Origin of the sequence: Brachybacterium paraconglomeratum (genome assembly GCF_003994255.1) — a bacterium.
In the GTDB taxonomy this organism is placed as follows: Bacteria; Actinomycetota; Actinomycetes; order Actinomycetales; family Dermabacteraceae; genus Brachybacterium; species Brachybacterium conglomeratum.
In genome coordinates, this window is the sequence record NZ_ML133854.1 from 146,208 (window position 1) to 201,399 (window position 55,192).

The following is a 55,192-nucleotide window of genomic DNA, read 5'->3' on the forward strand; positions in this document are numbered from 1 at the left end:
GGGGGGGGTGGGGGGGGGGGGGGGGGGGGGGGGGGGGGCGGCCCCCCCCCCCCCCCCCCCCCCCCCCCCCCCCCCCCCCCCCCCCCCACGCCAGTGGTCGACCATCCGCTCCCGGATCCCGGCGCGAGAACCCAGGCACCGGCTGCCGGTCCGGGCTCCGGCTCCCCCGTCCCGGTTCGCGGTGCCGTGCACCCGTGTCCCGTGATCGGCCCGTGACGGTCCACCTCGAGCGACGGACCGATATGGACCCGGGCCGCGGGGCTCGAGCAGTCTCGTCCCACCACGACGAGAGGACGGGACATGGACCTGATCGGGAAGCGCGACGCCGGGGAGCTCATCGACGCCAGGCGCCGCGCAAAGGGAATGAGCTGGACGGAGCTCGCCGAAGCCGCAGGTCTGCCGGTGGTCTGGCTGACCTCGGCGGTGCTCGGGGCGCATCCGGCACCCGCGGCGGTCGCCGCGACGCTGCGCGAGCTGCTGGACCTCGACGAGCCCCTGGTCGAGGCGCTCATCCGGCAGCCCTATCGCACGATCGACCCGGAGCTCCTCGCCGATCCCACCATCTACCGCTTCCAGGAGCTGATCCAGGTCTACGGGCCCGCCCTCAAGGCGCTGATCCACGAGGAGTTCGGCGACGGCATCATGAGCGCGATCAACTGCTCGATCGATCTGCGCCGCGGTGCCCATCCCGGCGGGGATCGGGTGGTGCTGACCATCGACGGGAAGTTCCTGCCCTACGACTGGGCGGCCAGCGAGGGCGAGGGCTGACGGGGCGGCGGGCGGAGGGTAGCCTCCCGGGCGTGGACACCTCCTCCGCCCGCTGGTGGGCCTGTCCCCTCGACGTCGGGACGCTGGCGGCCGACGTCGTGGAGCGGGTCCGTGCCGCCGCCGCTGCTCTCTCGCGCGTCCGCAACCTCGACCTCCGCCCTGCGACGAGCCCCGCGCTCGTCGTCGCCTCCTTCGCGGCACTCGAGCACCTGCGCGTCGACGGGGACGCCGTGGAGAGCTGGGCGGAGCTCTCCGGCTTCGCCCGCACCGCCGACGGATGGGTGCGCCTGCACGGTAACCATCCCCATCACGCCGCTGCGTTGCAGAAGCTCTACGGGATCAGGGACCGGGCCGGGCTCGAGCGTGCTCTCGCCGCACGGACTGGCTCGCAGGTCGAGCAGGAGGTCACCGCCGCCGGTGGGATCGCCGTGCGCGTGCTCGACCGTGCGCAGTGGCAGGAGCACCCCCAGGCGCGCGACCGCGCCAGGCACGGCTGGGTCGAGGTCGAGGATCGCGGCGCCCGGGAGCCGCCGACGCCTATCCGCCCCCGGCCCGAGCTCCTCGCGGGGGTGCGGGTGCTGGATCTGACCAGGGTGATCGCCGGCCCCACCTGCTCGCAGCTCCTCAGCTGCCTCGGCGCCGACGTGCTCCGCGTCGATCCGCCCCATCGACCGGAGATCCGCGAGCAGCATCTCTCGACGGGCATGGGCAAGCGGTCGACGCTCCTCGATCTGCGTGACGCGGTGCAGCGGGAGCGGGCGCTCTCCCTCGCCGCCGGGGCCGACGTGATCCTCACCGGGTACCGGCCCGGCGCGCTCGACCGGCACGGGTTCGGCACCGAGGACCTCGCCGCCCTCGCGCCCCAGGCCGTGATCGGTGCGCTCTCGGCCTGGGGCGAGGCCGGTCCCTGGGGCAGGCGGGCGGGCTTCGACTCCATCGTGCAGGCCGCGACGGGCATCGCCGTCGCCTGCGGGACCTCCGAACGGCCCGGTGCGCTGCCCGTCCAGGCCCTCGACCATGCCACCGGGCACCTGCTCGCGGCCGCCGTGCTCGAGGCCCTCGCCGAAGGGCGTGCCCGCACGATCCGGGTGAGCCTGCTCGGCGCCGCGGAGGCGCTGCACTCCCTGCCCCGGTCCCCCGGCGGGGACGTCGCAGAGCACCCGGTGCCGACCGTCCGCGTGCGCTCGGGCGCACGGGAGCTGATCGCCGTGCCGCCGCCGCTGCTGATCGACGGGCGCACGATCGAGCGAGACGTGCCCGAATACGCGGCGGCGGCCCCCGTCTGGCGGGACTGACCGGACCGCGAGACCCGCCCGGGCTCGGCGGGGCGCTCAGCGCCGGCCCGTCAGCTCAGCAGCTCGCGCAGGTCCTCGGCGGTGACGGCGGAGCGGAAGGCCTCCCCGCCGTCGGTGAGGGAGTCGAACAGCTCGGCCTTGCGGCGCTGCAGGGCGAGGACCTTCTCCTCGATCGTGTCCTCCGCGATCATGCGGTACACCATCACCTGGCGGTCCTGCCCGATCCGGTGAGCGCGGTCCACGGCCTGGTTCTCCGCCGCCGGGTTCCACCACGGGTCCAGCAGGAAGACGTAGTCCGCCTCGGTGAGGGTCAGGCCGAAGCCCCCCGCCTTCAGCGAGATCAGGAACACCGGCGCGTCCCCGTCGCGGAAGCCGCTGACGGCCGCATCGCGGTCCCGGGTCGAGCCGTCCAGGTGCGCGAAGTCGATCCCGCGCGCCGAGAGCTCCCCGGCGACCCGGTCCAGGTAGGTCGTGAACTGGCTGAACAGCAGCACCCGGTGCCCGTCGCCGATGACCTCCTCGAGCCGGTCGAAGAGCGCCTCGAGCTTGGAGCTCGGCACGTCCGCGTACTCCTCCGCGTCCACCAGCGAGGGGTCCAGCGCCAGCATCCGCAGCAGGGTCAGGGAGCGGAAGACGATGAAGCGGGAGCGGTCCAGGTCCGTGTCGATCAGGCCCAGCACCTTCTTCCGCTCGCGCTGCAGCACCGAGTCGTAGACCGCGCGGTGCTCCGGCGACAGCGTCACCGTGAGCACCTCCTCGTGCTTCTCCGGCAGCTCCTTCGCGACGAGCTCCTTGGTGCGGCGCAGCAGGAAGGGGCGGATCCGACGGCGCAGCTGCTCCATCCGCTGCGGCGCCTCGCCGGTCGCGATCGGGAGCGTGAAGCGCTTGCGGAACCCGATCGCGGTGCCGAGCAGGCCCGGCGCGACCAGGTCGAGGATCGCCCACAGGTCGTCCAGGGAGTTCTCCATCGGGGTGCCCGTGATCGCGAGGCGCATGCCGGCGCGCACCCGCTTCGCGGCCTGATGCGTGCGGGAGCGGCGGTTCTTCACGAACTGCGCCTCGTCCAGCACGAAGCCCTGGAAGCGGCGCGAGGCGAAGAGCTCCTCGTCCAGGCGCAGGACCGCATAGCTGGTCACCACCAGGTCCACGCCCTCGAAATCCTCCTCGGCGGCGCCGCCGCGGGAGGCGGAGGTGCCCTCGAGCACCCGCACGCGCAGCCCCGGCGCGAAGCGCTCGGCCTCCCGACGCCACACCGGCAGCACCGAGGCGGGGGCGACGACGAGGAAGGGCGGGGCCGACGGGGACTGCTCGCGGGCATGGGCGATCAGGGCGAGTGTCTGCACCGTCTTGCCCAGGCCCATGTCGTCTGCGAGCACCCCGCCGAGGCCCTGGTCGAAGAGCATGGCCAGCCACGCGAAGCCCTCGCGCTGGTAGGGCCGCAGCTCCGCCTGCAGGCCGCGGGGCAGCGGCGGCGCGGGGCGGTGCTCGAGGGCGCGCAGCGGGTCGACGACCGCGGTCCACTCCGCGCTCGCCTCGGTCTGGTCGCCGATCTCGGCGAGCTCGTCCCACATGTCGACCTGGTACTTCGAGATCCGCTGGACCTCGGGCTCCCACTCGGCCAGGGCCTCGCCCTCGCGGATCAGCTCGCGCAGCGCGTCGAAGGCGGGGTGGTCCAGGGAGAAGTAGGTCCTGTCCGGCATCAGCAGCTTGTCCCGGCCGCGGACGAGCGCCACGAACAGGCTCGGGAAGGGGATCTGCCGGCCCTCGACGGTGATGTCGAAGCCGAGGTCGAACCAGTCGTTCTTGCCGGGGGAGGCGTGCTGGGTGATCCGCACCTGCGGGGCTCCGTCGAGCTCGCGGTAGGCGTGGCGGGTGCCGGTGACCTCGACCTCCACGTGGTCCAGGGCGTCCAGCGCATCGAGCACGTGGGCGGTGAACTCGGCGGTGTCCACGCCGGAGAGGAGCTGGGCGGCGTCGGTGGGCTGGTGGGGCCACAGGGTCATGGCCTCGGCGATCACCGCGTCCTCGTGGTCGGTGTCACGGTGCGCTCCCTGGCGCTGGTCGATCGGCAGGCGCCGGTCCGGGTCGTGGTAGCGCCAGGACCAGCGCAGGGCGAGCCGGTCCCCGTCGGCGTAGGCGGCCTCGAGGTGGAGGGCGGGCCGACGGGCCGCCGGCAGCGCGACGCTGCCGTCGAGGCTGGTCATGGGGCTCAGTGCGCGCAGCTTCGGGTAGGCGACCTCGAGGAACGCCTCGCGGTCCGCGGCGGGGACGCGCAGCGGCTCCCGACGGTGCAGGAGGGTGCGCAGGTCGCGCGGCACCGCGGTGGGCAGCGGGGCGATGCGGGCGGCGAGCAGCTGCTCGTCCGCGGGGAGCGCCTCGAGCACCCCGGCGCCGCCGAGCAGCCGGCCGTGCTCCGTCTCGAGGCCGTCGATCGCGAAGCGCGGGGCGACCTCGAGGGCGCCGGAGTCCTGCTCGGAGCGCAGGTCCAGGCCCGCCTCCCCGTCGCGCGCGAGGGAGATCGCGGCCAGGCCGCTGCCGGGCAGCAGTTCGACCCCCGCGTCCAGCGCATGGGCGAGAGCCTGCCACAGCAGGGGCGAGGTGATGGTGTTCAGCCACAGGTGGTCGACTGCGCCGGAGGTGTAGGAGCGCTCCACCGAGGCGGCCGCGAAGATCCTGGTCAGAGCCTCGCCCTGGGCGGGGTCGTACTCGCGGCCCGCGAGGCGGAACTCGAAGCTGCGCCAGGAGAGGTCGCCCTTGATCCACAGGCCCTTGCGTCCGCGGGTCACGGGGCGTAGGCCCAGCCAGAGATCGGCGCCGGCGGCGAGATGCGCAGGCGTGGCGACCTCGCGGTGGTGGCGGGAGGTGCCGGTGCCCGAGGCCGCCGCCTCGAGATCCACCCGCAGCGCGAGCGGCTTCGCGACGGTCCCGGACCGCGCGGAGGAGGCGCGGGAGCTCAGCAGGGGGCGCAGCACTGTGCGCCACTCCGCGGGAGGCTCCTCCCGCGCGGCGCGGACGGCGAGGTCGTTGGTCCGGTACAGCAGCGCGCCGACGTGCAGGCACGCCTCGCCCACCGGGCAGTCGCAGCGCGAGGAGAGCGGTCGCCACAGCCCGCCAGGCCCCGGGGTCTGGAAGCGGCGGGAGACGGCGTCCTCCTCGTACTCGGTCAGGACCGCCTCGGTGTGATGCCGGGCGCCGTCGGGGTCCGTGACCTGGGCCGACAGGGTCGAGCTCGCCTCGTCCCAGTCCACCGTGCCCACGCTCCCGCCGCGCGCGGCGGCGAGGCTCCTGCCCGCCGTGCGATCGCCCACGTGGTGGCTGATCGCGGAGGGCAGCAGTCGAGGGAGCAGGACCGTTCGGGACATCCCGCCAACGTAACCCGCGCCGCACCCCGCGCACGAGGGATCTCACCGGAATCACGACCCTCAGCGGGTAGTCTCACAGCGTCCTCCCGGTCGCCGCGGCATCGACGAGCCCGTCGGCCCCGTCGATCCCGACCCGGGAGCAGCACCACCCCCGATACTTCCTAGGAGACCCCCGTGGCACGACTCTTCGGCACCGACGGAGTGCGCGGACGCGCCAATGACGACATCACCGCGGAGCTCGCGGTCGAGCTGTCCGTGGGCGCGGCGCACGTGCTCGGCACCCTCGGCGCCTTCGGCGGCACCCGCCCCCGCGCGATCGTCGCCCGCGACACGCGTCCCTCAGGGCACTTCCTCGCCGCCGCGGTCAGCGCCGGCCTCGCCTCCGCGGGCGTGGATGTGCTCGACGCCGAGGTGCTGCCTACGCCGGGCCTCGCCTATCTCGTGCAGTCCACGGGCGCGGACCTCGGCGTGATGATCTCCGCCTCCCACAACCCCGCGCCCGACAACGGCATCAAGTTCTTCGCCCGCGGCGGCACCAAGCTGCCCGACGAGGTCGAGGACGCGATCGAGGCCCGCCTCGGGGAGCAGTGGGAGCGCCCGCAGGGCACCGGCGTCGGCACCATCACCCGCTACGAGGGCGCGATCGAGGAGTACGTGACCCACCTCGCCTCGACCCTGGACCGCTCCCTCGAAGGCCTCACCGTCGTCGCCGACTGCGCCAACGGCGCCGCCGCGATCTCCGGCCCCGAGGCGCTGCGCCGCGCCGGCGCGACCGTGCACGTGATCGGCGACTGCTCCGACGGCGGGCTGATCAACGACGGCGTCGGCTCCACCCACCTCGAGCCGCTGCAGGCCGCGGTGCGCGAGCACGGCGCCGACATCGGCGTGGCCTTCGACGGCGACGCCGACCGCTGCCTCGCCGTCGATGCGGCGGGCGAGATCATCGACGGCGACCAGATCATGGCGATCCTGGCCCTGGACCTCAAGGAGCGCGGCAAGCTCCACGAGGACACCCTGGTCGTCACGGTGATGAGCAACCTCGGCCTCAAGCTCGCCATGAAGGAGCACGGGATCGTGCTGGGGCAGACCGCCGTCGGCGACCGCTACGTGCTCGAGGAGATGAACCTCGGCGGCTTCTCCATCGGCGGCGAGCAGTCCGGCCACGTGATCATCGCCGAGCACGCCACCACCGGCGACGGCGAGCTCACCGCCCTCCACCTGCTGCAGCGCATCGCCGAGACCGGCCGCACCGCCGCTGAGCTCAAGTCCGTGATGACCCGCATGCCGCAGGCGCTGATCAACGTCAAGGACGTCGACAAGGCCAAGGCCACCATCGACCGCGGTGTCGGTGACGCGATCGCGGCGGCGGAGGAGGAGCTCGGGGAGACCGGCCGGGTGCTGCTGCGCCCCTCCGGCACCGAGCCCGTCGTGCGCGTGATGGTCGAGGCCCCCACCGACGAGCAGGCCACCGCCGTGGCCGAGCGCCTCGCCGTCGTGGTCCGCGAGCGCGTCGGGCTCTGAGCCGGGCCCGGTCTCCCGCGGCACGCCCATCGAGATCACCGTTCTCCGGCCCCGGTGCCGGGTTTCGGTGTTCTCGGTGGGCGTGTCCGTGACCGAGGGCCGGGAGCGTGCATGGGGAGGGGGAGCCCGGGGCTCAGACCTTCCGCAGCAGCACCGAGTGGACCCGGTGCTGGCCGTCCTTGCGCAGCACGAGGTCGGCGCGGCCGCGGGTGGGGATCACGTTCTCGGCGAGGTTCGGGCCGTTGATCGAGCCCCAGATCCGCTGGCCGGTCGCCGCGGCCTCCTCGTCGGTGAGGTCGGCGTAGCGGCGGAAGTAGGAGCGCGGGTCGGAGAACGCGGTGCGGCGCAGCGCGAGGAAGCGATCCACGTACCAGCGCTGGACGTCCTCGGCCCGCGCGTCGACGTAGACGGAGAAGTCGAAGAAGTCCGAGACGGCCATGCCGAGCCGTCCGTCGCGGCGGGGCCGGGCGGGCTGGAGCACGTTGAGGCCCTCGACGATGAGCACGTCCGGCTGCTCCACCACGACCTTCTCGTCCTCGAGGATGTCGTAGGTCAGGTGGGAGTAGACCGGCGCCTCGACCCGCTCCTGTCCGGCCTTCACGTCCGCCACGAAGCGCAGCAGACGGCGCCGGTCGTAGCTCTCCGGGAAGCCCTTGCGCTGCATGATCCCGCGCGACTCGAGCACGCGGTTGGGGTACAGGAAGCCGTCGGTGGTCACGAGCTGCACGCGCGGGGTCTCGGGCCAGCGGGCCATGAGCTCGCGCAGCAGGCGGGCGGTGGTCGACTTGCCGACGGCCACCGAGCCGGCCACGCCGATGATGTACGGGGTGCGCTGCTGGCGCTGGTCCAGGAACTCCTCCCGCGCCCGGCGCAGCGACTGCGCGGCCGCGACCTGGATGTTCAGCAGGCGCGAGATGGGGCGGTAGACGGCGTCGACCTCGGAGAGGTCCACCCGGTCGCCGAGGCCCCGCAGGCGGTCCACGTCCTCCTCGCTCAGCGGCAGCGGGGTCTGCTGGGAGAGCCGGGCCCAGTCCTCCCGGAGGATCTCCTCGAACGGGGTGACCGTGGCGTGCGCCGATGCTGCCTTCATGCGGGAGATTCTTCCAGCATTCCGGCGCCGTGCCGTGCAGCGGTGCGTCGACGCACCGGTCGGAGCCGCTCGCGGCCCTCGGCCCGGCGCGTCCCGGCACCCTGCCCGGCCGCGTCCGACGGCACGACCGGAGGCAGGGGACGCGGTGGTGCGACCAGCGCGCCCGGGCCCGTCTGCGCATTTCTGATCGGTCCCGTGCACGCTCGGCCACGCCTGCGCGGCGAGGGGCCGCGAGGTGAGGAACGACTCGCTCGGATCCTGCGTGCGCGGCGTCGTGCGGGACGCGGAAAGCTACGGTGAGCGGCATGTGTGGAATCGTCGGATACGCAGGCCCCCGCGCCGCAGCACCCTCCTCCCGTCCCGTGGACGTGGCCCTCCAGGGCCTCGCCCGCCTCGAGTACCGCGGCTACGACTCCGCGGGCGTCGCCGTCCTGGACGACGGCGCCGTGCGCGTGACCAAGCGCGCCGGCAAGCTCGTGAACCTCCGCGAGGCGCTCGAGGGCTCCTCGGAGTCCACCGGGCACGTCGCCATCGCGCACACTCGCTGGGCCACCCACGGCGGCCCCACGGACGGCAACGCCCACCCCCACCTCGGCGGCCGCGACGGCGAGCTCGCCCTGGTCCACAACGGCATCATCGAGAACTTCGCCGCGCTGCGCGCCGAGCTCGAGGCCGACGGCTTCACCTTCTCCTCCGAGACCGACTCCGAGGCCGCCGCGCACCTGGTCGCCCGCGAGATGGAGGTCGCCGGAGACCTCACCGAGGCGATGCGCCGCACCGCCGCGAACCTCGAGGGCGCCTTCACGCTCCTGGCCGTCCACCGCGACGCGCCGGACGTCGTCGTCGCCGCCCGCCGCAACTCCCCGCTGGTCGTCGGCCTCGGTGAGGGCGAGAACTTCCTCGGCTCCGACGTCGCCGCCTTCGTCGACTCCACCAAGGAGGCGCTCGAGATCGGCCAGGACCAGGTCGTCACTGTCTCCGCCGACTCGGTCGCGATCGTCGACTTCGACGGCAACGAGGTCACCGATGCCAAGCGCTACACCATCGAGTGGGACGCCGCGGCCGCGCAGAAGGGCGGCTACGACTCCTTCATGGCCAAGGAGATCCACGAGCAGGCCGATGCCGTCGCCGACACCCTCCGCGGCCGCCTCGAGAACGGCACCCTCCAGCTCGACGACATGGAGATCGACCCCTCGGTGCTGCGCAGCATCGACAAGATCGTCGTGATCGCCTGCGGCACCGCCGCGAACGCCGGCGCCGTCGCGAAGTACGCGATCGAGCACTGGTGCCGCATCCCCACCGAGGTCGAGCTCGCTCACGAGTTCCGCTACCGCGACCCGGTCGTCACCGAGAAGACCCTGGTCGTCGCGATCTCCCAGTCCGGCGAGACGATGGACACCCTGATGGCGGTGCGCCACGCCCGCGAGCAGGGCGCGAAGGTGATCGCGCTGTGCAACACCCGCGGCTCCACCATCCCGCGCGAGTCCGACGCGGCGCTGTACCTGCACGTCGGCCCCGAGATCGCGGTCGCCTCCACCAAGGCGTACCTCGGCCAGATCGTCGCCAGCTACCTGCTGGGCCTGTTCCTCGCCCAGGTGCGCGGCAACCTCTTCCCCGACGAGATCGCGGCGCTGATGGAGGACCTCGAGCAGATCCCCGCCCAGATCCAGCAGGTCCTGGACAGCTCCGCGAAGGTCGAGCAGCTCGCGAAGGACATGAAGGACGTCACCAGCGTGCTGTTCCTGGGCCGTCACGTCGGCTACCCGACGGCGATGGAGGGCGCGCTCAAGCTCAAGGAGATCGCCTACATCCACGCCGAGGGCTTCGCCGCCGGCGAGCTCAAGCACGGCCCGATCGCCCTGGTCGAGGAGGGGCAGCCGGTGTTCGTCATCGTGCCCTCCCCGCGCGGCCGCCACTCCCTGCACTCCAAGGTCGTCTCCAACATCCAGGAGGTGCGCGCCCGCGGCGCCCGCACCCTGGTGATCGCCGAGGAGGGCGACGACGCGGTGCTGCCCTACGCCGACGAGGTGATCCGCGTGCCCGCCACCCGCACCCTCTTCGCGGCGCTGCTGACCGTGATCCCGCTGCAGATCTTCTCCTGCGAGCTCGCGACCGCGAAGGGCCTGGACGTGGACCAGCCCCGCAACCTCGCGAAGTCCGTCACCGTCGAGTGACCCGCCCCGTCGGGTGAGGAGCCCGCCGGGACCCCGCGCCCGATCGACCTCCTCGCCCCGCGAGGCGGCCGGTGGTGTGATACTGCCCCCGTGAGCACCTTTCCCACCGCGACCCCGACGCCCGGCCCCGACGAGACCTTCGGTGGCCGGGCGTTCGCGCCGCAGGAGGACGGGACGATCGTCGGCGTCGGCGTGGACGTCGTGGACATCCCGCGCCTGGACGCGATGATCTCCCGCACCCCCGCCCTGCTGGACCGCCTCCTGACCCCGGGGGAGCGGGAGCTCTCGCCGGCCTCGCGCGCGGCCCGGGTCGCCGCGAAGGAGGCGGTGGGCAAGGCCCTCGGCGCGCCCGGCGACTTCTCCTGGCAGGACGTGACCGTCGAGCGCGCCGCCGGCCGGCGCCCGCACCTGCGTCTGCGGGGCGCGACCCTCGCCGCCGCCGAGCGACAGGACGTCGAGCACCTGCATCTCTCCCTCTCGCACGACGGCGCGATCGCGACCGCGATCGTCGTCGCCGAGCGTTCCTCCGTCCCGAGGAGCCTGTGATGCTGCGGGCCCACGGCGCCGAGGCGGTCCGCGAGGCCGAGCGGCCCCTGCTCGAGGCGGGGGAGCCGCTCATGCTCCGCGCCGCCGCGGCGCTGGCCGAGCGCGCCGTCCACCACCTGCGCTCGGCGCCCTTCGCCCCGCAGGTGCTGGTCCTGGCCGGGGCGGGGTCCAACGGCGGCGACGGCCTGCACGCCGCCGCGATCCTGCGTCGCGAGCACTCCCTGGCCGCCGATGCGATCACCGCCGCCCCGCGCCGCCACGAGGAGGGGGCCGCCGCGCTGGAGGCGGCGGGCGGGACCCTCCACCCCCTCGCGAGCCTCGACGAGGAGCGCCTCGCCCACCTCCTCTGCGGCGCCGACCTGGTGATCGACTCGATCCTCGGGATCGGCGGCCGCCCCGAGGTCCCCGCCGAGCTCCTGCCCCTGCTCGAGGCGGTGCGAGACAGCGGCGTGCCCGTCCTCGCCGCCGACCTGCCGAGCTTCGTCGACGCCACCACCGGGCAGGCCGCCCCCGAGGCGCTCCCGGCCCGGGAGACCGTCACCTTCGGCGCCGTGAAGGCGGGACTGCTGCTGCCGGGCGGGGCCGAGCTCGCCGGGACCGTGCACCTGGTGGACCTCGGCCTCGAGGAGCACCTCCCGGCCCGGGCAGCCGTCGAACGGCTCGAGGACGCCGACGTGCGCGCCCTGCTCCCGCGCCCGGGCCGCGACTCCACCAAGTACCGCCGTGGCGTGGTCGCGCTCGCCGTCGGCAGCGAGCAGTACCCGGGCGCGGCCGTCCTCGCCGTCTCCGGCGCCGCCCGGACCGGCGCGGGGATGGTCCGCTGCCTCGCCCCGCAGGCCGTGCTCGACCTGGTGCTGCGGGCCCGGCCCGAGACCGTCGGCCATCCCGTCGGCCCCGGTCGCGCCGGCGGCCGGGTGCTGGACGACGAGACCCTCGCCCGCACCCATGCCGTCGTGATCGGCCCCGGCCTGCCGGGCGACGACCCCCGCGTGCGCAGGGGCGTCGCGCTGCTGGCCGGGCAGATGGACGTCCCGGCGGAGGCGCCGCGCCGCGGCGTCCTCGACGCGGGCGCGCTCGGGGCGATCGACCCCGGCACCCGTCTCTGCCCCGACGTGGTGCTCACCCCGCACCGCGGCGAGGCCGAGCGCCTCGCCCGCCGCCTCGACATCGACCCGGACCTGCCCGCGCCCGAGCTCGCCCGGGCGCTCGCCGCGGCGACCGGCGCGACCGTGCTGCTCAAGGGCGCGATCACGCTTGTCGCCCCCGGCGACGGCGGGCCGCTGCGCTCCCAGGACGACGCCACGCCCCAGCTCGCGACCGCCGGCACCGGGGACGTCCTCGCCGGGGTGCTCGGGGCCCTCCTCGCCGCGGGCCTGCCCGGCCCCGACGCCGCCGCGCTCGCGGCGCTGCTCCACGGCCGCGCCGGGCGCCTCGCCTCGCGTGACGGACTGCACCCCCTGGTCGCCCTCGACGTCGCGGACTCTCTGCCGGAGGCCATCGGGACTATCCTGGCGGACGCCCAGGACCTGAACCGAGGAGCCAGATGACCATCCCGATCCCTGCCGAGGACCCCCGGCACGTGCCCAACCGGGCGGTGATCGACCCCTCCGCGATCACGCAGAACACGCGGGCGCTGGGGACCCTCCTCGAGGAGCAGACGGCGCTGATGGCGGTCGTGAAGGCCGACGGCTACGGGCACGGGATGCTCACCGCCGCCCGGGCCGCGATCGAGGGCGGCGCGACCTGGCTCGGCGTCGCCCACCCCGCGAGCGCCCTGGCGCTGGCCCGCGCGGACCTCGACGCGCAGATCCTCACCTGGCTGTACGAGCCGCACACCGCGCAGATCGTGCTTCCCGAGGTGCTCCGCTCCGGCGTCGACGTCGCCGTCGGCTCCCCGGAGATGCTGCAGCTGGTCGCCGCGGCGGCGCGCGAGGCGGACCGTCGCGCCCGCGTGCACCTCAAGATCGACACCGGCATGGGCCGGAACGGCGTCCTGCCCTGGCAGGTCCGGGAGATGGGCGCCGCGATCCGCGACGACGACTTCCTCCAGCTCACAGCCGCCTGGACCCACCTGACCAGCGCGGAGGATCCCGAGGGCCCCGCCACCGACCAGCAGGCGGAGCTGTTCGACTCGGCCTGCGAGGCGCTCGAGGACGAGGTCGGACCGATCCCGCTGCAGCACATCGCAAACTCCGCCGCGACCCTCACCCGCCCCGATCTGCACCGCGACATCGTGCGTCCCGGCATCGCGCTGTACGGCTACCCGCCGGTCCCGGCCGACGTCCCGCTGCGCCCCGCGATGACCCTCTCCAGCCGGCTCGCGCTGGTCAAGGAGGTGCCCGAGGGGCACAGCGTCGGCTACGGCCGCATCCACCGCACCAGCCGCGCCACGACCCTGGGCCTGGTGCCGATCGGCTACGCCGACGGCCTCCACCGCACCGCCTCGGACAGCATCGACGTGCTCGTGCGCACCCAGAGCGGGGACCGCCGCGTCCCCCAGGTGGGCCGGATCAGCATGGACCAGATCGTCGTGGACCTCGGCCCCGAGACCGCCGCTCGCGCCGGCGACGAGGTGGTCCTGTTCGGCGACGCGGGCGGAGAGCCCGACGCCCCCTCCGCCCCGACCGCGGACCACTGGGCCCGCGCCGCGGAGACCATCCCCTACGAGGTGCTGACCTCCGTCTCCGGGCGCGTCACCCGGGAGGTGCGCGCATGAGCGAGGCCCAGGGGAGCGGCGCGGCCGGGAGCGCGGACGGTGCGGCGGGGGAGTCCGACGGCGCCGTCGTGCTGCGCACCCGCGACGCGGACGGCACCCGCGCCCTCGCCCAGGCGCTCTCCGGGGCGCTGCGTCCCGGCGACCTGCTGGTCCTGGACGGACCGCTCGGCGCCGGCAAGACCACCTTCACCCAGGGACTCGGCGCCGGCCTCGGCGTGCGCGGCCCCGTCGCCTCGCCCACCTTCGTGATCGAGCGGGTCCACCCGAGCCTCACGGGCGGCCCCGACCTCGTGCACGTGGACGCCTACCGCCTCGGCGGCGAGGGCGAGATCGACGACCTCGACCTCGAGGCCGACCTCGACCGCGCCGTGACCGTCGTGGAATGGGGCAGGGACCGGGTCGAGCATCTCGCGGACTCGGTGCTGCTGGTCGAGCTCGAGCGGCCCGACCGGGTCGACGACCCGCTGGACCCGGACGAGCCCCGCACGCTGCGGCTCACCCCGCGCGGGCCCCGCTGGGACGGCGCCGCGATCGCCGCGCTCGAGGCGGCGCTCGCCGCGGTGGCGGGGCTCGACGGCACGGCCGACGCCGCGGCCGCCGGCGACCCTGCCGCCCCGGCCACCACGGCCGAGGGGCCGGCCTCCGCCCGTCCGACCACCGACACCGCCGAGGGAGAGCGCTGATGCTGCTGGGAATCGACACCTCGGGCGCCGTGAGCGTCGCCGTCGCCCGCGGAGAGCTCGCCGGCGACAGCACGGATCCCTCGCCGGAGATCCTCGCCGTCCGCTCCGACACGCGCTCCCGCCACCACGACGAGGTGCTGCTCGCCCTGGTGGAGGAGACCCTGCAGGCCGCAGGCGTCACCCGCGGCGAGCTGACCGGCGTGGTCGTCGGCCGCGGCCCGGGCCCCTTCACCGGCCTGCGCGTGGGGCTCGTCTCCGCCCGCTCGATCGCCTCTGTGCTCGGCGTGCCCCTGCATGGCCTGAGCTCCCTCGACGCCCTCGCCCACGAGGCCCTCGCCGCCGTGCCCGCCGAGCGCGGCCCCATCACCGTCGGCGTGGCGCTGGACGCCCGGCGCCGCGAGGTCTACCACGCCCGCTACCGCCGCGAGGTGGACGGCGAGATCCTCCGCATCGCGGAGCCGGCCGTGGACGCCCCCGCCGAGGTCGCCGCCGCGCTGACCGCCTGCGACCTGCTCGTCGGCTCCGGCACCGCGCTCTACCCCGAGCTGCTGCCCGCGACCGTCGAGCTCGAGCACGTCGACGCCGGGCACCTGCTGCTGGCCGCCTCCGTCCTCGCCGCCCGCGGCGAGGACCTCACGAGCACCGAGCCGATGTACCTGCGTGAACCCGACGCCGCGAAGCCCACCGCGCGCAAGAGCGCGCTCGGCCGCTGAGGTGACGGCCGCCGACGGGGTCTGGACCCTGCGCCCGGCGACCCTCGAGGACGTCGAGGAGATCGCCTTCGCCGAGCTCGAGCTGTTCCCCGACGAGGCCTGGAGCGTCTTCCAGCTCGCCGAGGAGGTCGAGCATCCCGACCGCCGCTATGTCGTCGCGGTCGAGGGCGACGCCGAACCGGTCTGCAGCCCCGACGGCCGGACGCTCCCCTCGCGCGGCGGCGCGCTGCTCGGCTATGCCGGGATCATGCTCGCCGGAGACCTCGCCGACCTCCACACCATCGGTACCCGTCGCGAGGGGGAGGGCATCGGCCGCGCCCTGCTCGCCTGGTGCGAGGAGCAGGCCCGGCGCGGCGGCGCCGAGCGGATGCTGCTCGAGGTGCGCGAGGACAACGACCGCGCCCGCGCCGTCTACGCCGCCGCCGGCTACCGGGAGATCGGCCGACGACGCGGCTACTACCGGATCCGCGGCCGGCGCATCGATGCCCTCGTCATGGAGCGCACGCTCGGCGCGCCCGGCGGCCCGTCGGCCTGACGCGCTCGGCACACCGACCCGCACCGCAGGCCCGGCTCACACGTGGTCGCGGACCTTCTGGAAGATGTCCGGGTAGCGGGCGTCCAGGCGCACGGTCGCGATGCGCAGACCGATCAGCAGCACCGCCACGCCGATCACGATCGCCAGCACGCCGGCCCCGGTGATCAGCGCCAGGTTCCCCGCGATCGCGCCCCAGATGCCGAGACCCAGCGGCGGCAGCATCGGCACGAACACCGTCACCATCGAGATCGCCATCGAGAGCATGGCGTTGGAGCTCGAGGCGGACTTGTCCTTCATCGGGTTGGTGCCCGGGGCAGAGCTCGGGTAGGGCAGCAGCACGCCCACCACCATCGAGGTGCCCCAGCCGGAGATCATCGCGCCGAGCGAACCGAGCACGGTCATGGGGATCAGCTCCGGCAGTCCGTACAGCAGCGGCAGCGCGACGGTGATCACCACGACCGCGGGCACCATCAGCACCGCCATCGCCGCGATGCGGCCCAGCAGGTTCGCGCGGGCAGGGGCGCCGGCGACGATGTTGACCCAGCCGGACGGTCCGTCGAAGCCGATCTCGTTGGAGATGCTCAGCCCCGTCATCGCGCACATGAACACGGCCATGCCCAGCATCATCGGCCGGGCCTCGGGGACCATGAACCCCATCGCCACGAAGAACACGATCACCACGGGGTAGATGCCGAGGGCGGCGAGATAGCGGGTGTCCCGTCGCCAGTAGCGAAGGGACTTGCCCAGCACGGCGCCGAAGGGGCCGGCGGGCACGAAGCGCGGCACGAGCGGGGAGACCTTCGTCTGGCCCGAGGAGGCGTCCCCGGTCAGCGCCGAGGTCATCGACAGATCGATCGAGCGCCGCCACCACAGCCAGACCAGCACGATCGTCGCCGCGCCGATCAGGGCGCGCAGCAGCGCCGTGAGCACCCGTCCCTCGGCGAGATCCATCGGCACGGAGAACAGCGCACCGAGCGGCGTCCAGGCCAGCACCTCCACCACGCCGGGCAGCTGCTCGCGCACCCAGGTGACGTCGAGGTCCTCGATGCGCTGCATCGACAGCGAGAAGGCGTAGATCGCCACGAACATCGCCAGGAAGCCGAAGATCCCGCCGAGCTCGCGGCCCTTGCGGCTCGAGGCCCGCGCGGCGGAGTGCGCGAACCAGGCCCGCGGCAGCAGCAGGCACAGCGCGAGGCCGGCGAGGTTCGCGGGGATCAGCGCGAGGGCGCCGAGCACGACCCACCCGGCGCTCTGCCCGAACAGGACCAGCCACAGCAGCTCGAAGGCGGTGGCGATCGCGAGCGCGAGCAGGGTGAAGAGGCTCGGCAGGCTCAGCGCGGCCGCCGCGAACATCCCCGGCTGCAGCTCCCTCGCGCTGCGGGGGAAGAGGGCGAACGAACGCGGGTCCAGGGTGTCGTCGATCCCGAAGGCGAGGACGGGGATCAGGAACCACAGCAGCACGGTGACGGCGCCGAGGCCGCGCACGATCTGCGGGAACAGCTCTCCCTCCCCGGCCCACAGCGTGGTGCCCAGGAACAGGAAGACCAGCATGGCCAGGCCGCCCAGGCCGTAGAGCGCCCCGATCGAGGTGCCGATGATCTTGCCGACGTTCTTGCGGTAGGACCGCTTCCACAGCGTCCACTTGAGCTTCAGCTGCAGGCGCACCAGGTCGCGTCCGCGGATCTCGCCGTGGCGCACGTCCTGCGCGGCCGCGGTCCGTGTGTGCTCGGTGCTCAGGACTCCAGCCACGACAGGCTCCCCTCCGCGACGTCCCCGCCGCCGACGAGGTCGATGAAGGTCTGCACGAGGCTGCCGCCCTGGCGCACCTGGTCGAGGGTGCCGTCGGCCATCAGCCGCCCGTCGGCGATGATCGCGACGTGGCTGCACAGCCCCTCGACCAGCTCCATGACGTGGCTGGAGAGCACGACCGTGCCGCCGCCCTCCACATAGGCGGTGAGGATCGTGCGGATCACCTGCGCGGAGACCGGGTCGACGGCCTCGAGCGGCTCGTCGAGCACCAGCAGGCGCGGCGCGTGCAGCAGGGCGCTCGCCAGGAGGATCTTCTTGGTCATGCCGGCGGAGTAGTCCACGACCAGCTTCCCGTCCTCGCCCGCGAGGTCGAGCGCGGTCAGCAGTGACTCCATCCGCTCCTCGACCACGGCCGGCTCCATCCCGCGGAGCAGGCCGACGTAGGTCAGCAGCTCCCGTCCGGTGAGCCGGTCGAAGGTGCGCAGCCCGTCGGCGAGGACGCCGAGGCGCGCCTTGGCCGCCTGCGGCTCGACCCACATGTCGTGGCCGAGCACGTGCGCGGTGCCGCCGTCGGGCCGCAGCAGGCCCGTCGCCATCGACAGGGTGGTGGTCTTGCCGGCGCCGTTGGGACCGACGATCCCGTAGAACGAGCCCTGCGGCACGTCCAGGGACAGTCCATGGACCACTTCGGTGCCGGAGAAGGACTTGCGCAGCCCGCGGATCGACAGCGCGGTCGAGCTCGGGACCGAGGCCTCGGCGGAGACCGGGGCGGCGACACCGGCGAGAGGGCTGGGCGCCTCGACGGTCCCGGAGGGGTGGGCCGGGGGCGTCGTCGACGTCCCTCCCGCCTCCGGGGCGGTCCCCGGGACGGGAGGAGAGGAGGGGAGGGAGGGGTCGCTGTGCATGGGGTCACGCTATCGGCCGGTCCGTCCGCGACGATCCCTTCCCACGGCGGGCGGGACCACGACCTTCGTCGGTGCTCGACCGCGGCAGAGCATCGGTCGAACCGGGATCGAGCCGCCGTCGAAGGCGCTGGCAGTGCCAGAGGAGAGGGAGGCGGTGACTAGGATGCCGATGAGCCACCGTGGCTCGAACGGAAGGAGCCCCATGTCGAATCTGCGCCCCGCCCCCGGGGACCCGGGTCTCGCCCCCGAGGTCCAGGAGATCCCGATCGGTGTGCGCCGGGCCGCGTCATGGTCGTGGCGACTGCTCGTGATCGTCGCCGCCGGCGCGCTGCTGCTGTGGGGGCTCACCCGGGTCACGACCATCGTGATCCCCGTGCTCATCGCGATCCTGCTCGCCGCGCTGCTCCAGCCCGTGGTCAAGATCCTCACCCGCTACACCTTCCTGGGCCGTGCCGCGGCCAGCGGGATCGCTCTGCTGGGCCTGCTGCTCGTGATCGCGGGGATGTTCACCCTCGCCGGGCGGCAGCTGATCGCCCAGTGGGACGACATCCAGAGCCGCGCGGTGCAGGGCTTCCAGGCGCTGCTGGAGTGGGTGCAGAGCACCTTCCAGATCGACACCCCGATGATCAACTCGGCGCTCGACGAGGGCCTCGAGCAGCTCCAGCAGTACTCGGGCCAGCTGGTCAGCGGCGCGGTCACCACCGCCACGGCGCTCGGCAACATCGGCACCGGGCTCGTCGTCGCCCTGTTCACGCTGTTCTTCGTGCTCCACGGCGGGGGCGGGATCTGGCGCTGGTCCGTCGGCCTGCTGCCGCCCGCCGCCCGCGTGCCCACCCACGAGGCGTTCCGTCGCGGATGGAAGGCGCTGTCGGCCTACGTGCGCACGCAGGTGCTGGTGGCCGCGGTCGACGCGACCGGCATCGCGATCGGCATGGTCGCGCTGAGCCTGGGCTCCTACGCGGTGCCGATCTGGCTGCTGGTGTTCCTGTTCAGCTTCATCCCGCTGGTCGGTGCGATCGCCTCCGGCGCGATCGCCGTGCTGCTGGTGCTGGTGCTGAACGGCTGGGTCGGCGCGCTGATCATGCTCGCGGTCGTGCTCGCCGTGCAGCAGCTCGAGGGCAACGTGCTCCAGCCCTTCCTGATGGGCAAGGCCGTGGAGATCCACCCGCTCGGCGTGTTCCTCGGCGTGGCCCTCGGCGCGATGATCGCCGGGATCCCGGGCGCGCTGTTCGCGATCCCGCTGATCGCCTTCGTCAACGCGACGCTGCTGTACGTGGTGGGCCGCGACCCGAGCCCCGAGCTCGGTCACGACAAGGCCGGCGCCGAGCACTTCGCCGCGCTCGGCGCCGGCGTGCCCGCGCACCAGCTGGCCGAGGTCGGCGCGGACTCCGAGGCGCAGCGGACGTCGGCCGACGAGGGCTCCTCGGCGGACCTGGCGATGCTCGGCACCGTCCCCGCCGCCGAGCGCCGGACCGCGACGGAGGACGGCGCGTCGCCGACGGGGACCGGCGGGCACGCCGCCGACGCGGATGCTGCGCACGCCACCGACTCGAGCGACGCCGACGCGACGTACACCTATGGCGCCGAGGCGACCGAGGCGAGGTCCGCCCGGGCCCCGTCGACCGACCAGGTGGACGGGACGTCGGCCGAGCAGCCCGCTCCACGCCACCGCGCGGAGGACGAGCGGGACTGACCCCGCTCGGACTGACGAGAGAGCCCCTTCCGGCAGCTGCCGGAAGGGGCTCTCTCGTCAGTCCGGGCAGTGCCCGGTCGCCCCGTGGGGCGCGCGGCTCAGGCCGAGTACGGCTTGGCGCGGAGGATCTCGATCGGGAAGGACTTCCCGGTCGGCGCGGTGTAGTCGACGGTGTCGCCGACCTTCGAGCCGTGGATCGCGCTGCCCAGCGGCGACTCGATGGAGTAGACCTCCAGGTCGTCGTCGCCGTCGGCGATCTCGCGGTTGCCCAGCAGGAAGGTGCGCTCCTTGCCGGCCATCGAGATGGCAACGACCATTCCGGGCTCGACGACGCCGTCGTCCTTCGGGGCCTCCCCGACCACGGCGTTCTTCAGCAGTCGCTGGAGGTCCGCGATGCGCGCCTCCATCTTGCCCTGCTCCTCGCGGGCGGCGTGATAGCCGCCGTTCTCCTTGAGGTCGCCCTCGTCGCGAGCCGCGGCGATGCGCTCGGCGATCTCGGTGCGGCCCGGGCCCTCGAGCTCGGCGAGCTCCTTGGCCAGGCGGTCGTACGCGTCCTGGGTGAGCCAGGCGCCATTCGGCTGGCTGCTCATGGGTTCACTCCTGTCGTCCTCGGTGAAGCGCACGGGGACGAAGACCCCAATACGCGAATCACGGGGCACATGTCCTCATGCGCCCCGTGTGCGGGTGATGATGACCGGTCGTTCGCCGGTTCCGGGCAACATTACACGGCGCTCTGTGCATTTTCCGGGACCGGTGGACGTTTTACGCGCATCGTGAAATCCGCGGGAACGGTCCTCCGGTCGGCAGCGGGGTCAGCCGACGGTGCAGCCGACGACCTCGGCGGAGACCGCCTCGCCCTGGGTGGAGATCTCGACGCGGTGCGCGGTGCGGCGCTCGGTCTGCGCCGGGATCGTGGTCTCGACGAAGCCGACCTGTGCGCGCCCCTCGTTCATCGCCTGGATCCTGCAGGTCGCCTCGGTGCCGGGCGCCATCGTCACCACGAAGTCCACGCCGATGCGGTCCGCGGCGAGGTGGTCATAGGCCAGGACGTCGTAGCGGACCTCCTCGCGCGCGACGAAGAGCCCCACCACGATCACGATCGCGACGAACACCCCACCGGCGACGGCGACCAGGATCTTCGCGGTGCGGGGGGAGACGAGCGGTCCGCCGTAGCGCTGGCGGTGGAGCTTCTCGGCATCGTCCATGCGCCCAGTCTCCCAGACCCTCCCCGGGAGCGGTCCGGGAGCCCGGGCGGAGGGAGCGAGGGACCGGTCACGTCCGAGGCGAGGAGGCGGCCCGCGCCCTGCTCGCTCCCGGAGGGGTGGCGTACGATCGGGCGCTGGTGCAGGTGTCGCGGACCGTGTCGGTCGCGCGCGTGAACCGCACCGGGGCAGTGCCCCGCCCGTCGTCTCCGAGGAGTCCCGTGACCGTCCAGCTGCCCGCCCCCGATGAGCCCCTGCGGATGGTGGCCGTCCATGCGCACCCCGACGACGAGTCGTCCAAGGGTGCCGGGTCGACCGCACGCTACGCACGCGAGGGAGTGCAGGTCACGGTGCTCACCGCGACCGGCGGAGAGCGCGGCGACGTGCTGAACCCCCGCCTCCGCGACGATCCGGGGATCACCCCCGAGAGCCTGCCCGGGATCCGCCGCCGCGAGATGGAGCGGGCGAAGGAGATCCTGGGCGTGGACCACGAGTGGCTCGGCTTCGTCGACTCGGGACTGCCCGAGGGGGACCCGCTGCCGCCGCTGCCGGCCGGGAGCTTCGCGACCCTCCCCGTCGAGGAGGCGGTCCGTCCGCTGGTCGAGGCGGTGCGCCGCCTGCGCCCGCACGTGATGACCACCTATGACGAGAACGGCGGCTACCCGCACCCCGACCACATCCAGGTCAACCGCATCTCCGTGGCGGCCTTCGACCTCGCCGCGGACCCTGACTTCGCGCCCGAGCTCGGCGAGCCCTGGGAGGTCGCGAAGCTGTACTACATCAACGGCTTCCACCGTCAGCGCTTCGCCGCTGTGAGCCGTCACCTGCGCGCCGAGGGCACCCCCAACGAGGAGCTCGACAAGATGCTCCAGCACTACGACGAGAGCCACGACCGGCTGCTCACCACCCGCATCGACGTGCGCGACTATCTCGGGATCCGCGACGACGCGCTGCGCGCCCACGCCACCCAGGTCGACCCCGAGGGGCCCTTCTTCCGCATCGCGCACGACGCGGAGATCGCGGCCTGGGGCACTGAGGACTACGAGCTGCACATCTCCCGGATCGGTGTGAAGCTGCCCGAGCGGGACCTGTTCGCCGGGCTCCGCCACGAGACCGTGGAGGCGCGCCCGTGATCGGGGCAGGGCTCGGCGGAGCGGGCGTGCTCCCGGCCGTCGGCGCCGTGCTCCAGGCCGCGCCGAGCCCGTCGGACGGCGAGGAGTTCAACTCCGTCACCGTCTCCCCGGGCCTGCCCGGCTTCTTCGCGACCTTCGTGCTCGCGGTGGTCGTCGTGCTGCTCCTGATCGACATGACGCGGCGCGTCCGACGGGTGCAGGCCAGGGCCCGGGTCGAGGAGCGCCAGGCGCAGCTCGAGCGCGAGGAGGCCGAGGCCGAGAAGGTCGATGCCGAGGCGGCCGGGCGCGAGAAGGCCGCGGGTGACGCCGCCTACCGAGGGACCGCCGACGGCGAGGGTGCAGAGGAGGCGCAGGCCGACGGCGCGGACGCCGGGCCGGACGGGGAGCCCGCGGGCTCCGCGGAGCCGACGGATCCTGCGGGACCGACGGAAGTCTCGGACCCCTCGGAGGATGCGCAGGAGGGCGACGAGCGCCGCTGAGCGCACGCCGCCCGGGGAGCGGCTCTGCTCAGAGCACCGCCGCGGCGACGGCGGCGAAGTGGCAGCCGAAGCCGATCAGGGTGCCCGCGTGGAAGATCTCGTGGAAGCCGAACCAGGCGGGGGAGGGGTTCGGCCGCTTCAGCGCGTACACCACCGCGCCCGCCGTGTAGGCGAGTCCGCCCGCGAGCAGCAGGATCACCACCGGCCAGCCGCCGCCCGCGTGCAGCTGCGGCATGTAGAACACGGCCACCCAGCCGAGGGCGACATAGGCGGGGACGTACAGCCAGCGCGGCGCACCGGTCCAGAAGATCCGGAAGCACACCCCGACCAGCGCACCTCCCCAGGCGATCGCGAGCAGCGTCAGCGCCTGTCGCGGGGCCAGCAGCGCCGCGGCGATCGGGGTGTACGTGCCAGCGATGATCAGGAAGATGTTCGCGTGGTCGAAGCGGCGCAGGATGATCGCGCGCTGCGGGGACCAGGTGCCGCGGTGGTAGACCGCGCTGATCCCGAACAGCATCCCGGCCGTCAGCACGAAGACCGCGCAGGCCAGGCGGATCGTGAGGGTCTGGCCGACGGCGACCAGCAGCAGCCCGAGCACGAGCGTGGTCGGGAAGGCGATCAGGTGCAGCATCCCGCGCAGACGCGGCTTGGGCAGCTGGAGGCCGAGCTGGGTGGCGCGGCGTGCCATCGCCCGGGTCAGGGTGCGGGGCGCGAAGGGGAAGTTCTCCGCCGTGGGCAGGTCCTCGTCGCGCAGCTCGGTGGTGCCGCCGCTGCCGGCCACGGCCTCGGCGATCTCGCGCGGCGCGGGGTCCTGGAGCGTCGAGGCGCCGCCGGGGGTGGCGGGGGACTCGTCGGCGGCGCGCGGTGTGGGGCCGGAGGCTCTCGCGGCGGCCTCGTCATGGGGTCCGGGGGTCATGGGCACACCGTAACCTACGCAACCGTAGGTTCGATATGGGGGTGCTGTGACCGTCTCGTGCGGATTCCCACCGATCGTCGGGCGGCGCTCCCGCCGTCGTCGATAATGGACGGAGCGCGCCGCACCCGGCGCGCACCCGGGGCGGAGGTGCCGGGCGGGCACGACGAGGGGACGGAGGCGCGCATGGCCGGCGACGGGCTGCTGTACCGCGTGTACGAGCGCAGGCTGTCCAAGGAGCTCGAGTCCTTCGACCTCCCGCAGCACCTCGGCGTGATCGTCGACGGGAACCGCCGCTGGGCGAAGGCCGCGGGGGAGTCCACCGCCCAGGGTCATCGCGCCGGCGCCGCGAAGATCGTCGAGTTCCTCTCCTGGTGCGAGGACCTCGGCATCCCGCTGGTCACCGTGTGGATGCTCTCCACCGACAACCTCCGGCGCCCGCCGGAGGAGCTCGTGGCCCTGTACGAGATCATCACCTCCACCATCGAGCAGATCACCGACGCCGGCTACTGCGTGCGCCTGACCGGCAGCGCCGACTCCCTCCCCGAGGAGATGCGGGAGGGGATCGCCCGCCTGCAGCAGGAGACCTCGCCCGAGGCCCGCCTGACCGTCAACGTCGCGATCGGCTACGGCGGCCGCGAGGAGATCGTCCACGCGGTGCGTGAGCTGGTGCGGGACCTCGGCGCGCAGGGGAAGGGTATCGAGGAGATCGCCGAGGGGATCAGCGTCGGCGCGATCGCCGAGCACCTCTACACGCGCGGTCAGCCCGACCCCGACCTCATCATCCGCACCTCCGGCGAGCAGCGCCTCTCCGGCTTCCTGCTCTGGCAGTCGGTGCATTCCGAGTACTGGTTCTGCGAGACCTACTGGCCCGGGTTCCGCCGTATCGACCTGCTGCGCGCCCTGCGCGACTTCTGCCGACGCGAGCGCCGGTACGGCGCCTGAGGCCGTCGGCCCTGGCGCCTCGTCGGCCCGTCCGCGCGTCGGCCCGTCGGCGGTGTCGGCCGAGGGCGTCGACCCGGCTAGGTGGTCCTCGTCGGCCGCCTTGAGCGCGACGCACCCGCCCGCGCCCTCCCCGCATCGCGCTGTGAGCGGTGGCACACTGGCCCTCATCGGGAGCCCGCAGAACTCCCGATGACGATCGGGTGAACGTCGTGTCCGCCGCCCGCGGGACTCGCCCGACGGCGGGTGCACCGAGGGCTAAGGTCCAGGCATCCGCGAGATTCCGGGAGGCTCCCATGGACGAGACGACCACTGCCCGCGAGACGACGACCGCCTTCGGCGGCAGCTTCTCGCCCAGACCGGACGGCGGGACGGCGGTGATCGGCGCCGCGAACCCCGACGGCGCCCCCGTGGTCCCCTCGCTCCGGCCCGGCGCCGCCCAGCAGATGCTCGCCGAGATCGAGACGGGCGTGATCACCTACGTGCTGGACACCTCGGTGCTGCTCTCGGACCCGCTCTCGCTGCACCGCTTCGCCGAGCACGACATCGTGCTGCCGATCGTCGTGGTCACCGAGCTCGAGGCCAAGCGCCACCACCCGGACCTCGGCTACTTCGCCCGTCAGGCGCTGCGCATCCTCGACGACCTGCGCGAGCTTCACGGGAACCTCTCCGTGCCGCTCCCGATCGGCAAGGACGGCGGCCACGTGCACGTCGAGCTGAACCACATGAGCACCGCCTCGCTGCCCGACGGCTTCCGCCTCGGCGACAACGACACCCGCATCCTCGCCGTCGCGAAGAACCTCCAGCTCGAGGGCAAGAACGTGGTGCTGGTGTCCAAGGATCTGCCGATGCGCATCAAGGCCAGCGCCTCCGGCATCCACGCCGAGGAGTACCGGGCCGAGCTCGCCCGCGACCGCGGCTACACCGGTATGGTCACCACCTCCGTGGACGAGCAGACCATGACCGACCTCTACGACGGCCAGGTCGTCGAGGTGCCCGAGATCGCCCACCACCCGGTGCACACGGGCCTGACGATCACGAGCCCGCGCGGCTCGGCGCTGGGCCGCGTCACCCGCGACAAGCAGGTGCGGCTCGTGCAAGGGGACCAGACCGTGTTCGGGGTCGCCGGCCGCTCCGCCGAGCAGCGCGTCGCGATCGACCTGCTCCAGGACGAGTCCATCGGCATCGTCTCCCTCGGCGGCCGCGCCGGCACCGGCAAGAGCGCCCTCGCCCTCTGCGCGGGTCTCGAGGCCGTGCTCGAGCGCCGCACCCAGCGGAAGATCATGGTGTTCCGGCCGCTGTTCGCCGTGGGCGGGCAGGAGCTCGGCTATCTCCCCGGCGACCAGAGCGAGAAGATGGGCCCCTGGGGGCAGGCCGTGTTCGACACCCTCGGCTCGATGGTGTCCCAGAACGTCATCGACGAGGTGCTCTCCCGCGGCATGCTCGAGGTGCTCCCGCTGACCCACATCCGCGGCCGCTCCCTCCACGACGCCTTCGTGATCGTCGACGAGGCCCAGTCCCTCGAGCGCAACGTGCTGCTGACCATGCTCTCCCGCATCGGCCAGAACTCCCGCGTGGTGCTCACCCACGACATCGCCCAGCGCGACAACCTCCGCATCGGCCGCTACGACGGGATCGCCTCCGTGGTGGAGGCGCTCAAGGAGAAGGAGCTCTTCGCGCACATCACCCTGCAGCGCTCCGAGCGGTCGAAGGTCGCGGAGCTGGTCACCCACGTGCTGGACGAGCCGATCCCCTGAGGGGCGGGGCGGGGTGCCGGCGCTGAATGCCGAGGCCGAGGCTCTGTCGGGCGGCACGGTGCGGGGCGAAGAACCGCTGACTGGGCGGACGGGTGAGGCCTGCACTGCAGCGGACGGGACGGTGGTGACACGCTCTGGCCATATGGCCACGTCGTGTCACCACCGTCCCGTCGGCGCTCGGGAGCGCTGTTGACGTCTCCTCCCCAGCGGTGACTTCTCCACAGAGCCGGCGACTCCAACGGACCGTTCCGCAGAGATGCTGGGATCTCCGCATGAGGGTTCGAGGAGTCGTGCACAGGAAGGGGCTGGCGGAGGTCGAGCCTGATCCCGATCGGCGCAGTGCTCTCCTGCGCAGCGGGAAGATCCGCTCCGTGGGCCAGTGGTACGTGACCGAGGAAGCACCGGAGGACCTCCTCGCCCTGCTGGAGCTCGGGGTCCGACCGACCTGTCTCGACGCGGCCGCGCTGCATGGCCTGTGGGTCCCGATGGCAGTGGGTGTGCACGCATACCAGCCACGGAGGGTCGAAGCTCCACCAGATGCTCCTCGCCTGGCGCAGATCAGGCGCCGGCGTGACGCGGGATCGGGCGAGCTCGTGCCGATCCCCGTCTCAGGAGCAGGGCATCCGGCCCCTGCGACGCATCCTCTGATCCTGCACGCGCCGAGCCTCCGTGGCTGGGGGAGTCAGGACCCTGTCCCCGACATCGTCCGCACCCTCGATCACGCGGCGCGCTGCCAGTCCACGGTGAACGCGGCGATCCTCATCGAGTCCGCGCTGAACAAGCGATGCCTCAGCACGAAGGACCTGGATCGCCTTCTCGCAGGGCTGCCTCAGCGGAAGCGACACCCTCTGGTACGAGTCCGCGCCGACGCGCAGTCCGGGACCGAGACCGCTGTTCGCTGGTGGCTCGAAGAGCGCCGGGTGCGGGTGCGCAGCCAGGCTCAGCTGCTGCCAGACGTGAGGGTGGATCTGCTGATCGGCACGAACTGGGTGATCGAATGCGACAGCCGTCGATTCCACGATGACCCCACGCAGTACCGGGAGGACCGGCGGCGCGACCTGGCGCTCTCCTCGCGCGGCTATCGGGTCACCCGTCTGACCTGGGAACAGGTCTTTCTGGAATGGCCGAGGACATCCGCGATGCTGGTGGAGATGCTCCGTCGGCGAGATCATCGCCGTCCGCTGCCGGTGCGGGCAGCGGGGTGAGCGCACTGGTGATATGGCTCTGTCGGGATGACGGGACGGGACGAATACGACGCATCGTGGCGATATAGCCACGACGCGTCACCACAGTCCCGTTACCGGCGGCTGTCCTGGGCCTACGGTGGCGGCCCGTGCCGAGGCGCGGAACCCAGCCCCGCCGGAGAGGCGGGACCGGGTTCCGGTGTCGAACGGCGCGTCAGCCGGTGGGCCGACCCGGCGGCCGATCAGGCCTTCGGCGCGGTCATCGAGAGGACGTCCAGTGCGCTGTCGAGCTGCTCCTCGGTGAGCTCGCCGCGCTCGACGAAGCCCAGCGCGATCACGGCCTCGCGCACGGAGATGCGCTCGGCGACGGCGTGCTTGGCGATCTTCGCGGCGGACTCGTAGCCGATCAGCTTGTTCAGCGGGGTGACGATCGAGGGGGAGGCCTCGGCGTAGAAGCGGGCCTTCTCCTCGTTCGCGGTGAGCCCGTCGACGGTCTTGTCGGCCAGCACCGTGGAGGCGTTGGCGAGCAGGCGGATCGACTCCAGCAGGCTCGTGCCCATCAGCGGGATCTGCACGTTCAGCTCGAAGGCGCCCTGCGAACCGCCCCAGGCGATGGCCGCGTCGTTGCCGACGATCTTCGCGCACACCATCAGCACCGCCTCGGGGATGACGGGGTTGACCTTGCCGGGCATGATCGAGGAGCCGGGCTGCAGGTCGGGGATCGCGATCTCGCCCAGGCCGGTGTTGGGGCCGGAGCCCATCCAGCGCAGGTCGTTGCAGATCTTCGTGAGGGAGACGGCGATGGTGCGCAGCGCGCCCGACATCTCCACGAGGCCGTCGCGGTTCGACTGCGCCTCGAAGTGGTTGCGCGCCTCGGTCAGGGGCAGGCCGGACTGGTCGACGAGGTTCGCGATGACCTTCTGCGGGAAGCCGATCGGGGTGTTGATACCGGTGCCGACGGCGGTGCCGCCCTGGGGGACCTCCGCGGTGCGGGGCAGCGCCGCCTCGACGCGCTCAATGCCGTAGCGGATCGAGGCCGCGTAGCCGCCGAACTCCTGGCCGAGGGTGACGGGGGTGGCGTCCATCAGATGGGTGCGGCCGGACTTGACGACGTCCTTCCACGCCTCGGCCTTCTTCTCGAGCGCCTCGGCGAGGTGGGCGAGGGAGGGCAGCAGGTGCTCGACGACGCCCGCGGTCACCGCGACGTGCACGGAGGTGGGGAACACATCGTTGCTGGACTGGGAGCAGTTGACGTGGTCGTTGGGGTGGGTCTCGGTGCCCGCGTTCGTGGCGAGGGTCGCCAGGACCTCGTTCATGTTCATGTTCGAGCTGGTGCCCGAGCCGGTCTGGTAGGTGTCCACCGGGAACTGGTCGTCGTGCTCGCCGGCGATGACCGCGTCGGCCGCGGCGACGATCGCGTCGGCGATGGTGCCGTCCAGCACCCCGAGCTCCTTGTTCGCACGGGCGGCGGCCTTCTTGACCTGGGCGAGAGCGTGGATGTGCGCGGGCTCGAGGCCCTGCCCGGAGATCGGGAAGTTCTCGACCGCACGCTGGGTCTGGGCGCGGTACAGCGCCGAGACGGGCACGCGCACCTCTCCCATGGTGTCGTGCTCGATGCGGTAGTCGCTCTGCTGCGCTGCGGGGGTGGACTGGTTCATCGACGGGCCTTCCTGTTCGTCTTCTCTGTCGGGTGGTCGGCTCCGGTCCTCGGGTGGTCCCGGGCCGGTGGAGGGGGAGGCGGGCTGGTTCGGCGTGCCCGCGCAGCGGTGCCCCGGGCGGGCGGGTCAGGTGAGCTCGTGACTCCAGGGCGGGTTCGCGCCGGCGCGCGAGACGGTGATCGCCGAGAGCGCGGCGGCACGTCGGAGCACGGTCGCGAGATCGTCCGACGGGATCGCGGCGAGCATCTCGCGGCGATCAGCGCCGAGCAGGCCCTTGGCGGCCAGCGCGTCGAGGATCCCGGCGGAGAAGGTGTCGCCGGCGCCGACGGTGTCGACCACCTCGACCTGCACCGGCGCGACCTGCACGCGCCCGCTGGCGGAGAACGCGACCGCGCCGTCGCCGCCGCGGGTCAGCACGGTCAGGGAGGGGCCGAGATCGCGCCACGAGGCGGCGACGTCCTCGACGTCCTCGGTGCCGTACAGCCAGGCCACGTCCTCGTCGGACGCCTTGACCACGTCGGACAGCGCGATGTTCTCCTCGATCCGGGCGCGGACGTCCTCCGGCGCGCCCATCAGGGTGGGGCGCGCATTGGGGTCGTAGCTGATCGTCGAGGACCCGCGGGCGCTGCGCAGCAGGGCGGAGAGCGTCGTGGCCCCCGGCTCGAGCACGGCGGCGATGGAGGAGGTGTGCACGGCGTCCGGCGTCTCGGGCAGGTCGGCGGTGTCCGGGTCCCAGGTGAGGTCGAAGGTGTAGGTCGCGGCGCCGTGCGCATCCAGCACGGCCTCGGCGGTCGAGGTGCGGCCGGGTCGGACCGAGGCGGGCGTGAGCTGCACGCCGGACTCGTCGAGGTGGGCGCGGATCGCGTCGCCTCGAGCGTCGTCGCCGATCGCGGTGAGCAGGTGGGCGTCGTGGCCGAGTCGCGACAGGGCGACGGCCACGTTCAGGGGGGAGCCGCCGGGGTGCTCGCGACGAGCGCCATCGGCGTCGACGACGATATCGGTGAGGGCTTCTCCGGCGATCAGGATTCTCGCGGTCACGCTTCGATCATCGCAGGTTTCCAGGGCGCGGGCGACATGAGCGGGGGAGGGGCGCCGTGGCCCGGATCACCCCGGGAGGCGGAGGGCGGCGCGGGCGGGGACAATGGCCCGCATGCACGATGCCCAGCCCGAGAGCCCCGACCGCACCGCGAGCCCCGCCGGCGGTGAGGGCGGCCCTGTCCGCACTGGGGCCGACAGCGAGCGCGCGGGTCGCACGGGGGCCGACGGCGCATCAGCAGCGAGCGCTGGGTCCGACGGCGCAGCGGCAGAGAGCGATGCATCCGCCGGCGCGCGGGCCGAGAGCGCCGGGGCCGACGGCACACAGGCCGAGGTGACCGGCGCTGACGAGCTGCCCGTCGAGCGGCCGAGGTCCGCGTACCAGCTGCCGACCAAGCAGAACACGGTGCTGCGCAACATCGTCTGGGCGATCGTGCTGACCATGCTCGTGGTGATCGTACTGGCGGTGGGCTTCTTCGGGGTGGGCAGCGACCTCGAGCGCGAGCCGCTGGAGAACTCCGAGGTGGACGTCGCCGCGACCGCGGAGCGCGCCCAGGACGTGGCCGACTTCCCCGTCGCCGTGCCCGCGACCGGCGAGGACTGGCAGGTGCGCTCGGCGCGCTTCACCGACGGCCAGAGCCCGCGCTGGACCGTGCAGTACACGGCGCCCGGCGGGGATCTCGTGACCCTGGCCGAGGACACCGAGGTCAGCGCGTCGCTGCTGTCGGCCGAGATGCCCGGCGCGACCGTCACCGAGGAGACGAGCCTTCGGGGCGCCGAGTGCCAGGTGCTCGGCGGCGGGGACGACGCGGAGCAGACCGGCATCGCCTGCCAGGGCGAGGGCTTCGGGATCCTCGTCCACGGCGCGGCCGATCAGGCCGAGCTCGAGCAGCTCATGGACGAGGCGCTCGCCGCGGTCGGCTGACGGCCGCTCAGCGCTCGGCGCCGTCCTCCCCGCGCCGCGCGGCCACAGCGTCCTCGAGCCGCTCGCGGGCCCCGTCCAGCCACTGCTGGCAGCGACGCGCGAGCATCTCGCCGCGCTCCCACAGCGCGATCGAGTCCTCGAGCCCGCCCTGACCGGACTCGAGGCGACGCACCACCTCGACGAGCTGGTCGCGGGCCGCCTCGTAGGACAGCTCGGCGATATCGGCGGGGAGGGCCTTCTCGTCCCCGGCAGGGGTGACGGGCGCGGTGCCCGGGGTGCCGGGAGCGCCTTCGTCGGCGGTCAGTTCGTTCTCCGGGGCATCGGGCGTGCTCATGCGGTCTCCTCGTCGTTCTCGGTCCGATCCTGGGCGGGGCGGGCCTGGCCGTCGGTCGGTGCCTGCGGGGCAGGCGGGGTATAGGGGTCGGTGTCCACGTGCAGGGCGCCGAAGCGGCCGCCGGCGACCCGCACCGACAGCGCCTCGCCGACCTCACTCTGCTCGGGGGCGCGGATGATCGTGCCGTCGGCCGTCTGCACCACGGCGTAGCCGCGCTCGAGGGTCGCCAGCGGGCTCAGGGCCCGCACCTGCCTGCCGAGGTGGGAGACCTCGTCGGCCGCCCGGTCCAGGCGCGAGCCGATCAGGGTGCGGGCCAGCGAGATGCGGGAGCGGATCTCGTCGGCGCGGCCGGCGAGGATGCTCGAGGGGTTCTCGAGCACGGGCCGCGAGCGCATGGCGTCCAGCCCCGACTGCTCCCGCTCGATGCGGGCGCGGATCGCGGCGCGCAGGCGCGTGCGGCCCAGGTCCAGCTGCTCGAGCTCGGCCTGGATGTCGGGCACCACGCGCTTGGCGGCATCGGTGGGGGTGGAGGCGCGGACGTCGGCGGCGAGATCGATCAGCGGGGTGTCCACCTCGTGTCCGATCGCGGAGACGATCGGGGTGTCGGCGCCGGCGACCAGGCGGGTGAGCTGCTCGTCGGAGAAGGGGAGCAGGTCCTCGAGGGAGCCGCCGCCGCGCGAGATGATGATGACGTCGACATCCTCGCGCGCGTCGAGCTCCTTCAGCGCGGCGGAGACCTCCCGCACCGCCTTCGTCCCCTGCACCGCGACCTCGCGGATCTCGAACTGCACCGCGGGCCAGCGCCGACGGGCGTTGACGACCACGTCGCGCTCCGCGGCGGACTCCCGCCCGCAGATCAGCCCCACCACGCGCGGCAGGAAGGGCAGCGGCTTCTTCCGCGAGGTGGCGAACAGGCCCTCTGCGGCGAGGACCCGCTTGAGCTGCTCGAGCCGGGCCAGCAGCTCGCCGAGCCCGACGGGGCGGATGTCGTCGGCCTCGAGCTGGAGGCTGCCGCGCTTGGTCCAGAAGCTGGGCTTGGCGTGCACGACCACGCGCGCGCCGGGCACCGGCTCGACCGGCAGGGCGCGCAGAACGTGCTCGCGCACCGGCACCGAGAAGGACATGTCCACGTCGATGTCGCGCAGGGTCATGAAGCTCAGCCCCGCGCCCGGCCGACGGTTCAGCTGCACGATCTCGCCCTCGACCCACAGGGGAGACATGCGCGCCACGTACTCGCCGACCTTCACGGACAGCTGCCGCAGCGGCCACGGGTTCTCCGCCGTGGTCTGCGCGGCGGTCGCGGCGAGCGGCGGGCGGGCCCCGGCGGCCGGGGCGCCGGTCACCTCGGCGCCCTCGCCCGCCCCGCCCGGATCGGGGGTCGTCTGCGTCATGGGGTCCACTCTTCCACGACCGGCCGACATCGCGCGGACCGGAAGGCGCCGGCTGTGGATGTCCCCGTCCTGTGGAGGGTTGGTGACTCTTGCCCCACGACCTGCCGCTTCAGGCCCGCGCCTCCTACGATGGGAGGCGTGAGCACCGGAACCGTCCTCCTTGCCGAGCCCCGCGGGTACTGCGCGGGCGTCGATCGTGCCGTCGTCGCCGTCGAGCGCGCCCTCGAGCACTATGACGAGACCGTCTACGTCCGTCACGAGATCGTGCACAACAAGTTCGTCGTGGACCGCCTGAAGGAGAAGGGCGCCGTCTTCGTCGAGGAGGTCGACGAGGTGCCCGAGGGGGCGCTCGTGATCTTCTCCGCCCACGGCATCTCCCCGAAGGTCCGCGAGATGGCGGAGGAGCGCAGTCTCCGCACCATTGACGCGACCTGCCCCCTGGTCACGAAGGTCCACAAGGAGGCGGTGCGCTTCGCCCGCCAGGACTACGACATCCTGCTGGTGGGTCACGTGGGCCACGAGGAGGTCGAGGGCACGGCCGGCGAGGCGCCGGAGCACGTGCAGATCGTCAACGGCCCCGAGGACGTCGACAAGGTCACCGTGCGCGATCCCGAGAAGGTCGTGTGGCTCTCGCAGACCACCCTCAGCGTCGACGAGACGATGGAGACCGTGGACCGCCTGAAGGAGCGCTTCCCCACCCTGCAGGCGCCGCCCAGCGACGACATCTGCTACGCGACCCAGAACCGCCAGGTCGCGATCAAGAAGATCGCCCCCGACGCGGACCTCGTCCTCGTCGTCGGCTCCCCGAACTCCTCGAACTCCGTGCGCCTGATGGAGGTCGCGCTCGAGGCCGGGGCGAAGTCCTCCCACCGCATCGACAGCGTCTCCGAGCTGCGCGAGGAGTGGTTCGAGGGCGTGGAGAGCGTGGGCGTGACCTCCGGCGCCTCCGTGCCGGACGTGCTGGTCCAGGAGCTGCTCGCCGAGCTCGCCGAGCGCGGCTTCGGCGATGTGAAGCCCGTGCGCACCGCCACTGAGGACCTCATGTTCTCCCTGCCGCGCGAGCTGCGCCAGGAGATGAAGAGCCGCGGCGAGTCCGACCGCCGCACCAAGCCCACCGGGGATCGCGCCACCGCAGAGTCCTGACCCGACGGTCACCTCGCTGCGGAGACGACCGGCGGGAGCCGTCGGGATTCGGCATGATGGTCCGGTGATCCCTCGCACGGCCGCCCGCCCGCTGTCCCTCGCGCTCCTGGCGACCCTGCTCGCCTCCCTCGCCGTGCTGGCCCCGGCCGGTCTGCCGCAGGCCCGCGCCGAGGGGTACAACACCGGCCGCACCGCCCCGTCGATGCTGGTGGTGGACGGCTCGGGCTCGATGCGGGCCGACGACGTCGGCGGACGCAGCCGCATGGACGTGGCCAAGGAGGCGCTGAGCACCCTCGTGCCGATGCTGCCCGAGGACGCGAGCGTGGGCCTGATGACCTACGGCAACTCCGATCCTGCGACCGCGGCGAGCCAGGAGGCCGGCTGCCAGGACGTGAAGACCCTGGTGAAGCCAGAGGGTCTGGACCGCCAGGCGCTGCTCGGCGCGATCGAGGGCGTGCAGCCCTCCGGGTACACCCCGATCGGCCTGTCCCTGACGAAGGCCGCGGCCGAGCTGCCGGAGGCGGAGATGCGCTCGATCGTGCTGGTCTCCGACGGGATCGACGAGTGCGGCGGCCCGCCGCCCTGCGAGGTCGCCGCCGACCTCGCGCAGAAGCACCCCGAGATGCGCATCCACACGATCGGCTTCAAGGCCGAGCAGGCCGCCCGCGACGAGCTGGCCTGCATCGCCGAGGCCACCGGCGGCACCTTCGCCGATGCCACCGACGCCGAGACCCTGCGCGACGAGCTGCTGGTGAAGATGACCCGCGCGATCCAGGGCTACGCCACCCAGGGGCAGCAGATCACCGGCGGGACCAGTCCCGAGACCGCCGTGGACCTCGCACCCGGCTCGTTCCTCGACGTGCTCGAGCACGGCAGCGCCGCGATCGACGACGGCGAAGGCTTCTCCCGCTTCTACCGCCTGCAGCTCGCCGAGGGCGAGATCGCGCATCTCACCGCGACGATGGTGCTGCCCGGCGGGGGCGGGGAGGCCAGCAGCCTCGCGCAGCTGCGCCTGGCCACCAGCTCGGCCGACGGGGTCGACTGCCGCATCGGCGAGGTCCAGGCTCGCGCCGAGGCCGACCTCGGCCAGGGCCCGATCACCGCGGCCGTCGCGACTCCGCGCCTGGGGGAGACCGCGAACCTCACCTGCTTCGGGGAGGACGCCGACGGCACGGTGATCCTCGAGGTCGAGCGCACCGGCGACCCGGCCCAAGAGGAGGCGGTCCCGGTCGAGCTGCAGTTCTTCGCGGAGGAGAAGGTGTCGCTGGACGGCCTGCCGCCCGCCGCGAAGTACGTGCGCCCGCAGGAGCCGCTCGCCGTCCCCTCCGACGGGCAGCAGATCCAGCCCGCGTTCTCCTTCGCCTCCGCCGTGCAGGACCTCGACGGGCCGATGCGCGGCACGATCATCCCCGGCGAGGTGCAGTTCTTCCGCATCCCGGCCCAGTACGGCCAGCAGGTCCGCGCGGCGATCGCACTCGGCGAGTTCGAGGTGCCGGGCGGGATGGGGCTGACGCTGCAGGCCCGGATGTACTCGCCGCTGAGGGACGACGTATACCTCGTGGTGCCGCCGTCGGCCTCGGGCGACGCGACCGGGGTCTCGACGAAGGCCGTGCCGAAGACCACCCTGCAGGTGAACCAGGCGGCCCCGATCCAGTTCCGCAACCGCGAGGACGGCGGCACCGAGGCCCGCACCTCCTTCCTCGCCGGGGACTACTACCTCCAGCTCGCCGTGGTCCCCTCCGACTACTCAGCGCAGCGACTGTTCGAGGTGCCCTACGTGCTCGATCTCGATGCGGTGGGCGAGCCTGCCGAGGGGCCGAAGCTGAGCGGGCAGGGCGCGGTGGAGGACCGCTTCGCCGCGGACCCCGGATCGGCTCCCCGGGCCTCGGACGGCGGGGGAGCTTCCGATGCGGGCGGTGCCTCGGACGCGGGCGGTGCGCCGGAGCTCGAGGACCCGCCGACCGAGGACGAGCGCAGCGGTTTCGCCGTGCCGCCGGTGGTGTGGGCCGTGCTCGGAGGACTCGGCGGCGGTGTGCTGCTGGCCGCGATCGTGATCGGCGCCGTGGTGCTGGTGCGCCGGGGGCGCTGAGGCTCAGGCCGCGACCCGTGCGCGGCAGGGTGCGGCGCGCGGGCCGCATCGATCAGCGGGGTCGTGCCCTGCTCGGCGAGAGCGGACCGGCCGGTCAGCCCGCCGAGCGGCGGGATGCCTCCGTCGCCTCCGCGTCCTCGCGGCGCGGGCTCGCGAGCTGCGCGATCTCGTCCTCCTCGAGGGTGCGGGCGCGACGCGTGAGCTGCTCGACCTCGTCGACCGCGGTGCCTGCGAGGCCCAGGTCCTCGAAGCGGCGCGCGGTGACCATCACCCGGGACTGCAGCGAGCCGACGGCCTCGTTGAACGCGGCGACGGAGGAGTCCAGCGACCGCCCCACCTTCCCCAGATGGGAGGTGAACGTCCCGAGCCGGTGGTGCAGCTCGCGGCCCGCCTCGAGCACCTCGCGGGCGTCGCGGTTCAGCGAGTCGGTGCGCCAGGTGTGCGCGACCGTGCGCAGCAGCGCCATGAGCGTGGCGGGGGAGGCGATCACGACGTCCTTCGCGAAGCCGTGCTCGAGCAGATCCGGCGCGGACTCGAGCGCGGCGGCGAGCACCCCGTCGCTCGGCACGAACAGCACCGTGAACTCCGGGGTGTCCCCGAGCGCCTTCCAGTAGGCCTTGCCGGCGATCTGGTCCACGTGATGGCGCAGCGCCCGGGCGTGCGCGGTGCGCCGGGCGCGGGCGCGCTTCGGGTCCTGCTCCTCGACCGCGTCGAGATAGGCGTCCATCGGCGCCTTCGCGTCCACGACCAGGGTGCGCTCGCCGGAGAGGTGGACGACGAGGTCGGGGCGCTGGCCTTTCTCCCCGTCGGCCCGGTTGCCTCCGAGCTGCTCGGAGAAGTCCACGTGCTCGAGCATCCCCGCGGCCTCGACGATGCTGCGCAGCTGCACCTCGCCCCAGCGGCCGCGCGAGGTCGGGGCGCGCAGCGCGGCGGTGAGCGCGGTGGTGCCCTGTTCGAGGGACTGGGCCCGCCGCCCCAGCTCGCCGAGGTGATTGCGCAGCGCCCCTTCGGCCTCGGCGCGTGCCGCCTCGGAGCGAGCCAGGTTCCGCTCGAGCTGGGCGAGGGTCGCGGTCAGCGGCGCGAGGGTGCGCTGCAGCTCGGCCTCGCGCTCCTCCTCGGCGGCGTCGCGCCGGGCGACGTCCCGCTCGTGGCGCTCGTCGGCCAGGCGCAGCAGGCGATCGGCCGAGTCCTCGCCCGCGCTGCGCTGTGTGTGCGCGGCGCGCATGCGCTCGCGCAGCAGGAGGAACGTCAAGGCGGCGCCGAGCAGCGCGCCGAGGACGAGACCCAGCAGGAGCATGGTGGTTCCGCTCATGGGATCAGCACATCACGGCGGTGCGACAGTCGAGCGGACCCGCGCGCCCGGCGCGCGGTCAGGCGGTTGCGGAAACGGCGCCCCGGGAGGTCTGCACCTCGCCCATGTGGTCGGTCGCCCAGCCGATCAGTGCGCCGAGAGGCTCGAGCAGCGAACGCCCCAGCTCTGTCAGCTCGTACTCGACGCGCGGCGGGATCTCGGGGTGGACGGTGCGCAGCACGAGCCCGTCGGCCTCGAGGGAGCGCAGGGTCTGGGTGAGCATCTTCTGGGAGATGCCGTCGACCGTGCGCAGCAGCTCGGAGAAGCGGCGCGGACCGTCCTCGAGCGTGGTGATCAGCAGCACCGTCCAGCGGTCGCCGATGCGATCCAGCAGGCGGCGCGAGGGACAGTCGCGGGCGAAGGGGTCGTACGGGCGTGGGGTGGACATCGGGCGGTCTCCTCGAGGGCGGGAACGGCGGCGGACGGACTGCGGGTGAGAGAGGTCGACGGCCCGGCGGGCCGGGGCTCGTCGCGGGGGAGGGTCGACGGCGGCAAGGGGGGTTACCGCAAAGTGCCTACTTCCCCGCAGAGACAAGGTTACCTACAGTGAGCATGCAGGTCCACGCTTCACAGTGGATCCCTCATCGAGACGGCACCCTCGACGGTGCCTCGCAGCAGCGCTCCGCAGCGGGCGCGGAAGGAGAGCACATGGCTCGCATCGTCATCCTCGGCGGCACCGGCTACGCAGGAGGCCACCTCGCGCAGGAGGCCGCAGGCCGCGGCCACGAGGTCCTCGCGCTCAGCCGCACCGCCCCTGAGCAGGTCCCCGCCGGGGTCACCCACCGCGCCGGCGACGTGCGAGAGGAGTCCTTCCTCGCCGAGGCACTCGACGGCGCCGACGCCGTCGTCTCCGCTCTCTCGCCCCGCGGCGACATGGCCGACCTCGAGGCCTTCCGCGCCCTGATCGCGTCCGTCGCCCGTCTCGCCCGCGAGAAGGGCGTGCGGCTCGGCGTGATCGGCGGGGCCGGCTCGCTGCTGGTCGCCGAGGGCGGCCCGAAGCTCGTGGACACCCCCGAGTTCCCCAAGGAGTTCGCCGAGGAGCCGCGCGTGCTCGACGCCGTCCTGCAGGACCTCCGCGGCGCCGAGGAGGGGCTGGACTGGTTCTTCGTCAGCCCCGCTGGCGGCTTCGGCTCCTTCGCCCCGGGGGAGCGCACCGGCGCCTATCGCGTCGGCGGCGACGTGCTGCTGATCGACGAGAACGGCGACTCGAATCTCTCCGGCCAGGACCTCGCCGTCGCACTGGTCGACGAGATCGAGACCCCGGCCCACCGCCGCACCCGCTTCACGGTCGCGTACTGAGGGCGACTCTCCGGGGTCCCGTCGGCCGCGCGCCGGCGGGCCCCCGAGGCCGTCCGGCGGCGCCTGTCGGCCGATTGCTCGCCGGTGGACCATGACGGCAGCTCGGGCGTCGCGACGGCCGGGAGCGGCCCTGTGCGGGGCAGGGTCCGCGATCTCACTGTCCGAGGGCGTTGCCGGAGCGCCCGTGCCTCGTAGACTCATCTCCCGTGGCTCTTACTATCGGAATCGTCGGGCTGCCCAATGTCGGCAAGTCCACCCTGTTCAACGCTCTGACCCGCGCGGAGGTCCTCGCGGCGAACTATCCGTTCGCGACGATCGACCCCAACGTCGGCGTGGTCCCGCTGCCCGACCCGCGCCTGGCGCAGCTCGCCGAGATCTTCGGCAGCCAGAAGCTGCTGCCGGCGACGGTGTCCTTCGTGGACATCGCCGGGATCGTCAAGGGCGCGAGCGAGGGCGAGGGCCTGGGCAACAAGTTCCTCGCCAACATCCGCGAGGCCGAGGCGATCTGCCAGGTCACCCGTGCGTTCTCCGACCCCGACGTGACCCGCGTGGACGGCTCCGTCGACGCCGCCGGCGACATGGAGACCATCACCACCGAGCTGATCCTCGCCGACCTCCAGACCATCGAGAACTCGATGCAGCGCCTGGAGAAGGACACCAAGCGCGGCCTCATCGACGCCGCCGTGCTCGAGAACGTCACCAAGGCCAAGGCCCTGCTGGAGACCGGCAAGACCCTCTACCAGGGCGCGAAGGACGCCGGCATCGACGTCGCCCAGCTGCGCGAGCTGCAGCTCATGACCGCCAAGCCCTTCATCTACGTCTTCAACACCGACGAGGACGGCCTCGCCGACACCGCCATGCAGCAGCAGCTGCGCGAGCTCGTCGCCCCCGCCGAGGCGATCTTCCTCGACGCCAAGTTCGAGTCCGAGCTCATCGAGCTCGACGCGGACGAGGCCGCCGAGATGCTCGAGAGCACCGGCCAGGAGGAGTCCGGCCTGGACCAGCTCGCGCGCGTCGGCTTCGACACCCTCGGCCTGCAGACCTACCTCACCGCCGGTCCCAAGGAGTCCCGCGCCTGGACCATCCCCAAGGGCGCGACCGCCCCGCAGGCCGCCGGCGTCATCCACACCGACTTCGAGCGCGGCTTCATCAAGGCCGAGATCGTCTCCTTCGACCAGCTGATGGAGGCCGGGTCCATGGCCGAGGCCAAGGCCAAGGGCTGGGTGCGCATGGAGGGCAAGGAGTACGTCATGCGCGACGGCGACGTGGTGGAGTTCCGCTTCAACGTGTGATCAGCGCTCTTGATCGTTGATCCGAGCATCGCCCCGGTTGCCTCGTCATGAGGGGACCGGGGCAGTGTCGTATTGGAGGGTCCTCGCCTCTGGCAAGGTCGCTGCCGCACGCTGCTATCATGACTGATATCAGAGGAGGTGGTCGCCGATGTCATCCATCATCGTTCGCGGTCTCGACGACGCCGTGAAACAGCAACTCGCCGCGCAGGCGAAGGAGCACGGTCGGTCCATGGAAGCCGAGGTTCGCGCCATCCTTACCAAGGCTGCACGCAGGCCGCACATCGGAATCGCTCTGCTGGCTGCCGCGCAGGATGTCGGTGGAGTCGAAGATCTGCCGATCCCTGTGCGCGATGACGTCGCGCGGGCGGTGGACTTCGAGTGATCATTCTCGACACGAACGTGATCTCGGAGATCTTTCGACCGTTGCCTGAGCCACGCGTGGTGGACTGGCTCGCGTCCCTGGAGGGTGACGTCGCGATTACGTCCGTCACGCTCGCGGAACTGTTGGCGGGTGTGCGACGGCTGCCGGATGGTCGGCGCAGGGATGAGCTGTCCAGGCGCATCGACGCGGCGCTCGCACCGTACCGGGGCGGCCGCGCTGTGCTGCCGTTCGATGACGTGGCGGCCGACCGCTACGCCGACGTGCTCGTGGCTCGAGAGAGCACGGGAGCGCCGATCAGTACCGCCGACGCGCAGATCGCCGCGATCTGCCTGACGCACGGAGCAACCTGCGCTACGCGCAATGTGAAGGATTTCCAGCACACCGGCGTCGAGCTGGTGGACCCGTGGAAGGTCGACGCGTGAAGCACCATTCGATCGAGATCCTCGCCCACCAGGAACTCACTGAGGCCGACCTGGGTGAGCTTCGACAACTCTTCGACAGCGAGTATCTCAAGGAGTTCGGAGAGTGGGATCCGCAACAGCCCTACGGCTACGCGTCACATGATGTCCACGTCATGGCGCGGATCGAAGGTCGCGTCGTCGGCCACGTGGGATGGGCGCGCCGCGAGATCGCTGTCGGTACGGAGATCGTCGCGATCGCGGGAGTCGGCGGTGTCTTGATCTCCGCTGACGCAAGAGGGATGCGTCTCGGGGGTGAACTCATGGGGTGGGCAGAGCAGTCGATGCGCGATCGCGGCCACCTCGCGTTCGGCTACCTGGGCTGTCGAGAGCAAGTCGTCCCGTTCTACGCTTCATGTGGTTGGCATCGGATCTACGCCCGCGAGAAGTCGATCGGGCGTGATGGCGAATCTGTCGTGGACGAGCCTGGCCCGCCGATCCTCATTCGGCCAATCGCCCCGCTCGAGCCGTGGCCGGAGGGCGACATCAACCTGCGCGGACGGGCTTGGTAGTCGCTGACTGCAGATGGTCGTACGTGCCGGAACGTGGTGGATTTTAGATTTTCGGTCTAACGTCTGTGGTCGTCCTTCGTGCGGATCGCGGACCGAATATCCACGGGGCTCGGTTGTGTAGGAGGGCGAGTGCGGGTACCTTATGAAAGGAAACCGTTTCGTATCGAAAGGACGGGGCATCGTCATGACAGAGGGCTCAGGTGGACTCGGAGGATCGTCAGGTCGCCCTGTCAATGCTGAACTGACGCCGGCGATCATGGAGGCGGTGCTGTCTCTGCTCGCGGACGAGGGCTACGCCCGGCTGACCACCGCTGCGGTCGCGAAGCGGGCCGGGGTGTCCACAGCGACGCTGTACCGCCGATGGCCCTCCAAGCGGGAGCTCCTGCTGGCCGCGGCTGGTCAGATCGGCGAGGCCGAGGCGGACGACGTCGACACCGGCACAGTGGGGGGAGACCTGCGCGCGCTGCTGGCCCATAAGCGTGCTGTGCTCTCCGGCAGGATCGGCGCGACACTCGTCGCGCTCGTCGGCGAGTCGGCGCATGACCGAGAACTCGCCGCGATCGTGCGCACCAGCATCCTCGAACCGACGCGGGAGCACCTGGAGGCGATCTTCGACCGTGCTGCCGCACGGGGCGAGGCCGTGGGAGCCGATGCCGCATCCGCGGCGCACCTGGTCGTGGGGACGGTCTTGGCCCGCGTCGCTTTCGCGGAAGGCGCAGGACACGACGACCTTCTGCCGGGCAGCGACGTGACACTCCTGATCCAGGCCATCGCCGGTGACACCGCCCAACCGGGTCCCGGCGGAAGGGCCCGGAGGCGATGACGATGGAGCAGACCGTGGTGATGACCGGAGCGAGCCGCGGGATCGGCCGCACGGCGGCGCGCCGCCTGCTCGCCGGTCGCCCGCAGGCGCATCTGGTGCTGCTGAGCCGTACCGTCCCGCAGGCACTGGTCGACGAGTTGCGAGCAGCCGGCGGGTCGGTGACTGTCATCCGAGCCGACCTGTCCTCTCTGCGCAGCGTGAGCGAGGCGGCTGACGAGGTGGTGGAGCTGGTGCATCCCGGCCGCCTGCCACCGATCGGAGCGCTGGTCTGCAACGCCGGGGTGCAGCTGACGAACGCACTGACCGAGACCGTGGACGGCTTCGAGGCGACCTTCGCGGTCAACGTCCTGGCCAACCACGTCCTGCTGCGGAGGCTCCAGGGGCACCTGCCTCCCAGCGCGCGGGTCGTCGTGACGGTCAGCGACACGCACTTCGGCGACCTGAGGCACAACCTCGGCATGGTGCCGGGCCCGCAGTGGCACCCGGTCGAGACCCTGGCCCGGGCCGCAGCGTTCCCCGACCCGAGCGGCAGCACAGCGGGGCGGGCCGCCTACTCGACCAGCAAGCTCGCCGCCATCTACCTCGTCCACGAATACGCGCGCCGACTCCCGACTGGCTTTACGATCACCTCGTTCAACCCGGGCTTCGTGCCCGGCACCGACCTCGCACGCGACGCCGATGCCATCTCCCGGTTCGCCATGCGACGGGTCATGCCCCTGCTGACGCTCACCCCGCTGGCGACATCGCCCGACCGGGCAGGGCGGTTCCTGGCCGACGCGGTACTCGGCACCGTCTCGGCCCCGACCGGCGCGTACGTCGACCGTGACCGAGTGGCTGCATCATCGCCGGCGTCCTATGACCGGCAGCGCGAGCGTGAAGCCTGGGAGGCGGTCGAAGCGCTCACAGCCCGGTTCCTCCCCTCCGTTGCTGACCCGAATCCAGGAAGGGAGAACCGATGAGAACGATCGTCATCACCGGAGCCAGTGACGGCATCGGCGCGGCAGCCAGCCGACAGCTCGCGGAGACCGGCGCACGGCTGATCCTCGTAGGGCGTTCGCCGGAGAAGACCAGCGCGGTCGCCGCCGCCACCGGTGCCGAGCACTATGTCGCCGACTTCGCCAGGCTCGACGACGTACGCCGCCTCGCCGGCGAGCTGAATGAGGTCTGCGAGCGGATCGACGTGCTGGCAAACAACGCGGGCGGCATGTTCTCCGGACCGACAGTCACCCAGGACGGCTTCGAGAAGACCTTCCAGGTCAATCACCTCGCCCCTTACCTCCTCACGCATCTGCTGATCGACAAGTTGATCGGCAGCCGCGCGGCCGTGGTCAATACCTCCAGCATCGGCGCGCGCTTGTTCGGCCACATCGACCTCGAGGACCTGAACAACTGGGCGGGGTTCTCACCGAACAAGGCCTATGGCGACGCCAAGCTCGCCAACATCCTGTTCACCAAGGAGCTGCACGAGCGCTTCCACGGCCGGGGCCTCTCCTCAGTCGCATTCCATCCTGGCAATGTCGCGACGAACTTCGCCTCGGACACAGACAGCTACTTCCAACGCGTCTACCACGGCGCGCTCAGGGCGTTCCTGATCTCCCCAGAGCAGGGAGGAGCACGCCTGCGGCACTTCATCGAGGGTCAACCGGGCCGGGCGTGGACATCGGGGGAGTACTACGGTGCACCGGGCCGGATCGGCCGCACGAACAGGCAGGCCTACGACGCCGGTATCGCGGTTGAGCACTGGCGGCGAAGCGCGGCCATGCTCAGCATCGACTGGTGAAGAGCATGCGCCCACAATCCCTCGGCTGCAAGTGAACGGTCTCAGTGACCTTGATCCCTGATCGGAACCAGATGGCTGTACGTACCGGAACGTGGTGGAGTTGAGGTTCAACGTGTGATCGACGGTCGATTACCGGGCATGCCGGACTTCAGTTCATCTGTGGTCGAGTGGCCCAGGCGTTGACATTGCATTGCTGCTCGGTGTGGTCGCCCGCAGCCACGACTGTTCCGTCGGCGCGCAGCCCAAGCGAGTGTCTCGCTCCGGCTGCGATCGCTGTGATGCCGGTCCATGACTGGACATCGCACTGGCCGAACTGGTTGTCGCCCGTTCCGAAGACCCTTCCGGTCTGGCTCAGCGCGAGCGTATGGACGGAGCCGGCCGCCACTGAGGTGATGCTTCTCCACGATGACACCTCGCACTGGCCTCTGCTGTCGTCGCCGACGGCGACGACGGTGCCGTCTTCGTGTAAGCCGACGGTGTGCAGGTAGCCGGCAGAGACCCCGGACACGTGTGTCCACCGGGCGACGTCGGTCTGCCCTCGCTGATTGTTGCCAGTTGCGAGGGCTGTGCCGTCGCGTCGAACTGCGACTGTGTGCCAGTCGCCGCACGCGATCGCGACGATCCCGCTCCACAACTGCACGTCACACTGTCCTTCCGCGGTGCGACCGGTGGCGACGACCGATCCGTCGGCACGTAGCCCCACGGTGGTCCTCCAGCCGGCGGCTATTGCCGTGATCTCGCGCCACTGCGTGACGGCGGTCTGCCCGGCGTCGCTCCAGCCGGTAGCAAGTGCAGTCCCATCGGCTCGGAGCCCCACTGTGTGAGACTTGCCGGTATTGCGGGCCGTGTGGACGCTGCCAGCGGCTACGGCGATGACGTCGGACCAGGGTAGTACGTCACACTCGCCGGCTTGATTGTTGCCAGTGGCAATCACGGTCCCGTCCTCGCGTCGCAGCACTGAGTGCCGGTTCCCGGCCGCGAGTACGGTGCGCACGTGGGCCTCCTCCGCGGTTCTCGTCGCCACCTGATCGTAGGCCGTCATACCAGTCGTTGCGGCAACGCCCGTCTCGTGGCCCCAGCGCGACGTGGCAAGGTTACCGACCTCGGAACTCGGACGAGCTCCAGCACTCCCGCGACCGTAGTGACAGCTCTGGTGCTCGCAGTCGTTCGAGAGCTTGTGATCGTCCCGATCTCCCACATGGGAGCGCCGGAGGGACGGTGAGCGAGCACCGACCTATGGACATAGCTCTCCAAAGGTGATTCGGCTACGGAATGCGGTCAGTTTTCGTTTTGCCGTCTAAACTTTCCCCTCGCACTCGGAGGGGAAAGCCATGGGATCAGACGACGCCGCTTGTCACGAGTCGCTTCCGCTGGCTTCTTTGGCGTCCGCCCCTCGCGGCGAGATTAGCGGCTTGGTGAACTGTCGACGGTATAGCCAGCCAGTATCAGGACAATCGCTCACATCCTTACTCTCGACCGACCGTGCTTCTATCCCGGTGATCTTCGTGAAGAGGGCCCCCGAGAATGACGCATATGAGGGTCGTCCGGAGCCTCCGATTATGTAAGAGAAACTGACGAGCCTCGCTGCAATGTCTTCAAGAGAGAAATCGTCAGATTCTAAGCCATTCGCAATGTCGGCCCGAAAGCTCTCCAGGGTCGGCGACTCGGCGATGACGTCATAGAGGAAACTGTTACCTGCTTGTGCCTTCGACTCGTCACCCTGGCGGAGACCATTCAGCAAAATCGACGACAATCTATCGGCCTCTCGATGCAGCGCTTCACGCAGAGTCTGCGCAGTTTCATCATTGAGCGCATCCACGTCGCGGTTCGCTGTCGTAATTACATGGGTGCGACGGTGAATATCGGAGCATGCCATCAACGCGCAATCAATTTCGCTCTTAGGATTTGCGTCGACAAGGCGACGGAGCAGCGTCGCAGCCCAGTGTGTTAAGTGGACCAAGTTGGAAGTCAAAGAGCTCAGTCTGTCTTCGGCGTCATTGACAAGGGTCATGCCGACGGTTAACAACTCCAGTGTGACTGGACCGGAGGGACCTTCGTGGTGCGGCAGCTCTCTGATATCTGGATATAGCGAGCGGATCTTGCTCAGCGTCAAGGTCACCCGTGATTCGTCGTCGGCGGAGAGTAGCGAATGTAGATCGGCGCCGTTGCCGACGGCCGCCTTCCCAATCGCTCGGCTGACGATGGCGTCGGGTACGTCGTGTTCAGGGATAGCTTGCGCGAGGTACCGATCGAAGTAGTCGGGATGCGCGAACCGTCTGGGCGCAGCGCGGGAAGGGCTTGGGGCGCGAGTAGCAGGAAAGAGAACAGCTAGAACCGCGCGTGCATCTCGACGATCCTCGTTGCGATCGAGGACTTCAAAGAGTTGATCCCAATCCGGCTGCTCTACCTCACGTCTGCCGAAGCTCGCTATCGAAGGAGACGAGCGAGTTAGTTCACTCTTCCACGACTGCAGTCGGGCGAAGACGTCGGGAAACTGAACCTTGAGGAAAACGGTCAAGATGAGGTCCACATCATTCATCTCACTGAGATCGTGGCTCCTGAACTGCTCGCGAACTTGCGCCAGGAATCGCTCAATTGCGCGCGGTGTAGTGAGTTGGGAGGGCATGGTGGACAGGATGATGTCACCGAACCGGTTCCTGTCGAAGCTTGTCTCGACACGTTCCGGGGTCAAAATCTCCGTCAGCCCGGCGTCCAGTATTTTTACGATCTGGCTCGTGAGAAGGGGCGGGATACTCAGTGGATACTGAACTATCTTCTCCATGAACGCCCGAGCCCTAGCCTTCGATGCGTTGGACTGGTCTGGATTCTGCAAGGTCTCGATGAGGGTTTGTTCATCGTAGGCCAAGATGAAGTCGACACCGGGGAAGCGGCCAAGCAGACGCACCACCTTAAGGAGGTCGAATAATTCGCCGGGTTGGAGACGGTCAATATCGTCGACGACGACCAGCACTGGTGTTCCGAGGGTCCGCAGTTCTGTCGCGATCTCTTCGAAGGCTACATTCCACGGTTTCGATAAGCGGGTCTCAAGACTTCGCGTCGCCTCGGCAACTGCCGATCCCGCGACCGGGATCAAGGCCGCAAAAGGCCGCGCGATGTCGGCGTAGGTACTGATCAGGCCACGCAGGTCCTTACTGTTACTCGATTTTGGCGCAACGGTTGCAAGAGCGGAAAAGAACTCGGAAAGCAATCCCTCAGTTCCGGATGTCGCCCAAGGCGTAAACGAGACGACATGCCATCGGTTTTCGTCGAATTTCGTGAGGAAGGTGGTGATCAAGGCGATGACTGAGGACTTGCCACAGCCCCAAGGGCCCTCAAGTCCATAGACAACGCTGGATTCCGGGGAGTGGTTCTCGTCGATCAGTCGCGCTATGCGTTGGGCTACCTGTGCACGCTGGAGAGTGTCCTGGTCGGCTGTTGTGATCGGATCGTCTCGCCAGCCAAGCGAGGGCTTAGGTTGGTCGGCGGTCGGATGGTGCTCGTTCCCAGGTGAGTTCACACTTAGAGCCTACGTGCAACCCGTGATCAGCGGTGCAGCTAGGCACTGGTTGAGACGTTATTCGGCTACGGAACGTGGTGGAGTTCCGGTTTAACGTCTAGCGTTATTGACGCCGGTCGTTATATCCTGGTCTCGTGATCAGATCGTTCGGGAGCAAGGACACCGAACGATTGTGGCGTCGTGAGCGAGTGCGCTCGATCGATCATCGGATCCATCGGGTCGCACTGCGCAAGCTTCGTCAGGTGGGATCGGCGGAGTCCATCGAGGATCTTCGGGTCCCGCCGGGCAACCGGCTCGAAGCGCTGAAGGGCGACAGCGCCGGGCAGCACAGCATCAGGATCAACGACGAGTGGCGGATCTGGTTCGTGCGGACCGACGCAGGACCGGAGGAGGTGGAGATCGTTGACTACCACTGAGAAGATTGCCCCGATCCACCCTGGGGAGCTCCTCATGGAGGACTTCATCGAGGGCTTCGGGATCACGCAGAACAAGCTCGCCGTGTCGATCGGCGTCCCGCCTCGGCGGATCAACGAGATCGTGCATGGCAAGCGGGGGATCACGGCGGACACCGCGCTCCGGCTCGGCAAGCTCTTCGGCACCACCGCACAGTTCTGGCTGAACCTGCAGACGCTCTACGACCTCGACCTCGCAGAGGATCGCGCGGCTGAGCAGATCGACGCCATCGTGCCGCTGCAATCCGCATGACCTTCAGCGGGATGGACGCCGCTGAGGTAGTCCGGGTCGTTGGCTGGCTCGAGGAGCGATCAGTCGTCTACCAGGTCAACGGCGGATGGGCCGTTGACGCTCTGCACGGTTCCCAGACCAGATCGCATGGTGATCTGGATGTGTTCGTCGACTCGACGACGGTCGACGCCCTCATGGAATGGTTGCTCGGTCGCGGATACAGCATCGTGGAGGACTGGCGTCCGATCCGAGTTGAGCTGCGCGCCGGCGACAGGGCGGTCGACATCCATCCGATGGACGTGGACTGTGTCGGCGACGGGGTCCAGCAGGGCTTCGGTGAAGACTCGTTCGTCCACCGAGCGCGCGAGCGCGCGGTCGGAGTGATCGGAGATCGCTCGGTAGTTGTCGCGTGCGCCGCGCGACTCATGGCGCTGAGGCTCGGTTACGACCTCCGGCCGGAGGACCGCCACGATCTCGACGTGCTTGGGAGGTTGGTCGCCGACCACTCTTGAGGTCCGTGGCGGGCAGTTGACGCAGATGGTTGTCCGTGCCGGAACTCAGTCGAGTTCCGCTTCAACGTGCAGGCAGGCACCTTCGCGCGTGTGCCGCAGTCAGAGCCGAGTGGCCCTCGACGCAAGTGTGATATCACGATATCGTTCTGGGGGAGGTGGTCGTGATGACGAACGTGCTGATCCGTGGTCTGAGTGAGTCTGCCGTCGAGCGCATCGATGCTGAGGCGGCGGCCCTGGGGCTCTCGCGCAACGAGTACCTGCGTCGGCGCTTGGAGCAAGATGCCCCGCCTCCAGCAGCGGCCACGGTCGATGCTGATGACTGGAGGCGCTCAGCGGAGGCTTTCAGGGATCTTGCTGACCCTGACGTGATGGATGCCGCGTGGCGGTGACGAACTGGCTGGTCGACAAATCGGCATACGTGCGGATGCAGGCCGGGCAGGCGGCGAGCCTCTCCGAGTGGAACTCGCGCATTGAGCGCAGGCTGATGCGTCTTTCGACGGTGACGCGGCTCGAACTCGGCTTCTCCGTCCGCTCGGGTGAAGTGGGGCGCGAGGCGTTCGGGCTGCCTCCGCTGTCGCTCATGCCGATCGAGCACCTCACGCCCGCGATGGAGGATCGCGCCTTCGAGGTGCAGATGCTCCTCGCCGATCGTGGCCGGCACCGCGCTCCGTCCATCCCGGATCTGCTCATCGCCGCGACGGCGGAGAAAGCGGGGTTGACAGTCCTGGCCGTCGACAAGGACTTCGATCTCATCGCGGAGGTCACCGGTCAGCCTGTGGAGACGCTCGTACTGAACTGACCCATTGCGGTCGCGTCACCGGCCCATGAATCGACTGGCGGTGCAGGATCTCAGTGGGCTTCGAGACGATGTCCCGGCACTGGTGCCGCCAGTGCCCGTGCTGACGTCAGATCCTGCGCAGCTCTGTCGCATCGGCGGCGTTCCACGCCGCCAGCAGCTGCAGTCTCTCCGCCGTCGGGGCGGTGGGCTCTGCGATGTAGGCGGACAGGGCGATCGACGGCTCGGAGTCCAGTGCGAGCTCCTTGAAGCCGAGGGTGGGCTCCCCGACCTCGTGGTGGTGGAGGATCTTCGTCCCGGCGCGGTGGACGCCGACGTCGTGAGCGGCCCACCGGGCGCTGAAGTCCTCGCTGCGGGTGGTCAGCTCGCCGACGAGCTGACTGAGCTGCTTGTCGTGCGGCGTCGCTCCGGCCTGGGCGCGCAGGATCTTCACGCAGGTGGCGGCGGCTCCGTCGAGGTCGTCGTAGAACCTGGCGGCGGCGGGTTCGAGGAAGACGAAGGATGTCAGGTTCGGCGCGGAGGCGTCGGAGACCCCGGTCAGCTCGCCCTTCTCGATCCGGGTGTAGTAGTCCACCGAGGCAGATCTCCTGGTTCCACCGTGCGCTCGCCTGGTCGTGCTCTCCGGTCTCCCGGGAGTCGGGAAGACGAGCATCGCCAAGATCGTCGCTGCGCGCACAGGGTCGGTCCACCTGTCCGTCGACGCGGTCGAGGACTCGATGCTCGCCTGCGGTCTGCCGCGAGGCTGGGTGGTCGGGGTCGCTGCCTACGAGGCGACGCGTGCGATGGCCGAGCTGAACCTTGGGCTCGGCCACGATGTCGTCGTCGACGCGGTGGACGACAGTGACGAGGCCCGGCAGACCTGGCGTGCTGCCGCGGCACGAACAGGTGCAGACATCGAGTTCGTGCACCTCCTGATCTCGGATGCGCAGGAGCATCGACGGAGGCTCCATGGCAGGGATCGAGGGCTCGCGCAAGTCGGCGAACCGACCTGGGCGGACGTGCAGCGCAGGCGTTCCGACTGTGCGGCGTGGTCCGATGCCGTGCCGGAGATCGACACAGGCGAACGGACTGCCGACGAGGTTGCGGATCTTCTCGTCACCGGGCTCGGCGTGCGGTGACGGCCTCGATGCTAGAGTTGTCTTGACGTCAAGATAAAAAGGGGGGCGGCGATGAGGCTCCACCACGTTCAGATCTCCATCGCGCGCGACGGGGAGGATGACGCTCGCCGCTTCTACGGTGAGGCGCTCGGGCTGCAGGAGGTGTCGAAGCCGCCGTCGCTCACAGGCCGGGGCGGATGCTGGTTCCGTGCCTTCGACGGTGACGTGATCACCGCCGAGCTCCATCTCGGCGTGGAGGAGCCGTTCCGTCCGGCCGAGAAGGCCCATCCGGGTCTCGTCCTCGACACGCTCGACGAGCTCGAGGCGACGGCTGCACGCATCGAACACGCCGGCTATGAGCTCTCCTGGGCGGAGCGCGATACCTTCGAGGGGTACGTCCGCTTCCATGCGCGCGACGGCTTCGGCAATCGTGTCGAGGTGATGACGCCGGCTGCGTGACATGCGGTCGGTGCAGTCGCCCGCCGCCAGGGGGTGTCGTCGGAGAGTGTGGCCGCGCTCAGAACAGCGGCCACGGCACCGCCGGCATCTCGCCGCCCGGGGCCGGGAAGAGCCCGTCCTCCTGCAGCCGGGCGCATCGCGCTGCGAGGGCTGCGAGCTCGTCGGCGCTGAGCAGCTCCGCAAGACGCTCGCCGAGCTCGCCGTCCAGCTCGTCGGCGACGCGGCCGACGCCTCCCAGCTCCTCGGCGGTCAAGGGCTCGCCCAGCCAGCCCCACAGGACGGTGCGCAGCTTGTCGTCGTGGTGGAAGGTGAGGCCGTGATCGACGCCGTAGCGGTGCCCGCCCTCCATGGCCAGGACGTGGTCGCCCTTGCGGTCGGCGTTGTTGACGATCACGTCGAACACCGCCATGCGCCGCAGCGCGGGCGTGTCCTCATGGACCAGGACGATCTGCTGACCATCCTGGTCCTCGCCCTCGAGGACGGCCCGCCAGCCCGTGTCGGGCACCTCGTCCGCCGCGACGAGGTCCACGGGGCTCTGATCGGGGTCCCGCTCCTGCCAGAGCTGCACCATCCCCTCCCCGAACGGGCCGTCGCGCAGCCAGGTGCGCGGCACGACGTCCCAGCCGAGGGCCTCGGAGACCAGGAAGGAGGCCACTTCCCGACGGGCCAGAGTCCGGCCGGGGAAGTCCCAGAGCGGGGCCTCGCCCGCCACGGGCTTGTACACGACCGCATCGTCGCCGATCCTGCCCAGGAACGTCGCGTTCGACGCCGTCGCGAGGCGACCGGTGAGCGTCAGCTCGGCGGTCACCAGGTCAGCCTGGGACATCAGGACTCGGGGATGATGCAGGTGTGGCCATCGGGGTCGATGGGGTAGCCGCAGAGAGTGCACAGGGGACGCCCGGCGTCCACGACCTCGCGGGTGCGCTGGGTGAACGCCCGGGCGGTGCCGACGGGCATCTTCACCCTCAGCATCTCGGAGTCCTCGGCGAAGGAGTCCTCCGCGGACGAGTCCTCCGCGAACCCCTCGTCGAGCTCGTCGTCGGCGGGGAGAGGATGCGCCTCGATGATCACCTGCGCCGTGGTGGGGTCCCAGCCGATGCCGATGGTGCCGGCGCGGAACTGCTCCTGGACGGGCTCCAGCGGATCGTTGTCGACCAGCTCGACGGGAGTGCTGGTGGGCACGCTCCAGCGGTTGTCCTCGACCTCGCGGAGCCGGTCGAGGATCTCGTCGATCTTCTGCGCGAGCAGGGCCGACTGCTCCTTCTCGAGGGCGATGCTCACGATCTGCGCGCCCGTGCGCGCCTGCAGGTAGAACGTCCGGGCCCCGGGACGGCCGACCGTCCCGATGACGACCCGGTCCGGCCAGTCGAACTCATGAACATGGGCGGGCACGTCGGTCATGTGACGATCCTAGGCGCCGCGGCCTCGGCAGCGGGAGCGCCCGCACCGCCGCCCACCGCGGCATCACCGGCGTGCACACCCTTCGCGAGCCAGGACAGATCGCCGGAGTCGGTGTTGATCGCCAGGACCCGCGGACTGACCGCGCCGTAGCTCACGATCGACACCGAGGCGGGGCCCGCCTCCAGCCTCTGGAACATGTCCAGGTGCATGCCGAGCGCATCGGCCAGGACCGACTTGATGATGTCGCCGTGGCTCACCGCCACCCACACCGCTCCCGGACCGTGCTCGGCCTCGATCTCCGCATCATGGCGTCGGATCGCCGCCACCGCCCTGGCCTGCATCCCCGTCATGGACTCGCCGCCGGGGAAGACGACCGCGGAGGGATGCGACTGCACGGTCCGCCACAGATCCTCCTTCGCGAGATCGTCGAGCCGGCGGCCCTGCCACCGGCCGTAGTCGCACTCCGTGATCTCCTCCTCGACCGACGAGGGCGGCGCGACCGCCTGTCGCTCGACGATGGCCCGGGCGGTCTCCCGGCAGCGTTCGAGAGGGCTGGAGACCACGCCGGCCACGGGCACTGCCGCGATCCTGTCGCCGGTCCGCGCCGCCTGGTCCCGTCCGTGAGCGTCGAGGGCGACACCGGGGGTCCGCCCTGCCAGCAGTCCTGTCGCATTGGCCGTGGTGCGACCGTGCCGCACGAGGAGAACTGTCGCCATTCCTCCAGCGTAGCGAGGCTGGGGAGACCTGCTCCACCACCTGCCCGTCAGCGCCCGCGATCCACGGCATCGTGCTGAGCCCCGGGCGAGTAGGGTCTCGACGACTGGGCGCGGAGCACGCCGGGGAGGGGCAACCGATGGATGACAGGCCGACGGACGGTACGAGGGACCAGAACAGCGCGGACGTCGTCGAGCTCACCGGGCGGCTCCTCTGCGCTGACCTCACCGAGGCCTCCACGGTCCGGCAGCACCTGCCCGAGCACATCGCCCTCACCCGCGCCGAGCCCGGATGCTTCCGCTTCGAGGTCGAGCCGACCGAGGACCCGCTGGTCTGGACCGTCGTCGAGCAGTTCGTGGACCGTGCGGCTTTCGATGCGCACCAGGCGAGGGTTCGCACGAGCCGCTGGCTCGAGGCCACCGCAGGGATCGCACGGGACTACGTCATCTCGACCCGGGATTCGCTCGACGAGGTGAGCGCCGTTGCCCCCTCGCCAATGCTGCGCCGGCTTCGCGCCTCCGACGCCCCAGCGGTGCATGCCGCGTTCGGATCGGCCGACGACATGGCTCGTCAGGGCGACGTGACCACGCTGGCGGAGGCCGAGCGGTATGTCGCGCGCCTGCTCGCGGAGGACTCACCGCATGAGCCCTGGGCGATCGCCGAGGGCGAGGAGCTGATCGGGCTCATCGCCGTCACCGTCGACGAGGAGAACCTCAGCGGCTGGTTCTGGTACTGGGTGACGCACCGTGCCCGCGGACGCGGCCTCACCGCCCGCGCCGCCGCGACTGTCGCGCAGTGGGCGCTCACCGAGCGCGGCCTCGAGCGACTCGAGCTCGGGCACCGCGTGAACAACCCGGCCTCAGGCGCCGTCGCGCGAGCGGCGGGCTTCGCCAAGGAAGGCACCGAGCGCGGCAAGTTCCTCATCGACGGCCAGCGTTTCGATGTCGACACCTACGGCCGGCTGCGCACGGACCCGGCCCCGGCCTTCGACTCCCTGCCCCTGCGCGCCGGCGAATGACCGCGCGAGCCGCTATGCCACCGCCGCGTCACGCAGCTGCAGTCGGCGCACCCCGGGACGTATCCTGGCTCACACGGCATTGGAGGGATCGTGATGAGCGCGTCGCAGCACAAGCCCGTTCATGACCACGCGCCGGGACCGGGGGAGGAGACCCCGCTCCCGGAGCTCGAGGCGGATGAGACCGTCGCGCCGCGCCCCGAGGAGGAGATCGCGGATCTGCTGCGCGCCGATCCCGCCACGGAGGTGCCGGAGCCTGCGGCCGACTGACCCGTCGGCCCTGGAGCGGCCCGCGCCCGGGCTCAGAAGACGATGAGGCAGCCGAGCCCGAACAGGATGAGGAACGCGAACAGCGCGATGCTCACGAAGTTGTTCTCGGCGGAGCTCGGCTCCCGATCCTCCGGCGTCCAGCCCTCGATCGTCGGCGGCGTCGTCGTGATCTCGTTCTCGACGGGGTGATGTGTCGTGTTCATAGTGCTGCCACCAATCTGCTCGCTTCGGTCCAGGTCGAGATTGTCAGGATGACGAAGACGACCACGATGAACGCCGTGTACGTCCATCGCTGGGCGTGATCAGCCCGCCAGAACCGCCGCACGCTGACCACGCCGTTGACGGCGGCGAGCGCGCAGAGCGCCAGGCCCACGGGGCCGGCGATCCACCCAGCGAGGCTCAGGAGCGGGATGAGGACGGGTATCGCCACATAGGTGATCGTGCACCGCAGCGCGGAGATCACGACGGCGACGCGGAAGGCCCGGTGCGCCCCGGCGCCTGAACTCGGCGCGGGCTCGCGGATCCCCAGCAGCCAGCGCATCGCCCTGTCGGCGGCCCGGTCGGAGCGGAACGCGGTGCGCCCGCTCGCTGCGCCGGGGCCGACGGGGCACGCGGCACGGGACCCCGCTGGGACGGGGGTCTCAGCGGCGACGTCCTCGGGAGCGACGTCCTCGGGAGCGACGTTCTCGGGGGCGAGGGAGGAGTGCATCACTCCTCCTGCCCCTGCTGCTCCCGCGGATCCTGCTGGGTCCGCGTGCGGTTGCTCCGCCAGAGTGCCCGCACGCCCGAGGCCGCGACCAGCAGGGCCGCTGCGCCGATGAGACCACCGGTGAAGAAGCCCCAGTACATGGGCTGGACGCTGGTAAAGCCGTCGCCCTCGCCGATGCCGCTGCCG

Annotated in this window: 58 protein-coding genes (1 of these 58 running past the window's edge); 36 read left to right on the plus strand and 22 right to left on the minus strand. The window is 71.3% G+C overall.

Translation table 11 applies throughout. The annotated features are described in order from the left end of the window. Positions 1-300 precede the first annotated feature (300 nt). On the plus strand, positions 301-768 hold the full coding sequence (gene cynS / locus DS079_RS08160; protein WP_126986419.1) for a cyanase: 468 nt from the start codon (positions 301-303) through the stop codon (positions 766-768). Positions 769-800: 32 nt separating this feature from the next. Next, positions 801-2,063, plus strand: coding sequence for a CoA transferase (locus DS079_RS08165; RefSeq protein WP_126986707.1), 1,263 nt, complete (start codon positions 801-803; stop codon positions 2,061-2,063). 50 nt (positions 2,064-2,113) lie between these two features. On the opposite strand, the gene DS079_RS08170 is transcribed toward DS079_RS08165, so the two are convergent. Continuing rightward, entirely contained in the window at positions 2,114-5,425 is a 3,312-nt protein-coding gene (locus tag DS079_RS08170; protein WP_126986421.1) for a DEAD/DEAH box helicase, read from the minus strand. Between the two features lie 174 nt (positions 5,426-5,599). Here DS079_RS08170 and glmM point away from each other — a divergent pair, with 174 nt between their 5' ends. Further along, a complete protein-coding gene (gene glmM / locus DS079_RS08175; RefSeq protein ID WP_126986423.1) occupies positions 5,600-6,946 on the plus strand; it encodes a phosphoglucosamine mutase in 1,347 nt (448 codons plus the stop codon). A gap of 133 nt (positions 6,947-7,079) precedes the next feature. Here glmM and coaA read toward each other — a convergent pair whose 3' ends face one another. After that, positions 7,080-8,036, minus strand: a complete 957-nt coding sequence (gene coaA, locus DS079_RS08180; protein ID WP_126986425.1) for a type I pantothenate kinase — start codon at positions 8,034-8,036, stop codon at positions 7,080-7,082. A 305-nt stretch (positions 8,037-8,341) separates the two neighbouring features. Here coaA and glmS point away from each other — a divergent pair, with 305 nt between their 5' ends. From glmS to DS079_RS08215, 7 genes are all read left to right on the plus strand, one after another. Then, positions 8,342-10,210: a glutamine--fructose-6-phosphate transaminase (isomerizing) gene (gene glmS, locus DS079_RS08185; protein WP_126986427.1), complete on the plus strand. Its 1,869-nt coding sequence runs from the start codon at positions 8,342-8,344 to the stop codon at positions 10,208-10,210. Between the two features lie 90 nt (positions 10,211-10,300). Next, positions 10,301-10,756, plus strand: a complete 456-nt coding sequence (locus DS079_RS08190; RefSeq protein WP_126986429.1) for a holo-ACP synthase — start codon at positions 10,301-10,303, stop codon at positions 10,754-10,756. Further along, complete coding sequence (locus DS079_RS08195) at positions 10,756-12,303, plus strand: NAD(P)H-hydrate dehydratase (protein WP_126986431.1); 1,548 nt, start codon at positions 10,756-10,758, stop codon at positions 12,301-12,303. The genes DS079_RS08190 and DS079_RS08195 overlap by 1 nt, the downstream gene beginning before the upstream one ends. Beyond that, a complete protein-coding gene (gene alr, locus DS079_RS08200) occupies positions 12,300-13,472 on the plus strand; it encodes an alanine racemase (protein ID WP_126986433.1) in 1,173 nt (390 codons plus the stop codon). The genes DS079_RS08195 and alr overlap by 4 nt, the downstream gene beginning before the upstream one ends. Continuing rightward, positions 13,469-14,155 (plus strand): tRNA (adenosine(37)-N6)-threonylcarbamoyltransferase complex ATPase subunit type 1 TsaE, encoded by a 687-nt coding sequence (tsaE, locus tag DS079_RS08205; RefSeq protein WP_126986435.1) that lies wholly within the window; start codon positions 13,469-13,471, stop codon positions 14,153-14,155. The genes alr and tsaE overlap by 4 nt, the downstream gene beginning before the upstream one ends. Continuing rightward, positions 14,155-14,868 carry a tRNA (adenosine(37)-N6)-threonylcarbamoyltransferase complex dimerization subunit type 1 TsaB gene (gene tsaB, locus DS079_RS08210; RefSeq protein ID WP_126986437.1) on the plus strand — a complete coding sequence of 238 codons (714 nt, stop codon included), beginning with the start codon at positions 14,155-14,157 and terminating at the stop codon, positions 14,866-14,868. Before tsaE ends, tsaB begins: the two co-directional genes overlap by 1 nt. Before the next feature lies 1 nt (position 14,869). Beyond that, complete coding sequence (locus tag DS079_RS08215; RefSeq protein WP_126986439.1) at positions 14,870-15,403, plus strand: GNAT family N-acetyltransferase; 534 nt, start codon at positions 14,870-14,872, stop codon at positions 15,401-15,403. Between the two features lie 36 nt (positions 15,404-15,439). Here DS079_RS08215 and DS079_RS08220 read toward each other — a convergent pair whose 3' ends face one another. After that, entirely contained in the window at positions 15,440-17,152 is a 1,713-nt protein-coding gene (locus DS079_RS08220) for a hypothetical protein (RefSeq protein ID WP_126986441.1), read from the minus strand. Then, positions 17,137-18,057 (minus strand): ABC transporter ATP-binding protein, encoded by a 921-nt coding sequence (locus DS079_RS08225; protein WP_126986443.1) that lies wholly within the window; start codon positions 18,055-18,057, stop codon positions 17,137-17,139. The genes DS079_RS08220 and DS079_RS08225 overlap by 16 nt, the downstream gene beginning before the upstream one ends. Positions 18,058-18,259: 202 nt before the next feature. On the opposite strand from DS079_RS08225, the gene DS079_RS08230 reads away from it, so the two are divergent. After that, positions 18,260-19,750: an AI-2E family transporter gene (locus tag DS079_RS08230; protein WP_126986445.1), complete on the plus strand. Its 1,491-nt coding sequence runs from the start codon at positions 18,260-18,262 to the stop codon at positions 19,748-19,750. A gap of 98 nt (positions 19,751-19,848) precedes the next feature. On the opposite strand, the gene greA is transcribed toward DS079_RS08230, so the two are convergent. Together greA and DS079_RS08240 are read right to left on the minus strand one after the other, a co-directional pair. Next, entirely contained in the window at positions 19,849-20,340 is a 492-nt protein-coding gene (greA, locus tag DS079_RS08235; RefSeq protein ID WP_126986446.1) for a transcription elongation factor GreA, read from the minus strand. Between the two features lie 222 nt (positions 20,341-20,562). After that, positions 20,563-20,955, minus strand: a complete 393-nt coding sequence (locus tag DS079_RS08240; protein ID WP_126986448.1) for a DUF4307 domain-containing protein — start codon at positions 20,953-20,955, stop codon at positions 20,563-20,565. A gap of 218 nt (positions 20,956-21,173) precedes the next feature. Here DS079_RS08240 and mca point away from each other — a divergent pair, with 218 nt between their 5' ends. Further along, the gene (gene mca / locus DS079_RS08245) at positions 21,174-22,085 is read left to right on the plus strand and encodes a mycothiol conjugate amidase Mca (RefSeq protein ID WP_126986450.1); all 912 of its coding nucleotides are present in this window, start codon (positions 21,174-21,176) and stop codon (positions 22,083-22,085) included. Then, positions 22,082-22,564: a hypothetical protein gene (locus DS079_RS17050; protein WP_164736157.1), complete on the plus strand. Its 483-nt coding sequence runs from the start codon at positions 22,082-22,084 to the stop codon at positions 22,562-22,564. The genes mca and DS079_RS17050 overlap by 4 nt, the downstream gene beginning before the upstream one ends. A gap of 28 nt (positions 22,565-22,592) precedes the next feature. Here DS079_RS17050 and trhA read toward each other — a convergent pair whose 3' ends face one another. Next, positions 22,593-23,480, minus strand: a complete 888-nt coding sequence (trhA, locus tag DS079_RS08255; RefSeq protein ID WP_126986452.1) for a PAQR family membrane homeostasis protein TrhA — start codon at positions 23,478-23,480, stop codon at positions 22,593-22,595. A gap of 183 nt (positions 23,481-23,663) precedes the next feature. Between trhA and DS079_RS08260 the strand changes: the two genes are divergently transcribed. The 3 genes from DS079_RS08260 to DS079_RS08270 all read left to right on the plus strand — a co-directional run bounded on the left by DS079_RS08260 (position 23,664) and on the right by DS079_RS08270 (position 27,381). Continuing rightward, positions 23,664-24,422 (plus strand): isoprenyl transferase, encoded by a 759-nt coding sequence (locus tag DS079_RS08260; protein ID WP_126986454.1) that lies wholly within the window; start codon positions 23,664-23,666, stop codon positions 24,420-24,422. Between the two features lie 443 nt (positions 24,423-24,865). Continuing rightward, on the plus strand, positions 24,866-26,176 hold the full coding sequence (locus DS079_RS08265; protein WP_050815733.1) for a PhoH family protein: 1,311 nt from the start codon (positions 24,866-24,868) through the stop codon (positions 26,174-26,176). A 290-nt stretch (positions 26,177-26,466) separates the two neighbouring features. Then, positions 26,467-27,381: a hypothetical protein gene (locus tag DS079_RS08270; RefSeq protein WP_126986456.1), complete on the plus strand. Its 915-nt coding sequence runs from the start codon at positions 26,467-26,469 to the stop codon at positions 27,379-27,381. A 221-nt stretch (positions 27,382-27,602) separates the two neighbouring features. Here DS079_RS08270 and DS079_RS08275 read toward each other — a convergent pair whose 3' ends face one another. Both DS079_RS08275 and DS079_RS08280 read right to left on the minus strand, forming a co-directional pair. Then, on the minus strand, positions 27,603-29,018 hold the full coding sequence (locus DS079_RS08275; RefSeq protein WP_126986458.1) for a class II fumarate hydratase: 1,416 nt from the start codon (positions 29,016-29,018) through the stop codon (positions 27,603-27,605). Between the two features lie 126 nt (positions 29,019-29,144). Next, positions 29,145-30,056: a carbohydrate kinase family protein gene (locus DS079_RS08280; RefSeq protein ID WP_126986460.1), complete on the minus strand. Its 912-nt coding sequence runs from the start codon at positions 30,054-30,056 to the stop codon at positions 29,145-29,147. Positions 30,057-30,168: 112 nt separating this feature from the next. Here DS079_RS08280 and DS079_RS08285 point away from each other — a divergent pair, with 112 nt between their 5' ends. Beyond that, positions 30,169-30,978 carry a DUF4245 family protein gene (locus tag DS079_RS08285; RefSeq protein WP_241237592.1) on the plus strand — a complete coding sequence of 270 codons (810 nt, stop codon included), beginning with the start codon at positions 30,169-30,171 and terminating at the stop codon, positions 30,976-30,978. Between the two features lie 7 nt (positions 30,979-30,985). Here DS079_RS08285 and DS079_RS08290 read toward each other — a convergent pair whose 3' ends face one another. Beyond that, complete coding sequence (locus DS079_RS08290) at positions 30,986-31,312, minus strand: exodeoxyribonuclease VII small subunit (RefSeq protein ID WP_126986464.1); 327 nt, start codon at positions 31,310-31,312, stop codon at positions 30,986-30,988. Next, on the minus strand, positions 31,309-32,703 hold the full coding sequence (gene xseA / locus DS079_RS08295; protein ID WP_126986466.1) for an exodeoxyribonuclease VII large subunit: 1,395 nt from the start codon (positions 32,701-32,703) through the stop codon (positions 31,309-31,311). Before xseA ends, DS079_RS08290 begins: the two co-directional genes overlap by 4 nt. A 129-nt stretch (positions 32,704-32,832) precedes the next feature. On the opposite strand from xseA, the gene DS079_RS08300 reads away from it, so the two are divergent. Together DS079_RS08300 and DS079_RS08305 are read left to right on the plus strand one after the other, a co-directional pair. Then, complete coding sequence (locus DS079_RS08300; RefSeq protein WP_126986468.1) at positions 32,833-33,846, plus strand: 4-hydroxy-3-methylbut-2-enyl diphosphate reductase; 1,014 nt, start codon at positions 32,833-32,835, stop codon at positions 33,844-33,846. A gap of 64 nt (positions 33,847-33,910) precedes the next feature. Then, positions 33,911-35,935 carry a vWA domain-containing protein gene (locus DS079_RS08305; protein ID WP_126986470.1) on the plus strand — a complete coding sequence of 675 codons (2,025 nt, stop codon included), beginning with the start codon at positions 33,911-33,913 and terminating at the stop codon, positions 35,933-35,935. Positions 35,936-36,029: 94 nt separating this feature from the next. On the opposite strand, the gene DS079_RS08310 is transcribed toward DS079_RS08305, so the two are convergent. Both DS079_RS08310 and DS079_RS08315 read right to left on the minus strand, forming a co-directional pair. Continuing rightward, complete coding sequence (locus DS079_RS08310) at positions 36,030-37,247, minus strand: DNA recombination protein RmuC (RefSeq protein WP_241237593.1); 1,218 nt, start codon at positions 37,245-37,247, stop codon at positions 36,030-36,032. A gap of 58 nt (positions 37,248-37,305) precedes the next feature. Next, positions 37,306-37,674 (minus strand): winged helix-turn-helix transcriptional regulator, encoded by a 369-nt coding sequence (locus DS079_RS08315; protein ID WP_126986472.1) that lies wholly within the window; start codon positions 37,672-37,674, stop codon positions 37,306-37,308. A 260-nt stretch (positions 37,675-37,934) separates the two neighbouring features. Here DS079_RS08315 and DS079_RS08320 point away from each other — a divergent pair, with 260 nt between their 5' ends. The 8 genes from DS079_RS08320 to DS079_RS08355 all read left to right on the plus strand — a co-directional run bounded on the left by DS079_RS08320 (position 37,935) and on the right by DS079_RS08355 (position 43,832). After that, positions 37,935-38,585, plus strand: a complete 651-nt coding sequence (locus tag DS079_RS08320) for an NAD(P)-dependent oxidoreductase (RefSeq protein WP_126986474.1) — start codon at positions 37,935-37,937, stop codon at positions 38,583-38,585. Between the two features lie 206 nt (positions 38,586-38,791). Continuing rightward, positions 38,792-39,877: a redox-regulated ATPase YchF gene (gene ychF / locus DS079_RS08325; RefSeq protein WP_126986476.1), complete on the plus strand. Its 1,086-nt coding sequence runs from the start codon at positions 38,792-38,794 to the stop codon at positions 39,875-39,877. A gap of 148 nt (positions 39,878-40,025) precedes the next feature. After that, positions 40,026-40,259, plus strand: a complete 234-nt coding sequence (locus DS079_RS08330) for a FitA-like ribbon-helix-helix domain-containing protein (RefSeq protein ID WP_126986478.1) — start codon at positions 40,026-40,028, stop codon at positions 40,257-40,259. Next, complete coding sequence (locus DS079_RS08335; RefSeq protein ID WP_126986480.1) at positions 40,256-40,681, plus strand: type II toxin-antitoxin system VapC family toxin; 426 nt, start codon at positions 40,256-40,258, stop codon at positions 40,679-40,681. Before DS079_RS08330 ends, DS079_RS08335 begins: the two co-directional genes overlap by 4 nt. Continuing rightward, positions 40,678-41,229: a GNAT family N-acetyltransferase gene (locus DS079_RS08340; protein WP_126986482.1), complete on the plus strand. Its 552-nt coding sequence runs from the start codon at positions 40,678-40,680 to the stop codon at positions 41,227-41,229. The genes DS079_RS08335 and DS079_RS08340 overlap by 4 nt, the downstream gene beginning before the upstream one ends. 265 nt (positions 41,230-41,494) lie before the next feature. Further along, on the plus strand, positions 41,495-42,052 hold the full coding sequence (locus DS079_RS08345) for a TetR/AcrR family transcriptional regulator (RefSeq protein WP_206516147.1): 558 nt from the start codon (positions 41,495-41,497) through the stop codon (positions 42,050-42,052). A gap of 2 nt (positions 42,053-42,054) precedes the next feature. Continuing rightward, a complete protein-coding gene (locus DS079_RS08350) occupies positions 42,055-43,011 on the plus strand; it encodes an SDR family NAD(P)-dependent oxidoreductase (RefSeq protein ID WP_241237594.1) in 957 nt (318 codons plus the stop codon). After that, positions 43,008-43,832 carry an SDR family NAD(P)-dependent oxidoreductase gene (locus DS079_RS08355; protein WP_126986488.1) on the plus strand — a complete coding sequence of 275 codons (825 nt, stop codon included), beginning with the start codon at positions 43,008-43,010 and terminating at the stop codon, positions 43,830-43,832. Before DS079_RS08350 ends, DS079_RS08355 begins: the two co-directional genes overlap by 4 nt. A gap of 148 nt (positions 43,833-43,980) precedes the next feature. On the opposite strand, the gene DS079_RS08360 is transcribed toward DS079_RS08355, so the two are convergent. Both DS079_RS08360 and DS079_RS08365 read right to left on the minus strand, forming a co-directional pair. Beyond that, a complete protein-coding gene (locus DS079_RS08360; protein ID WP_126986490.1) occupies positions 43,981-44,874 on the minus strand; it encodes an RCC1 domain-containing protein in 894 nt (297 codons plus the stop codon). Positions 44,875-45,186: 312 nt separating this feature from the next. Continuing rightward, complete coding sequence (locus tag DS079_RS08365; RefSeq protein ID WP_126986492.1) at positions 45,187-47,349, minus strand: KAP family NTPase; 2,163 nt, start codon at positions 47,347-47,349, stop codon at positions 45,187-45,189. A 134-nt stretch (positions 47,350-47,483) separates the two neighbouring features. Between DS079_RS08365 and DS079_RS08370 the strand changes: the two genes are divergently transcribed. The 5 genes from DS079_RS08370 (at position 47,484) to DS079_RS08390 (ending at position 49,344) form a co-directional block, all read left to right on the plus strand. Further along, entirely contained in the window at positions 47,484-47,765 is a 282-nt protein-coding gene (locus tag DS079_RS08370; RefSeq protein ID WP_126986494.1) for a type II toxin-antitoxin system RelE/ParE family toxin, read from the plus strand. Then, positions 47,752-48,054, plus strand: coding sequence for a HigA family addiction module antitoxin (locus tag DS079_RS08375; RefSeq protein WP_126986496.1), 303 nt, complete (start codon positions 47,752-47,754; stop codon positions 48,052-48,054). The genes DS079_RS08370 and DS079_RS08375 overlap by 14 nt, the downstream gene beginning before the upstream one ends. Beyond that, entirely contained in the window at positions 48,051-48,545 is a 495-nt protein-coding gene (locus tag DS079_RS08380; RefSeq protein WP_044496367.1) for a nucleotidyltransferase domain-containing protein, read from the plus strand. Before DS079_RS08375 ends, DS079_RS08380 begins: the two co-directional genes overlap by 4 nt. Positions 48,546-48,709: 164 nt before the next feature. Then, the gene (vapB, locus tag DS079_RS08385) at positions 48,710-48,934 is read left to right on the plus strand and encodes a type II toxin-antitoxin system VapB family antitoxin (RefSeq protein ID WP_053918634.1); all 225 of its coding nucleotides are present in this window, start codon (positions 48,710-48,712) and stop codon (positions 48,932-48,934) included. Continuing rightward, a complete protein-coding gene (locus DS079_RS08390; RefSeq protein ID WP_126986498.1) occupies positions 48,925-49,344 on the plus strand; it encodes a PIN domain nuclease in 420 nt (139 codons plus the stop codon). Before vapB ends, DS079_RS08390 begins: the two co-directional genes overlap by 10 nt. Positions 49,345-49,450: 106 nt before the next feature. On the opposite strand, the gene DS079_RS08395 is transcribed toward DS079_RS08390, so the two are convergent. Further along, the gene (locus DS079_RS08395; protein WP_206516148.1) at positions 49,451-49,915 is read right to left on the minus strand and encodes an MmyB family transcriptional regulator; all 465 of its coding nucleotides are present in this window, start codon (positions 49,913-49,915) and stop codon (positions 49,451-49,453) included. A gap of 40 nt (positions 49,916-49,955) precedes the next feature. Here DS079_RS08395 and DS079_RS08400 point away from each other — a divergent pair, with 40 nt between their 5' ends. Both DS079_RS08400 and DS079_RS08405 read left to right on the plus strand, forming a co-directional pair. After that, a complete protein-coding gene (locus tag DS079_RS08400) occupies positions 49,956-50,459 on the plus strand; it encodes a P-loop nucleotide/nucleoside kinase family protein (RefSeq protein WP_164736159.1) in 504 nt (167 codons plus the stop codon). A 51-nt stretch (positions 50,460-50,510) separates the two neighbouring features. Next, the gene (locus DS079_RS08405) at positions 50,511-50,897 is read left to right on the plus strand and encodes a VOC family protein (protein WP_126986502.1); all 387 of its coding nucleotides are present in this window, start codon (positions 50,511-50,513) and stop codon (positions 50,895-50,897) included. A 58-nt stretch (positions 50,898-50,955) separates the two neighbouring features. Here the strand turns inward: DS079_RS08405 and DS079_RS08410 are convergent, their stop codons facing one another. The 3 genes from DS079_RS08410 to DS079_RS08420 are packed head-to-tail and all read right to left on the minus strand — an operon-like array spanning position 50,956 to position 53,014. After that, a complete protein-coding gene (locus DS079_RS08410; RefSeq protein ID WP_126986504.1) occupies positions 50,956-51,723 on the minus strand; it encodes an SCO1664 family protein in 768 nt (255 codons plus the stop codon). Further along, complete coding sequence (locus DS079_RS08415; protein ID WP_126986506.1) at positions 51,723-52,298, minus strand: DUF3090 domain-containing protein; 576 nt, start codon at positions 52,296-52,298, stop codon at positions 51,723-51,725. The genes DS079_RS08410 and DS079_RS08415 overlap by 1 nt, the downstream gene beginning before the upstream one ends. Next, positions 52,295-53,014 (minus strand): histidine phosphatase family protein, encoded by a 720-nt coding sequence (locus DS079_RS08420; RefSeq protein ID WP_206516149.1) that lies wholly within the window; start codon positions 53,012-53,014, stop codon positions 52,295-52,297. Before DS079_RS08420 ends, DS079_RS08415 begins: the two co-directional genes overlap by 4 nt. 137 nt (positions 53,015-53,151) lie before the next feature. Here DS079_RS08420 and DS079_RS17415 point away from each other — a divergent pair, with 137 nt between their 5' ends. Next, a complete protein-coding gene (locus DS079_RS17415; protein WP_241237595.1) occupies positions 53,152-54,030 on the plus strand; it encodes a GNAT family N-acetyltransferase in 879 nt (292 codons plus the stop codon). A 93-nt stretch (positions 54,031-54,123) separates the two neighbouring features. Then, positions 54,124-54,297, plus strand: coding sequence for a hypothetical protein (locus DS079_RS17055; RefSeq protein WP_164736160.1), 174 nt, complete (start codon positions 54,124-54,126; stop codon positions 54,295-54,297). A gap of 32 nt (positions 54,298-54,329) precedes the next feature. On the opposite strand, the gene DS079_RS17060 is transcribed toward DS079_RS17055, so the two are convergent. The 3 genes in view from DS079_RS17060 to DS079_RS08440 are tightly spaced (each overlapping or abutting the next) and all read right to left on the minus strand, a layout consistent with a single transcriptional unit that may run on beyond the window. Beyond that, positions 54,330-54,500 (minus strand): hypothetical protein, encoded by a 171-nt coding sequence (locus DS079_RS17060; protein ID WP_159419669.1) that lies wholly within the window; start codon positions 54,498-54,500, stop codon positions 54,330-54,332. Further along, a complete protein-coding gene (locus DS079_RS08435; protein WP_241237596.1) occupies positions 54,497-55,006 on the minus strand; it encodes a hypothetical protein in 510 nt (169 codons plus the stop codon). The genes DS079_RS17060 and DS079_RS08435 overlap by 4 nt, the downstream gene beginning before the upstream one ends. Then, positions 55,006-55,192, minus strand: partial view of a hypothetical protein gene (locus tag DS079_RS08440; protein ID WP_126986508.1) — the 3' portion only. Its footprint extends 140 nt past the window's final position; the window shows 187 of its 327 coding nt (coding positions 141-327); its start codon lies beyond the right edge, outside the window; its stop codon occupies positions 55,006-55,008. The genes DS079_RS08435 and DS079_RS08440 overlap by 1 nt, the downstream gene beginning before the upstream one ends.

Coding starts and splice junctions, on each gene's coding strand:
- DS079_RS08230 (WP_126986445.1), top strand. CDS start 18,260: ATGTCGAATCTGCGCCCCGCCCCCGGGGACCCGGGTCTCGCCCCCGAG.
- glmS (WP_126986427.1), top strand. CDS start 8,342: ATGTGTGGAATCGTCGGATACGCAGGCCCCCGCGCCGCAGCACCCTCC.
- DS079_RS08420 (WP_206516149.1), bottom strand. CDS start 53,014: ATGGCGACAGTTCTCCTCGTGCGGCACGGTCGCACCACGGCCAATGCG.
- alr (WP_126986433.1), top strand. CDS start 12,300: ATGACCATCCCGATCCCTGCCGAGGACCCCCGGCACGTGCCCAACCGG.
- DS079_RS17415 (WP_241237595.1), top strand. CDS start 53,152: ATGGATGACAGGCCGACGGACGGTACGAGGGACCAGAACAGCGCGGAC.
- DS079_RS17055 (WP_164736160.1), top strand. CDS start 54,124: ATGAGCGCGTCGCAGCACAAGCCCGTTCATGACCACGCGCCGGGACCG.
- DS079_RS08260 (WP_126986454.1), top strand. CDS start 23,664: ATGGCCGGCGACGGGCTGCTGTACCGCGTGTACGAGCGCAGGCTGTCC.
- DS079_RS08290 (WP_126986464.1), bottom strand. CDS start 31,312: ATGAGCACGCCCGATGCCCCGGAGAACGAACTGACCGCCGACGAAGGC.
- DS079_RS08330 (WP_126986478.1), top strand. CDS start 40,026: ATGTCATCCATCATCGTTCGCGGTCTCGACGACGCCGTGAAACAGCAA.
- DS079_RS08435 (WP_241237596.1), bottom strand. CDS start 55,006: ATGCACTCCTCCCTCGCCCCCGAGAACGTCGCTCCCGAGGACGTCGCT.
- DS079_RS08405 (WP_126986502.1), top strand. CDS start 50,511: ATGAGGCTCCACCACGTTCAGATCTCCATCGCGCGCGACGGGGAGGAT.
- DS079_RS08170 (WP_126986421.1), bottom strand. CDS start 5,425: ATGTCCCGAACGGTCCTGCTCCCTCGACTGCTGCCCTCCGCGATCAGC.
- coaA (WP_126986425.1), bottom strand. CDS start 8,036: ATGAAGGCAGCATCGGCGCACGCCACGGTCACCCCGTTCGAGGAGATC.
- DS079_RS08355 (WP_126986488.1), top strand. CDS start 43,008: ATGAGAACGATCGTCATCACCGGAGCCAGTGACGGCATCGGCGCGGCA.
- DS079_RS17060 (WP_159419669.1), bottom strand. CDS start 54,500: ATGAACACGACACATCACCCCGTCGAGAACGAGATCACGACGACGCCG.
- DS079_RS08195 (WP_126986431.1), top strand. CDS start 10,756: ATGCTGCGGGCCCACGGCGCCGAGGCGGTCCGCGAGGCCGAGCGGCCC.
- DS079_RS08315 (WP_126986472.1), bottom strand. CDS start 37,674: ATGTCCACCCCACGCCCGTACGACCCCTTCGCCCGCGACTGTCCCTCG.
- DS079_RS08285 (WP_241237592.1), top strand. CDS start 30,169: ATGCACGATGCCCAGCCCGAGAGCCCCGACCGCACCGCGAGCCCCGCC.
- xseA (WP_126986466.1), bottom strand. CDS start 32,703: ATGACGCAGACGACCCCCGATCCGGGCGGGGCGGGCGAGGGCGCCGAG.
- vapB (WP_053918634.1), top strand. CDS start 48,710: ATGACGAACGTGCTGATCCGTGGTCTGAGTGAGTCTGCCGTCGAGCGC.
- tsaB (WP_126986437.1), top strand. CDS start 14,155: ATGCTGCTGGGAATCGACACCTCGGGCGCCGTGAGCGTCGCCGTCGCC.
- DS079_RS08225 (WP_126986443.1), bottom strand. CDS start 18,057: ATGCACAGCGACCCCTCCCTCCCCTCCTCTCCTCCCGTCCCGGGGACC.
- DS079_RS08415 (WP_126986506.1), bottom strand. CDS start 52,298: ATGACCGACGTGCCCGCCCATGTTCATGAGTTCGACTGGCCGGACCGG.
- DS079_RS08380 (WP_044496367.1), top strand. CDS start 48,051: ATGACCTTCAGCGGGATGGACGCCGCTGAGGTAGTCCGGGTCGTTGGC.
- DS079_RS08275 (WP_126986458.1), bottom strand. CDS start 29,018: ATGAACCAGTCCACCCCCGCAGCGCAGCAGAGCGACTACCGCATCGAG.
- trhA (WP_126986452.1), bottom strand. CDS start 23,480: ATGACCCCCGGACCCCATGACGAGGCCGCCGCGAGAGCCTCCGGCCCC.
- DS079_RS08360 (WP_126986490.1), bottom strand. CDS start 44,874: ATGACGGCCTACGATCAGGTGGCGACGAGAACCGCGGAGGAGGCCCAC.
- DS079_RS08310 (WP_241237593.1), bottom strand. CDS start 37,247: ATGAGCGGAACCACCATGCTCCTGCTGGGTCTCGTCCTCGGCGCGCTG.
- DS079_RS08410 (WP_126986504.1), bottom strand. CDS start 51,723: ATGTCCCAGGCTGACCTGGTGACCGCCGAGCTGACGCTCACCGGTCGC.
- cynS (WP_126986419.1), top strand. CDS start 301: ATGGACCTGATCGGGAAGCGCGACGCCGGGGAGCTCATCGACGCCAGG.
- DS079_RS08320 (WP_126986474.1), top strand. CDS start 37,935: ATGGCTCGCATCGTCATCCTCGGCGGCACCGGCTACGCAGGAGGCCAC.
- DS079_RS08300 (WP_126986468.1), top strand. CDS start 32,833: ATGGGAGGCGTGAGCACCGGAACCGTCCTCCTTGCCGAGCCCCGCGGG.
- DS079_RS08240 (WP_126986448.1), bottom strand. CDS start 20,955: ATGGACGATGCCGAGAAGCTCCACCGCCAGCGCTACGGCGGACCGCTC.
- DS079_RS08350 (WP_241237594.1), top strand. CDS start 42,055: ATGGAGCAGACCGTGGTGATGACCGGAGCGAGCCGCGGGATCGGCCGC.
- greA (WP_126986446.1), bottom strand. CDS start 20,340: ATGAGCAGCCAGCCGAATGGCGCCTGGCTCACCCAGGACGCGTACGAC.
- tsaE (WP_126986435.1), top strand. CDS start 13,469: ATGAGCGAGGCCCAGGGGAGCGGCGCGGCCGGGAGCGCGGACGGTGCG.
- DS079_RS08265 (WP_050815733.1), top strand. CDS start 24,866: ATGCTCGCCGAGATCGAGACGGGCGTGATCACCTACGTGCTGGACACC.